At 63.8% G+C, this 55,628-nt stretch carries 52 protein-coding genes, 1 pseudogene and 1 riboswitch (1 of these 54 running past the window's edge); of the genes and pseudogenes, 22 read left to right on the top strand and 31 right to left on the bottom strand.

Translation table 11 applies throughout. The features are described from left to right. The 9 genes in view from cobC to cobO are tightly spaced (at most 42 nt apart) and all read right to left on the bottom strand, a layout consistent with a single transcriptional unit that may run on beyond the window. Positions 1 to 80, bottom strand: the start of a protein-coding gene (gene cobC, locus ACK6AU_RS11660; protein ID WP_409299421.1) for an alpha-ribazole phosphatase family protein. Its footprint begins 493 nt before the window's first position; the window shows 80 of its 573 coding nt (coding positions 1–80); the start codon lies at positions 78 to 80; the stop codon falls past the left edge of the window. Next, positions 77 to 1,132: a nicotinate-nucleotide--dimethylbenzimidazole phosphoribosyltransferase gene (gene cobT / locus ACK6AU_RS11655; protein ID WP_409299419.1), complete on the bottom strand. Its 1,056-nt coding sequence runs from the start codon at positions 1,130 to 1,132 to the stop codon at positions 77 to 79. Before cobT ends, cobC begins: the two co-directional genes overlap by 4 nt. After that, a complete protein-coding gene (gene cobU, locus ACK6AU_RS11650; protein WP_409299417.1) occupies positions 1,129 to 1,650 on the bottom strand; it encodes a bifunctional adenosylcobinamide kinase/adenosylcobinamide-phosphate guanylyltransferase in 522 nt (173 codons plus the stop codon). The genes cobT and cobU overlap by 4 nt, the downstream gene beginning before the upstream one ends. A 42-nt stretch (positions 1,651 to 1,692) precedes the next feature. Further along, entirely contained in the window at positions 1,693 to 3,144 is a 1,452-nt protein-coding gene (locus tag ACK6AU_RS11645) for a cobyric acid synthase (protein ID WP_152898719.1), read from the bottom strand. After that, positions 3,141 to 4,133, bottom strand: coding sequence for a threonine-phosphate decarboxylase CobD (cobD, locus tag ACK6AU_RS11640; RefSeq protein WP_409299414.1), 993 nt, complete (start codon positions 4,131 to 4,133; stop codon positions 3,141 to 3,143). Before cobD ends, ACK6AU_RS11645 begins: the two co-directional genes overlap by 4 nt. Continuing rightward, positions 4,126 to 5,034, bottom strand: a complete 909-nt coding sequence (gene cbiB, locus ACK6AU_RS11635) for an adenosylcobinamide-phosphate synthase CbiB (protein WP_409299412.1) — start codon at positions 5,032 to 5,034, stop codon at positions 4,126 to 4,128. The genes cobD and cbiB overlap by 8 nt, the downstream gene beginning before the upstream one ends. Next, positions 5,031 to 5,681 (bottom strand): 5,6-dimethylbenzimidazole synthase, encoded by a 651-nt coding sequence (gene bluB, locus ACK6AU_RS11630; RefSeq protein WP_409299410.1) that lies wholly within the window; start codon positions 5,679 to 5,681, stop codon positions 5,031 to 5,033. Before bluB ends, cbiB begins: the two co-directional genes overlap by 4 nt. Continuing rightward, positions 5,674 to 7,002: a cobyrinate a,c-diamide synthase gene (locus ACK6AU_RS11625; protein WP_409299408.1), complete on the bottom strand. Its 1,329-nt coding sequence runs from the start codon at positions 7,000 to 7,002 to the stop codon at positions 5,674 to 5,676. The genes bluB and ACK6AU_RS11625 overlap by 8 nt, the downstream gene beginning before the upstream one ends. A 10-nt stretch (positions 7,003 to 7,012) precedes the next feature. Continuing rightward, positions 7,013 to 7,624, bottom strand: coding sequence for a cob(I)yrinic acid a,c-diamide adenosyltransferase (gene cobO, locus ACK6AU_RS11620; RefSeq protein WP_409299406.1), 612 nt, complete (start codon positions 7,622 to 7,624; stop codon positions 7,013 to 7,015). Positions 7,625 to 7,705: 81 nt separating this feature from the next. Further along, a riboswitch (cobalamin riboswitch) is annotated at positions 7,706 to 7,942 on the bottom strand. Positions 7,943 to 8,107: 165 nt separating this feature from the next. Here cobO and ACK6AU_RS11615 point away from each other — a divergent pair. Together ACK6AU_RS11615 and ACK6AU_RS11610 are read left to right on the top strand one after the other, a co-directional pair. Beyond that, the gene (locus ACK6AU_RS11615) at positions 8,108 to 8,689 is read left to right on the top strand and encodes a hypothetical protein (protein ID WP_185699719.1); all 582 of its coding nucleotides are present in this window, start codon (positions 8,108 to 8,110) and stop codon (positions 8,687 to 8,689) included. Positions 8,690 to 8,757: 68 nt separating this feature from the next. After that, positions 8,758 to 10,077 carry a PQQ-dependent sugar dehydrogenase gene (locus ACK6AU_RS11610; protein WP_409299404.1) on the top strand — a complete coding sequence of 440 codons (1,320 nt, stop codon included), beginning with the start codon at positions 8,758 to 8,760 and terminating at the stop codon, positions 10,075 to 10,077. A gap of 2 nt (positions 10,078 to 10,079) precedes the next feature. Here the strand turns inward: ACK6AU_RS11610 and ACK6AU_RS11605 are convergent, their stop codons facing one another. From ACK6AU_RS11605 to ACK6AU_RS11580, 6 genes are all read right to left on the bottom strand, one after another. Continuing rightward, positions 10,080 to 10,742 (bottom strand): class I SAM-dependent methyltransferase, encoded by a 663-nt coding sequence (locus ACK6AU_RS11605; RefSeq protein WP_409299402.1) that lies wholly within the window; start codon positions 10,740 to 10,742, stop codon positions 10,080 to 10,082. 21 nt (positions 10,743 to 10,763) lie between these two features. Next, positions 10,764 to 11,297, bottom strand: a complete 534-nt coding sequence (locus ACK6AU_RS11600; RefSeq protein WP_409299400.1) for a C40 family peptidase — start codon at positions 11,295 to 11,297, stop codon at positions 10,764 to 10,766. Between the two features lie 164 nt (positions 11,298 to 11,461). Beyond that, complete coding sequence (locus ACK6AU_RS11595; RefSeq protein WP_031320311.1) at positions 11,462 to 12,082, bottom strand: C40 family peptidase; 621 nt, start codon at positions 12,080 to 12,082, stop codon at positions 11,462 to 11,464. A 223-nt stretch (positions 12,083 to 12,305) separates the two neighbouring features. Beyond that, positions 12,306 to 13,010 (bottom strand): DnaA regulatory inactivator Hda, encoded by a 705-nt coding sequence (gene hda, locus ACK6AU_RS11590; protein ID WP_185699715.1) that lies wholly within the window; start codon positions 13,008 to 13,010, stop codon positions 12,306 to 12,308. A 217-nt stretch (positions 13,011 to 13,227) separates the two neighbouring features. Beyond that, positions 13,228 to 14,301, bottom strand: coding sequence for an AI-2E family transporter (locus tag ACK6AU_RS11585; RefSeq protein ID WP_185699714.1), 1,074 nt, complete (start codon positions 14,299 to 14,301; stop codon positions 13,228 to 13,230). Positions 14,302 to 14,338: 37 nt separating this feature from the next. Beyond that, positions 14,339 to 15,382 carry a DUF2066 domain-containing protein gene (locus ACK6AU_RS11580; RefSeq protein WP_409299397.1) on the bottom strand — a complete coding sequence of 348 codons (1,044 nt, stop codon included), beginning with the start codon at positions 15,380 to 15,382 and terminating at the stop codon, positions 14,339 to 14,341. A gap of 366 nt (positions 15,383 to 15,748) precedes the next feature. Here ACK6AU_RS11580 and purM point away from each other — a divergent pair, with 366 nt between their 5' ends. From purM to ACK6AU_RS11560, 4 genes are all read left to right on the top strand, one after another. Then, positions 15,749 to 16,807 carry a phosphoribosylformylglycinamidine cyclo-ligase gene (purM, locus tag ACK6AU_RS11575; protein WP_022640234.1) on the top strand — a complete coding sequence of 353 codons (1,059 nt, stop codon included), beginning with the start codon at positions 15,749 to 15,751 and terminating at the stop codon, positions 16,805 to 16,807. Further along, entirely contained in the window at positions 16,807 to 17,469 is a 663-nt protein-coding gene (purN, locus tag ACK6AU_RS11570) for a phosphoribosylglycinamide formyltransferase (RefSeq protein WP_185699712.1), read from the top strand. Before purM ends, purN begins: the two co-directional genes overlap by 1 nt. Positions 17,470 to 17,477: 8 nt before the next feature. Then, positions 17,478 to 18,191: a DUF3108 domain-containing protein gene (locus tag ACK6AU_RS11565; RefSeq protein ID WP_185699711.1), complete on the top strand. Its 714-nt coding sequence runs from the start codon at positions 17,478 to 17,480 to the stop codon at positions 18,189 to 18,191. Positions 18,192 to 18,472: 281 nt separating this feature from the next. Further along, positions 18,473 to 18,661: a hypothetical protein gene (locus tag ACK6AU_RS11560; protein WP_409299394.1), complete on the top strand. Its 189-nt coding sequence runs from the start codon at positions 18,473 to 18,475 to the stop codon at positions 18,659 to 18,661. Between the two features lie 97 nt (positions 18,662 to 18,758). On the opposite strand, the gene ACK6AU_RS11555 is transcribed toward ACK6AU_RS11560, so the two are convergent. From ACK6AU_RS11555 to ACK6AU_RS11525, 7 genes are all read right to left on the bottom strand, one after another. Further along, positions 18,759 to 19,298, bottom strand: a complete 540-nt coding sequence (locus tag ACK6AU_RS11555; protein ID WP_185699710.1) for a DUF2058 domain-containing protein — start codon at positions 19,296 to 19,298, stop codon at positions 18,759 to 18,761. Between the two features lie 5 nt (positions 19,299 to 19,303). Beyond that, positions 19,304 to 20,158 carry a nucleoside triphosphate pyrophosphohydrolase gene (gene mazG, locus ACK6AU_RS11550; protein ID WP_185699828.1) on the bottom strand — a complete coding sequence of 285 codons (855 nt, stop codon included), beginning with the start codon at positions 20,156 to 20,158 and terminating at the stop codon, positions 19,304 to 19,306. Between the two features lie 23 nt (positions 20,159 to 20,181). Further along, on the bottom strand, positions 20,182 to 22,425 hold the full coding sequence (gene relA / locus ACK6AU_RS11545) for a GTP diphosphokinase (RefSeq protein ID WP_022640238.1): 2,244 nt from the start codon (positions 22,423 to 22,425) through the stop codon (positions 20,182 to 20,184). Positions 22,426 to 22,549: 124 nt separating this feature from the next. Further along, positions 22,550 to 23,902, bottom strand: a complete 1,353-nt coding sequence (gene rlmD, locus ACK6AU_RS11540; RefSeq protein WP_409299392.1) for a 23S rRNA (uracil(1939)-C(5))-methyltransferase RlmD — start codon at positions 23,900 to 23,902, stop codon at positions 22,550 to 22,552. Beyond that, positions 23,902 to 24,804, bottom strand: coding sequence for a cysteine synthase CysM (gene cysM, locus ACK6AU_RS11535; RefSeq protein WP_185699708.1), 903 nt, complete (start codon positions 24,802 to 24,804; stop codon positions 23,902 to 23,904). The genes rlmD and cysM overlap by 1 nt, the downstream gene beginning before the upstream one ends. Positions 24,805 to 24,919: 115 nt before the next feature. Further along, positions 24,920 to 26,293, bottom strand: coding sequence for a histidine kinase sensor domain-containing protein (locus tag ACK6AU_RS11530; protein ID WP_409299389.1), 1,374 nt, complete (start codon positions 26,291 to 26,293; stop codon positions 24,920 to 24,922). Next, on the bottom strand, positions 26,280 to 26,999 hold the full coding sequence (locus tag ACK6AU_RS11525) for a response regulator transcription factor (protein WP_409299387.1): 720 nt from the start codon (positions 26,997 to 26,999) through the stop codon (positions 26,280 to 26,282). Before ACK6AU_RS11525 ends, ACK6AU_RS11530 begins: the two co-directional genes overlap by 14 nt. A gap of 239 nt (positions 27,000 to 27,238) precedes the next feature. On the opposite strand from ACK6AU_RS11525, the gene ACK6AU_RS11520 reads away from it, so the two are divergent. The 4 genes from ACK6AU_RS11520 (at position 27,239) to ACK6AU_RS11505 (ending at position 31,978) form a co-directional block, all read left to right on the top strand. Then, positions 27,239 to 29,992 carry a response regulator gene (locus ACK6AU_RS11520; RefSeq protein WP_185699705.1) on the top strand — a complete coding sequence of 918 codons (2,754 nt, stop codon included), beginning with the start codon at positions 27,239 to 27,241 and terminating at the stop codon, positions 29,990 to 29,992. A gap of 67 nt (positions 29,993 to 30,059) precedes the next feature. Further along, positions 30,060 to 31,049 (top strand): 2-hydroxyacid dehydrogenase, encoded by a 990-nt coding sequence (locus ACK6AU_RS11515; RefSeq protein WP_085596863.1) that lies wholly within the window; start codon positions 30,060 to 30,062, stop codon positions 31,047 to 31,049. 90 nt (positions 31,050 to 31,139) lie between these two features. Then, the gene (locus ACK6AU_RS11510) at positions 31,140 to 31,577 is read left to right on the top strand and encodes a hypothetical protein (protein WP_185699704.1); all 438 of its coding nucleotides are present in this window, start codon (positions 31,140 to 31,142) and stop codon (positions 31,575 to 31,577) included. Further along, complete coding sequence (locus tag ACK6AU_RS11505) at positions 31,574 to 31,978, top strand: META domain-containing protein (RefSeq protein ID WP_185699703.1); 405 nt, start codon at positions 31,574 to 31,576, stop codon at positions 31,976 to 31,978. The genes ACK6AU_RS11510 and ACK6AU_RS11505 overlap by 4 nt, the downstream gene beginning before the upstream one ends. Positions 31,979 to 32,020: 42 nt before the next feature. Here ACK6AU_RS11505 and ACK6AU_RS11500 read toward each other — a convergent pair whose 3' ends face one another. Then, positions 32,021 to 32,485 (bottom strand): TlpA disulfide reductase family protein, encoded by a 465-nt coding sequence (locus ACK6AU_RS11500; protein ID WP_185699702.1) that lies wholly within the window; start codon positions 32,483 to 32,485, stop codon positions 32,021 to 32,023. A 139-nt stretch (positions 32,486 to 32,624) separates the two neighbouring features. Here ACK6AU_RS11500 and arsC point away from each other — a divergent pair, with 139 nt between their 5' ends. From arsC to ACK6AU_RS11465, 7 genes are all read left to right on the top strand, one after another. Next, positions 32,625 to 32,978, top strand: a complete 354-nt coding sequence (arsC, locus tag ACK6AU_RS11495) for an arsenate reductase (glutaredoxin) (RefSeq protein ID WP_185699701.1) — start codon at positions 32,625 to 32,627, stop codon at positions 32,976 to 32,978. After that, positions 32,975 to 33,589 (top strand): NAD(P)H:quinone oxidoreductase, encoded by a 615-nt coding sequence (gene wrbA / locus ACK6AU_RS11490; RefSeq protein WP_185699700.1) that lies wholly within the window; start codon positions 32,975 to 32,977, stop codon positions 33,587 to 33,589. The genes arsC and wrbA overlap by 4 nt, the downstream gene beginning before the upstream one ends. Next, on the top strand, positions 33,573 to 33,995 hold the full coding sequence (locus tag ACK6AU_RS11485) for a DUF2069 domain-containing protein (protein ID WP_409299383.1): 423 nt from the start codon (positions 33,573 to 33,575) through the stop codon (positions 33,993 to 33,995). The genes wrbA and ACK6AU_RS11485 overlap by 17 nt, the downstream gene beginning before the upstream one ends. Before the next feature lie 111 nt (positions 33,996 to 34,106). After that, positions 34,107 to 34,778, top strand: a complete 672-nt coding sequence (locus ACK6AU_RS11480; protein ID WP_185699698.1) for a DNA-3-methyladenine glycosylase I — start codon at positions 34,107 to 34,109, stop codon at positions 34,776 to 34,778. Positions 34,779 to 35,261: 483 nt separating this feature from the next. Then, on the top strand, positions 35,262 to 35,909 hold the full coding sequence (locus ACK6AU_RS11475; RefSeq protein WP_185699697.1) for a histidine phosphatase family protein: 648 nt from the start codon (positions 35,262 to 35,264) through the stop codon (positions 35,907 to 35,909). Between the two features lie 336 nt (positions 35,910 to 36,245). Then, positions 36,246 to 37,919 (top strand): lipid IV(A) 4-amino-4-deoxy-L-arabinosyltransferase, encoded by a 1,674-nt coding sequence (gene arnT, locus ACK6AU_RS11470; protein WP_260498006.1) that lies wholly within the window; start codon positions 36,246 to 36,248, stop codon positions 37,917 to 37,919. Between the two features lie 98 nt (positions 37,920 to 38,017). Next, positions 38,018 to 39,553, top strand: a complete 1,536-nt coding sequence (locus ACK6AU_RS11465) for an ArnT family glycosyltransferase (protein ID WP_409299380.1) — start codon at positions 38,018 to 38,020, stop codon at positions 39,551 to 39,553. Positions 39,554 to 39,600: 47 nt separating this feature from the next. Here ACK6AU_RS11465 and ttcA read toward each other — a convergent pair whose 3' ends face one another. Continuing rightward, positions 39,601 to 40,425 (bottom strand): tRNA 2-thiocytidine(32) synthetase TtcA, encoded by an 825-nt coding sequence (ttcA, locus tag ACK6AU_RS11460; RefSeq protein WP_409299378.1) that lies wholly within the window; start codon positions 40,423 to 40,425, stop codon positions 39,601 to 39,603. Positions 40,426 to 40,708: 283 nt separating this feature from the next. Between ttcA and ACK6AU_RS11455 the strand changes: the two genes are divergently transcribed. After that, positions 40,709 to 41,311 carry a Yip1 family protein gene (locus ACK6AU_RS11455; protein WP_022640255.1) on the top strand — a complete coding sequence of 201 codons (603 nt, stop codon included), beginning with the start codon at positions 40,709 to 40,711 and terminating at the stop codon, positions 41,309 to 41,311. Between the two features lie 146 nt (positions 41,312 to 41,457). After that, positions 41,458 to 41,952: a SprT family zinc-dependent metalloprotease gene (locus ACK6AU_RS11450; protein ID WP_185699693.1), complete on the top strand. Its 495-nt coding sequence runs from the start codon at positions 41,458 to 41,460 to the stop codon at positions 41,950 to 41,952. 7 nt (positions 41,953 to 41,959) lie between these two features. On the opposite strand, the gene ACK6AU_RS11445 is transcribed toward ACK6AU_RS11450, so the two are convergent. Together ACK6AU_RS11445 and ACK6AU_RS11440 are read right to left on the bottom strand one after the other, a co-directional pair. Continuing rightward, the gene (locus ACK6AU_RS11445) at positions 41,960 to 43,141 is read right to left on the bottom strand and encodes a CaiB/BaiF CoA-transferase family protein (RefSeq protein WP_185699692.1); all 1,182 of its coding nucleotides are present in this window, start codon (positions 43,139 to 43,141) and stop codon (positions 41,960 to 41,962) included. A 147-nt stretch (positions 43,142 to 43,288) separates the two neighbouring features. Beyond that, complete coding sequence (locus ACK6AU_RS11440) at positions 43,289 to 44,620, bottom strand: dicarboxylate/amino acid:cation symporter (RefSeq protein ID WP_185699691.1); 1,332 nt, start codon at positions 44,618 to 44,620, stop codon at positions 43,289 to 43,291. A gap of 335 nt (positions 44,621 to 44,955) precedes the next feature. Between ACK6AU_RS11440 and ACK6AU_RS11435 the strand changes: the two genes are divergently transcribed. Next, entirely contained in the window at positions 44,956 to 45,954 is a 999-nt protein-coding gene (locus ACK6AU_RS11435) for an AraC family transcriptional regulator (protein ID WP_185699690.1), read from the top strand. 9 nt (positions 45,955 to 45,963) lie between these two features. On the opposite strand, the gene ACK6AU_RS11430 is transcribed toward ACK6AU_RS11435, so the two are convergent. The 3 genes and pseudogenes from ACK6AU_RS11430 to ACK6AU_RS11420 form a co-directional block, all read right to left on the bottom strand. Continuing rightward, the gene (locus tag ACK6AU_RS11430) at positions 45,964 to 47,310 is read right to left on the bottom strand and encodes an ATP-binding protein (RefSeq protein ID WP_185699689.1); all 1,347 of its coding nucleotides are present in this window, start codon (positions 47,308 to 47,310) and stop codon (positions 45,964 to 45,966) included. After that, entirely contained in the window at positions 47,307 to 47,984 is a 678-nt protein-coding gene (locus ACK6AU_RS11425) for a response regulator (RefSeq protein WP_185699688.1), read from the bottom strand. The genes ACK6AU_RS11430 and ACK6AU_RS11425 overlap by 4 nt, the downstream gene beginning before the upstream one ends. A gap of 117 nt (positions 47,985 to 48,101) precedes the next feature. After that, positions 48,102 to 48,457: pseudogene (locus ACK6AU_RS11420) on the bottom strand (hypothetical protein). Between the two features lie 205 nt (positions 48,458 to 48,662). Here ACK6AU_RS11420 and ACK6AU_RS11415 point away from each other — a divergent pair. Continuing rightward, entirely contained in the window at positions 48,663 to 49,388 is a 726-nt protein-coding gene (locus tag ACK6AU_RS11415) for a 4'-phosphopantetheinyl transferase (RefSeq protein ID WP_185699687.1), read from the top strand. A 3-nt stretch (positions 49,389 to 49,391) separates the two neighbouring features. Here ACK6AU_RS11415 and ACK6AU_RS11410 read toward each other — a convergent pair whose 3' ends face one another. Further along, positions 49,392 to 51,002 carry an ATP-binding protein gene (locus ACK6AU_RS11410; RefSeq protein WP_185699686.1) on the bottom strand — a complete coding sequence of 537 codons (1,611 nt, stop codon included), beginning with the start codon at positions 51,000 to 51,002 and terminating at the stop codon, positions 49,392 to 49,394. Then, positions 50,999 to 51,721 carry a response regulator gene (locus tag ACK6AU_RS11405; RefSeq protein ID WP_185699685.1) on the bottom strand — a complete coding sequence of 241 codons (723 nt, stop codon included), beginning with the start codon at positions 51,719 to 51,721 and terminating at the stop codon, positions 50,999 to 51,001. The genes ACK6AU_RS11410 and ACK6AU_RS11405 overlap by 4 nt, the downstream gene beginning before the upstream one ends. Before the next feature lie 760 nt (positions 51,722 to 52,481). On the opposite strand from ACK6AU_RS11405, the gene ACK6AU_RS11400 reads away from it, so the two are divergent. Continuing rightward, positions 52,482 to 55,373, top strand: a complete 2,892-nt coding sequence (locus ACK6AU_RS11400) for a ribonucleoside-diphosphate reductase subunit alpha (protein WP_409299372.1) — start codon at positions 52,482 to 52,484, stop codon at positions 55,371 to 55,373. Positions 55,374 to 55,628 lie beyond the last annotated feature (255 nt).

Below are 55,628 nucleotides of genomic sequence, written 5' to 3'. Positions count from 1 at the left end.
AAGGCGTCGTCCAGGCTGCCCCGCAGGCCGCCACCAGACTCGGTCTCACCGTGGCGCAGAAGGTCCAGGCGCAACGTCATGCCGGACGATCCGCCACGGCCGCTTCGGCGAAAGTCGCCATCTGCCCGTGCAGGTCGCAGGCCAGGCGCAGCAAGGGCACCGCCAGCGCCGCACCACTGCCTTCTCCCAGGCGCAGGCCCAGGTCCAGCAGCGGATCGGCCTCGAGCACTTGCAGCACATGCCGGTGCCCAGGTTCGGCTCCCTGGTGGGCGAACAGCAACCAGGGGCGGCAGCCTGGATTCAAACGCACCGCCACTAGTGCCGCGACGCTGCAAATGAAGCCGTCCACCAGCACCGCGATGCCCTCCTGGGCACAGGCCAGGTAGGCGCCGGCCAAGGCCGCGATCTCGAAACCGCCAAGGTCTTGCAGCGCTTGCCAGGCATCACCGCGCGCCCCCTGGTGCAAGGCAAGGGCTCGTTCGATGACCTGGGCCTTGTGGCTGACGCCCGCGGCGTTCAGCCCGGTACCTGGCCCGGCCAGCTGCGTTACCGGAATGTCCAGCAAGGCGCAGGCGATGGCGCTGGCGGCCGTGGTATTGCCGATCCCCATTTCCCCGCCGATGAACAACTGGGCGCCCTGCCCCCGGGCACGTAGCGCACTATCACGACCGGCCTGCAGCGCCTGCTCGAGCTGGGCCCGGGTCATGGCCGGGCCCTGGAGGAAGTTCGCCGTGCCCAGCCCCAGGTTCAGGTGGCGCACTCCAGGCAGCTCCAGGTTCGGCGTCACGGTGCCCAGGTCCACCACTTCCAGCTGCGCCGCCAACTGGCGGGCCAGCACGCTGATCGCGGCGCCACCCTTGACGAAGTTCAGCAGCATCTGGCCGGTCACTTCCTGCGGATAGGCCGACACACCTTCGGCCACCACCCCGTGATCACCGGCGAAGAGGGTGATCCACAGCTGCTCGATGGCGGGCTTGAGCCGGCCTTGCAAGCCCGCCAGGCGCACGGCCAGCGGCTCCAGCTGGCCCAGCGAGCCGGCCGGTTTGGTCAGCTGCTGCTGCCGTGCCAGGGCCTGCTCCACCACTTGGCTATCAATGGACTTGCACAGGTTCTGCCACCAGGAATTGCTCATAACGCGGGTCCTTTCAAAGTCAGGGGCAGGCCAGCCACCGTCAGCACCACTCGCTGACAGCGCTCGGCCAGGGCTTGATGCAGCCAACCGGCTTCATCCACATAGCGGCGAGTCAATTCGCCCAGCGGCACGACACCCATTCCGGTCTCGTTGCTGACAAAGATAATGTCTCCCGGCAGCTCGGCCACGCATTGCAGCAAGGCCTCGCGCTCGGCACAAAGGCGCTGCTGGTCTTCGAGCATCAGCAGGTTGGTCAACCACAGGGTCAGGCAGTCCACCAACAGGCAGCGCCCCGGACTGGCCGCCTGGCGCAGTACCCGGGCCAGCTCCAGGGGCTCTTCGACCAGCCCCCAGTGCGCCGGACGGCGTTCGCGATGACGGGCGATACGCTGGTTCATCTCGCCGTCCAACGGTTGGCTGGTGGCGATATAGGTCACTTCCAGCGCACTGTCGCTGGCCAGTTTCTCGGCCAGGCGGCTCTTGCCGGAGCGGGCACCACCGAGGATCAGTTGCAACATGCTTGGGCACCTCTGAAAAGAAAACCGCACACGGCTGCGTGCCTACAGGCCACAAAGCCGGCGCAATGCGGCGGTATCCAGGTGGCGCTCCACCAGGTCCGCCAGGCGTTCGATATCGCGCTCGCGCAGGCCGTGGTAATCCACCTGCTGGACATCCTCCAGGCCGGCCCAGCGCAACAGCGCGCCGCAGGCCGCTGGCGTCTCGAACAGGCCGTGCAGGTAGGTGGCGAGGATCTGCCCGTCGGCACTGCGGGCGCCGTCGCTGCGACCATCGTCCAGGCGCACTGCCGCCTGTTCCAGGGCTGGGCCACGACTGACTCCGGCATGGATCTCGTAGCCGCTGACCGCGGCGTCTTCCAGGGTCAGGCGCCCACTGACGTTACGCAGCTGCTTTTGCGCCTCCAGCACGGTTTCGAAAGCCAGCAGGCCCAGGCCCGGGCTGGAGCCCGCGGCACCTTCCAGGCCCAGTGGGTCGTGCAATTGCTCGCCGAGCATCTGCAGGCCGCCGCAGATGCCCAGGAGCTTGCCGCCGTAGCGCAGGTGCCGGGCGATGGCCTGTTCCCAGCCATTGGCCCGCAGGTAGGCGAGATCGCCGCGCACGCTTTTCGAGCCGGGGAGAATGATCAGGTCGGCGGCGGGTATCGCCTGCCCGGGCCCGATGAATTGCAGGTCTACCTGGGGATGCAGGCGCAGCGGATCGAAGTCCGTATGGTTGCTGATGCGCGGCAGCACCGGCACCACCACCTTGAGCAGTTGCTCGACCTTGCCGGCCTGGCGCTGGTCGATGCCGTCCTCGGCCTCCAGGTGCAGGTCCATGACATAGGGCAACACCCCGAGTACCGGCTTACCGGTGCGCTGCTCCAGCCAATCCAGGCCCGGTTGCAGCAGGGCGATGTCGCCGCGAAAGCGGTTGATGATGAAGCCCTTGACCCGCGCCTGCTCGCTGGGTGAAAGCAGCTCCAGGGTGCCCACCAGGTGGGCGAACACTCCGCCACGATTGATGTCGGCGATCAGCAGCACCGGACAATCCACCGCCTCGGCAAACCCCATGTTGGCGATGTCGCCGGCCCGCAGGTTGATCTCGGCCGGGGAACCGGCGCCCTCGACCATCACCACCTGGTACGCCTGGCGCAGTCGCTGGTGGGAAGCCAGCACCGCTTGCATGGCGATGGCCTTGTAGTCGTGATAGGCCACGGCATTCATGGTGGTCACCGCACGACCATGGATGATCACCTGGGAGCCCGTATCGCTGTTGGGCTTGAGCAACACCGGGTTCATGTCGGTATGGGGCGCGAGGTTGGCGGCCTGGGCCTGGACTGCCTGGGCCCGGCCGATCTCGCCGCCATCGGCGGTCACCGCGCTGTTGAGCGCCATGTTCTGCGGCTTGAACGGCACCACGCTGATCCCCTGGCGCAACAGCCAGCGGCACAGCGCGGTCACCAGGGTGCTCTTGCCCGCGTCCGATGTGGTGCCCTGCACCATCAGCGTGGTCATGGGTAGTCCTTACGATAAGCCTGCAAGGCCTGCTCCAGGCGGGCGCACTCGGCCTCGTCGGCAGGCAGGCCGAAACGCAGGCTGCTGTTGTGGGCGAACAGGCGCAGGAGAATGCCGCGCCGGGCCATGAAGTGATAGAGGCGCTCAGCCTCGTCGGTGATCAGCCATTGGAACAGCGCGCAACCGCCCTGGGGCTTGAAGCCGTAACGCTGCAACACCTCCACCAACTGCTGGCTGGCGGCCTCGCTGCGCTGGCGCTGGCGGGCATGGCCGGCGACATCCCGCAGGCAAGCCTGCCCCAGGACCCGGGTCGGGCCACTGACAGCCCAGGGTCCCACCTGCTCGGCCAACAGCCGCAACAGCCGATGCTCGGCCAGGACGAATCCCAGGCGCACCCCGGCCAGGCCGAAGAACTTGCCGAACGAACGCAGGACGATCAACCCCACCTGGTGGGCATGGCTGGCCAGGCTCAGCTCAGGCGTGTTGTCCATGAAGGCTTCGTCCACCACCAGCCAGCCACCGCGCTGGACCAGGCGTGCGTGCCACTCCAGCAGGCGCTCGGGGCTCAGGCTCAGGCCCGTGGGATTGTTGGGATTGACCACCACCAGCACATCGAGACTGTCGAGAAAGAAGTCGACTTCCTGCTCCAGCACTTCGCGTACCCGATAGCCACTGCGACGCCAGGCTTCGGCGTGCTCGGCATAACAGGGCGACAGCACCCCGACCTTGCCGGTGCGACGCAAACGCGGCAGCAGCTGGATCGCCGCCTGGGAACCGGCCACCGGCAATACTTCGTTGGCGCCGTAATAGGCACAGGCCGCCTGCTCCAGGCCGTCGTCGGTTTCCGGCAGGCGGGCCCAGGCACGCAGCGGAATCTGCGGCAACGCGAAAGGCCAGGGGGCCAGGCCGCTTGACAGATCCAGCCAGTCCTCTTCGGCGATGCCATGTTCCTGGGCCGCCCTGCGCAAACGCCCACCGTGCTCAAGCATAGAATTGCGCCCCCAGGCAAAGAATCAGCAACCACAGCCATACCCCACGCTGCACCAGCTGCCAGCCACCATCGATGGACCCGGCGCTGGCCGCTTCCCCCTCACCCAATTGCGGGCGCTGGTGCAGTTCGCCGTGATAGATCGCCGGGCCGCCCAGCTCGACCCCGAGGGCTCCAGCACCGGCGGCCATCACCGGACCGGCATTGGGGCTGTCCCAGGTCGGACCCTGGCGATACCAGCATTTGAAGGCCAGCCGGGTCTTGCCCAGCAAGGCGTAGGTCAGGGCCACCAGGCGCGCCGGAATATAGTTGAGCAGATCGTCGATCCGCGCAGCAGCCCAGCCGAAACGCTCGAAGCGCTCGTTGCGGTAACCCCACATCGCATCCAGGGTGTTGCTCAGACGATAGAGCACCACCCCGGGCGCACCGGCCACGGCGAACCAGAACAAGGCGGCGAACACCGCATCGCTGCCGTTCTCCAGCACGGACTCGGTGGCCGCGCGCGCCACGGCGGGGGCATCCAGCTCGCTGGTCTGGCGGCTCACCAGGAAACCCACCCGCCGCCGCGCCTCATCCAGGTCATCGCTACGCAGGGCCTGGGCCACCGGCTCGACATGCTCGCCAAGGCTGCGCAGCCCCAAAGCACAATACAGCGCCAGGACTTCCACCAACCAGCCGATACAGGGGAGCCAGGACAAGGCCGTGGCCAACAGGGTGAGAGGCAGGACCGCCAGGACCCAGGCCGTGACGCCATGACTGCGCCAACCTCGTCCGCCGGCGTTGAAACGTTGCTCGATGCGATCCGCCAAGCTCCCGAAGGCCACCAGTGGATGCCAGCGCTTGGGCTCGCCCAGCAGCGCATCCAGCGCCACCCCGGCGACACTCAGCAACGCCACGCTCATTGACTCACTCCCCAGTAATTTTCATACAGCAATTCATTCAATGGCCGGGGCTGGGCCCAGCCCTCCAGCGCGAGCATCGGCGCCGCATAGAACTCGGTGACCGGCCCCAGGCACAGCACGGCCAGGGGCTTAGCACCTTCGGGCAAGCCCAGGAGATTGGCCAGGGCCTGGGGCTCGAACAGCGATACCCAACCCATGCCCAACCCTTCGCTGCGCGCCGCCAGCCAGAGGTTCTGGACGGCGCAGGACAGGGAGGCGAGGTCCATTTCCGGCAGGGTCCGGCGACCGAAGACATGCCGTTCCCGGCCGTCCATCAACGCCGCCACCAGCAATTCGGCGCACTCGTTGATGCCTTCGACCTTGAGCTTCATGAACTCGTCGGAACGCTCCCCCAGCGCCTCGGCGGTACGTACCCGCTCTTCTTCCACCAACTGCCGGATGTTGTCCCGCAGCGCACGGTCACTGATGCGGATAAACCGCCAGGGCTGCATCAGGCCAACGCTAGGGGCCTGGTGCGCGGCCTCCAGCAGGCGCTGCAACAGCTCGGGAGCAACACTGCCGCCGGCGAAATGCCGCATGTCACGACGCTCGGCAATAGCACGATAGACCGCCTCGCGCTCGGCCGCGGAAAACGCCTGCTCAATCACACGCCAGGCCCTCGGCGACCCCTGGCCGGGGCGCGAACAACGCTGCCACCGCCACAGGATTGGATGGGAAGTAGAAGTGCACATAGGAGGCGGTCATGCGCCCGTCGCGATACACCGCCTCGGCACCCCGCCCCCCATTGGGGCTCGCCCCCCGGGCGATGGGCGCAAGTTCGGTACTGGTCAGGGAGTGATGGTAGGTGTGCCCGCGCAGACGGCCCTCCGGCAGGTCCACCGCTTGCAAGGCCAAGGCCGCCAGGCGCTTCTGCATCACCGCCTCGCCGGGCAGCAGCCCCAAGAGTTCGGCACGCTGGCCCTCGACATCGGTCAGGGCATCGAGCAGGTACAGCATCCCGCCGCATTCAGCGAGCAGCGGCTTGCCGGCGGCGTGATGGGCACGGATGGCCGCAAGCATGCCGCTATTGCTGGCCAGCGCCTGATGGTGCAGCTCGGGGTAACCGCCGGGCAGATACAGGCTGTCGGCCACCGGCAGCTCACGATCATGGATCGGCGAGAAGAAACTCAGCTGCGCGCCCATGGCCCGCAGCAGGTCGAGGCTGGCGCCGTAGGTGAAGGCGAATGCCTCATCCCGCGCCACGGCGATCCGCACGCCCTCCAGCAGCGGCTCGCAGGACGCCGGGGCCGGCGCGGCAAACCCCACCGCCGGCGGCAACGCCACCTGGCAACTGCTGGCCAGGGCCTCGGCAGCGGCATCCAGGCGCAGATCCAGGTCATTGAGTTCATTGGCCTGGACCAGGCCCAGGTGGCGACTGGGCAGCTCGATCGAGGTTTCCCGAGACAAGGCCCCGTACCAGCGCAACCCTTCGGTCAGGCTGCCTTCGAGCAGTTGCGCATGGCGCAAGGTCCCCACCCGGTTGGCCAGCACGCCGGCGAACGGCAGGTCCGGCTGGTAGCGCGCCAGGCCCAGGGCCAGGGCGCCGAAAGTCTGGGCCATGGCGGTGCCATCGATCACCCCCAGCACCGGCACGCCGAAATGCCGGGCCAGGTCGGCGCTCGATGGCGTGCCATCGAACAACCCCATAACGCCTTCGATGAGGATCAGGTCGGCCTCGCCGGCGGCCTCCCACAGCAAGCGGCGGCTTTCCTGCTCGCCCACCATCCACATGTCCAGCTGGTACACCGGGGCACCGCTGGCACGCTCGAGAATCATCGGATCGAGAAAATCCGGACCGCACTTGAACACCCGCACCTTGCGCCCCTGGTTACGGTGCAGGCGCGCCAGGGCGGCAGTCACGGTGGTCTTGCCCTGGCCGGATGCCGGAGCGGCGATCAATACCGCCGGGCAATGACGAACATCATTCATGGGTTCACGCTCACAGCTCGATGCCCTTCTGCGCCTTGATACCGGCCTGGAAGGCGTGCTTGACCATGCCCATTTCGGTGACGGTGTCGGCCAGCTCGAGCATTTCCGGCTTGGCCCCGCGCCCGGTCACCACCACGTGCTGCATCGGCGGACGGGCCTGCAGGTCGCTGAGCACCTGATCCAGGTCCAGGTAACCATGCTTGAGGGCGATGTTCAGCTCATCGAGTACCACCAGGCCGATCTGCGGATCGCGCAACAGCTCCCGGGAAACCGCCCAGGCGGCCTCGGCGGCGGCGATGTCGCGCTGGCGGTCCTGGGTCTCCCAAGTGAAGCCCTCGCCCATCACATGGAACCGCACCTGCTCGGGAAAGCGCCGGAAGAACAGCTCTTCGCCAGTGCTTTCGCGGCCCTTGATGAACTGCACCACGCCACAGCGCATGCCATGGCCCATGGACCGTGCCAGCATGCCGAAGGCCGAACTGCTCTTGCCTTTGCCGTTGCCGGTCAGGACCAGCAACAGCCCGCATTCATTGGGCGAGTTGGCGATACGCTCGTCGATCACCGCTTTTTTGCGCAGCATGCGCGCCAGATGACGTTCGTCACGCTCGAGGGATTCACTCATGGAGCAGCTCTCCGTTGGGGCTTGGGGAACGGGGGGCAGGAATGGAAAACGGACGGCGCAAGCCTGGCATCGCCCACCGTGATGCCGTTGGATGGATCAGGCCGGTCTCCGGGCTCGTGAGCGGCATCACTGCCGGACTGCGCGCCTTCCCATGCCTGCTTCGACACAGTGGCACTCGCGCAATCTTGACTCACCTACCGTTGCGGGGGCAGCGCCGGAATCGTCGCCGGCTCCATCGCTGGAACGGGCCCTGACCGGCTTCCCTGTTTCACTCTGTCGACCCAGGAGTCACAGAGCACCTGAAACAAGTCGCGAAGGTTAGAGGGTTGGGGATGGAGCGTCAATGAAGCGGCCCGCCGCACCCAACGGAAAACTGCACTGCATCAACAAACTGACGCCAATCTTGTGCCACACTGAAAGCAGTGATATCAAATAGCCACTTTCAGGACATGACGTCCATCACAACAATAAGGGGTGAGTTCGATGCAAGGCATGATCATCAGCAATCCAAGGCTGGAATTCCTGCGACCGATGCTGGAGCGCTGGTTCGATTGCATTGACCGCTACAACGCGATTCGCGGCGATAACGAAACCCCATATTGGTTCGACGAACAAGCCAACCTGGGGCTGCTCTCAGCCGCAGCCTGGATGGCCGAGATGGTGACCCTGGAACGCAGCCCCAGCAAGAAACAGCTCGAAGAAGGCGCGCGCAATGCCCACACCGACCTGTACCTGGCCACCCAGGAAGAACGCGCCTATATCCAAGCCACCCAGCGCTGGCCAAGGGTCAACAGCCTGAACCTGACCCAGGCACTGCTGGATATCGCCAATGCAGCGAAGACCATCAGCTACGCCAGCGACCTGAAGCTTGGCTGCCTGTTCGTCGCACCTCAAAAGGCCCAGCACAGCGCGACTCCCGAAGAACTGCAAGACATGCTCGACGACCTGCAGAAGGAGCACTGCTGCGCCGTGGCCTGGTATTTCCCCTATGCCTATCGCAAGCTGCACAACGAAGCCGGCCACTACCACCCTGGGGTGGCGGCCTTGTTCAAGGAGGCTCGCTGAACGGAAGGAACCCCAGGGCCCCATGCTTCTCTATGATTGAACATTCGCGCATTCATAGGGACATCAGCATGCTCAAGCCTCGCCATACCTTGCTCATCGCCATCGCCGCCGGTCTCGCCGCCTGCGGCGAAACCTCCAGCCTGCAGGTTGCAGACGGTACCGGCCCCAACCCCAAGTTGCCGGAGCCCAACCCCACCCTGATCCCCACCCTGAATATCGCACCGGCCATCGGCTGGCCCGAGGGAGCGAAACCGCTGGCCGCCAACGGGACCCAGGTCAGCGCCTTCGCCGAGCATCTCGATCATCCTCGCTGGCTTTATGTCCTGCCTAACGGGGACGTGCTGGTGGCGGAAACCAACGCCCCGCCCAAACCGGACGACAGCCGGGGCATCCGCGGCTGGGTAGCCGGCAAGGTGATGGGGCGCGCCGGGGCCACGGTTCCCAGCGCCAACCGCATCACCCTGCTGCGCGATGCCGACCATGACGGCGTGGCGGAGACTCGCAGCGTCTTCCTGGAGAACCTCAACTCGCCCTTCGGCATGACCCTGGTGGGCAACGACCTGTATGTAGCCGATACCGACAAGCTGCTGCGCTTCCCCTACCAGAACGGTGACACCAGGATCAGCGCCGGCGCCACCAAGGTCGTGGACCTGCCCGGCGGCACGCTGAATCACCACTGGACCAAGAATGTCATCGCCAGCAAGGATGGCAGCAAGCTGTATGTCACCGTCGGCTCGAACAGCAATGTCGGCGAAAACGGCCTGGACAAGGAAGAAGGCCGGGCGGCGATCTGGGAAGTGGACCGTGCCAGCGGCCAGCATCGCTTGTTCGCCACCGGCCTGCGCAACCCCAATGGCCTGGCCTGGGAGCCAGTCAGCGGAGCCCTCTGGACAGCAGTGAACGAACGGGACGAGATCGGCAGCGACCTGGTGCCCGACTACATCACATCGGTCAAGGATGGCGCCTTCTACGGCTGGCCCTTCAGCTACTACGGCCAGCATGTGGACGTGCGGGTCAAACCCCAGGATCCGGCACTGGTGGCCAAGGCAATCTCCCCGGACTACGCCGTGGGGCCGCACACGGCCTCGCTGGGCCTGGCGTTCGCCACTGGCAGCAAGCTGCCCGCGCCCTTCACCGAAGGCGCCTTCATCGGCCAGCACGGTTCCTGGAACCGCAAGCCCCACAGTGGCTACAAGGTGCTCTTCGTACCCTTCAGCGGCGGCAAACCCCAAGGACAGCCGATCGACCTGCTCAGCGGCTTTCTAGATGCTGACAAGAACGCCATGGGGCGCCCGGTGGGAGTGGTGATCGACCAGCAAGAGGCCCTGCTGGTCGCCGATGACGTCGGCAACAAGATCTGGCGCGTGAGCGCTGCCAAGAAGCCCTGATCTCAGCGCTTGCGGCACAGGGTCAGGCTGTCCCCCAGGGGCAGCAACGACAGATCGATACGCGGGTCATCCTTGAGGGCACGATTGAGCGCCTGGATGGCCCGGGTATCCTCGCTGGCAGGAGCGACCTCCAACACCCGCCCACTCCACAAGGTGTTATCGAACACGACCAGGCCCGCGGTGCGCAGCAAGCGCAAGGCAGACTCCAGGTAAACCGGGTAATTGGCCTTGTCGGCATCGATGAAGATCAGGTCGAAAGAACCAGCCTGCCCCTGTTGCTCCAGGCTGGCCAGGGTTTCCAGGGCAGGCGCCAGACGCAGATCGATACGCTGCTGGACTCCGGCCTCCTGCCAGTAACGGCGGGCAGTGGCGTTGTAGTCCCCAGGAAGATCACAGCAGAGCAGAGAACCATCCCCAGGTAGCGCCTGGGCCATGCACAAGGCGCTGTAGCCGGTGAAGGTACCAACCTCCAGCACGCGGCGAGCACCGACCAGCTTGATCAACAGGGCGAGGAACTGCCCCTGCTCCGGCGCAACCTGCCAGCGCGCAGTGGGCAAGGCCTGGGTTTCATCCCGCAGACGACGCAGCAGAGGCGTTTCACGCAGGGACACATCCAGCAGGTACTGGTAGAGGGCATCGTCGAGATTGAGCGTACGAGCAGTCACGAACACCTCGACAAGAAAAGATTAAGGGTTGTGCGCCAGGTGTTCCGGCTGCAACACGCGCTTGGCGCTCAGGTAGGCTTTCTGCCAGTAGGCCTTGGACAGGCTGTCGAGCTTCACCGTGCCGCCGGTGGCCGGGGCATGCACGAAACGCCCTTCCCCGACGTAGATCCCGGCATGACTGACCTGGGAGCCGCCATTGGTGGCGAAGAAGATCAGGTCGCCGGTCTGCAAGGCATTCTTGCCGACGTCCGGCGCCTGCATGCCGATCATTTCCCGGGTCGAGCGTGGCAGCGAGATACCTGCAGCATCACGATACACATAGCCGATCAGGCCGCTGCAATCGAACCCGGAGTCCGGAGTGTTGCCACCCCAGCGATAAGGCGTACCCACCAGGCCCAGGGCGCGGAACAGCACGTCTTCGGCAACCGGTGAAAAGGTCTGTGGGGAATTGAATACCGGAGCCCGCACCACGGGCGCAGGTGGCGGAGTACGGCTGGCGCAGGCGCTGAGCAGCGCGGCGAGGACAACAAGAGCGATACGGGCCGAGGTCGACATAAGCTGGACAATCCTGATCGGGATGCGGCTTTCTCTGCCGTGGTACTGAAAACAAAACCGCGTAAGCAGGGCTTACGCGGTTTGTTTCAACAATAGATCAGGATTCTAGCGCCTACACGCGAAACTTCAAGTAAGACTTTAACTTCGCCCTACAAACAGTCTGCTTATTTGCGTGCGGTGACCACGGTCGGAGCCATGGCGAGTGCACGCTTGGCTTCGATGAAGGTCTTGCTCCAGTAGCTGTCGCCCAGGCTATCGACCCGCACACCGCCACTGCGACGGCTGCTGGAGTGGATAAACTGGTCGTCGCCCAGATAGATACCGGCATGACTGACGCGCCCGCGGCCATTGGTGCTGAAGAACAGCAGGTCGCCTGGCTTGAGGTTGTTGCGCGCGACCAATGGGGCCTTGACGTTGATCATCTCGCGAGTGGAGCGCGGCAGGTTCATGCCAGCCTCTTCGCGGAACAGGTAGCCGATGAAACCGCTGCAATCGAAGCCGGCTTCGGAGCTACCACCGAAACGGTAGCGGGTACCGATCAGGGACATGCCGCGCTCTAGGATGCTGTCGGCCAGAACTGGCAACTGGTAAGGCTTGCTGTCAGCGAATTCTGCCAGTTCCTTTTCAGTTGCCAGCTCTTCCTGGTAGACCGCGGAAGACTGGTTGGTAGTGGTGACTTTAGCCTGCTGTACGACTTGCTGCTGCGACACCGGGGCATGAGAGGCGCAGCCAAACAACAGGGTAACGAGTGCGAGAGGCACGAGGGGTGCGAAGCGATTTAGCATGGGCACGACCGTGGCTTGTTATAAAAGAAGAAGCGACTATGCCTTCTATCGCTCTCATTTGCAAATTCAATCGATCAGAATGTGACTTATGAGTTTCTTCAGTACATCTAAGGCTTTAAGCCCGTTTAAACGCCATCGGCCTGTGGAAACCCTTCCAAAGGCACATTTTCTGGCGCCTGGAATATGCCAAAACCCGACCAAAGGTCGCTTCTAGCCGCTGGGTTCACCAACCCAGGGTTTCCTTCAAGAAAGGAATTGTCAGCTTGCGCTGGGCCTGGAGCGAAGCCTGGTCAAGGCGCTCCAGCAACTCGAACAAAGCACTCATGCTCCGGGTACCCCGGGTCAGGATGAAATGCCCAACTTCATCGGTCAGGTGCAGGCCACGCCGGGACGCCCGCAACTGCAAGGCCCTCAGCTTGTCTTCATCGGAAAGTGCGCGCATCTGGAAGATCAACGCCAGGGTCAGGCGCGACTTGAGGTCCGCCAGCTTCACCGGCAACTCCCGCGGAGATGTCGAGGCTGCGATCAGCAGGCGTCGTCCGCTGTCGCGCAAGCGATTGAACAGATGGAACAAGGCCTCTTCCCAGTCGGCCTTACCGGCCACGACCTGCAGATCGTCCAGGCATACCAGTTCGTATTGCTCGAGGTGGTCCAGGATCTCGATCCCGCGATCCAGAAGCTCCGCCAGCGGAAGGTATACAGCCGGCTCTCCCAATTGCTCGAAACGCAAACAAGCCGCTTGCAACAAATGAGTACGCCCCACACCATCCTTGCCCCAGAGGTAGATCAGGCTCTCGGTCCAGCCGGCATCGGCTTCGCAGAGGCGCTCGACGTAGCCGAGTGCTGCGGCATTGGCGCCTGGATAGTAGTTGATGAAGGTGGCGTCATCACGCAGACGCACACCCAGGGGCAGCTGAATCGGTTTCATGCTGGCTGAACAGTTCCAAACGAACCGTTAGTGGCCTCTGTGTAAATTTTGCAAAGTTTATACCCGTGACGCCGAGCGCACAATGCAGCAGACCACAAGCAAAATCAAAGGTTTGCGTGAGCCGAAAGCCCTGTGGATGGCTTCCTTGACAGTCAGGGATCGCTGCGCGACCGCCGACCTGAAGGGGCACCAGCACCCGATGCCCCTGCTCTTCGTGCTACAGATCGGGTTCCTGCGCTCCACTATAGAGGTTCGAATCCTTATACAAGTCATGTATATGGCGTACGAGCACCATGATCACCGCAGCCACCGGCAACGCTAGCAGCACTCCGGTGAAACCGAACAACTCCCCGCCAGCCAGGATGGCGAAGATGACTGCCACCGGGTGCAAGCCGATGCGGTCGCCAACCAACAACGGAGTGAGCACCATCCCCTCCAGCGCCTGCCCCACCATGAATACTGCGACGATGCCGATCATGGGATACAAGTCGCCACCGAACTGGAACAGGCCTGCGATCAACGCAGCACCGATACCGATGATGAACCCCATGTAGGGCACGATGGCCGCGAGCCCGGCGATCAAGCCGATCAGCAGGCCCAGTTCGAGCCCCACCAGCATCAACCCGGCGGCATAGATCATGCCCAGAGCCACCATGACCAGCAGTTGGCCACGCACAAAGGCACCCAGCACTTCATGGCACTCGCCTGCCAGGGACACCACCTGCTCTTCACGATCCCGCGGCAGCAGGCTGCGGACCTTGGCCATCATCAGGTCCCAGTCACGCAGCAGATAAAAACTGACCACCGGAATCAACACCAGGTTGGCCAACCAGCCGATCAGCGCCAAGCCGGAGGCCGTGGCCTGGCTCAGCACCACGCCGACGATGTCCGTGGTCTGCCCCATGTGCTCGCTGATGGCAGCCTTGACCTTGTCGAACTTCCAGAAACCATCCGCCAGCCCTAACCGGGACTGGACCCAGGGCATGGCCGTGTGCTGGACCCAATCGAGCATTTGCGGCGCCAACTCATAGAGGCGCACCAACTGCCTGGCCAGCATGGGCACCAGCACCAGCAACAGCGCCATCACGATCAGGGTGAACAAGGCGAAGACCGCCACCACCCCCCAAGTGCGCGACAAACCCCACTTCTCCAGGCGATCCACCAAGGGATCGAACATATACGCCAGCAACAGCGCGACCAGGAACGGACTGAGGATCGGATGCAGCAGGTAAAGGAACCCGCAGACCAACAGCGCCACGCCCAACCAGATCCAACGACGGGTATCACCCATAAAGCACTCCTGCTTCTATATAGAAGGAAACCACCCGCTACCAACGAAAACGCAGTTGCGCGCCAGAGTCTGGAAAGGCCGCCGGCGTACTGCCTTCGACTCCCGTGGCAGGCAACGATTGCGCTTGCCCGGCGGGAATTTCCTGCAACTTGGCCAGGGACAGCTGCGCACGCAGCTGCTCGGCGCTGCCATTGACTCGATAGACGATCCGATCGCCATCGACGCTGCGCAACTGCGCACCAAAAGGCTCCAGCAAATGGCCGAGACTCGCATAACGCTCCAGGTTCATGCCTTGCACCTCCAGCAATTGTTCGCTGGAAACACCTGGACGCGTGACGAAGCGCGGCGCCAGGCGCTGGCTCACGGCCAGCAACACTGCGTCGGCCAAGGCGCCGGTATCAGCCCCCTGGACCGTCCCCTGCTCCTTCTGGTCGCCCAGCCACAAGCGCCATTTGGCCTGCCACTGGCCACCCTCTTCACGGGCATGCACCGCCAGCAGCGCATCCGCGCCGTATCGCTCCGACGCCTCGCGCAGTGGCGCTGGATCGGCTCCCTCGAGATTAGGCGCAGTAGCGACGATCTGTTCATTGAGGTCCCCCAGCGGCAAGCGCAGCGGCAATCCGCGATGCTGGGCGGCTCGCCGCAAAGGCTCGGCACTGGCCTGGCCATCGCCCACCAGGGTCGAGCCCTCGGTGGAATCGCTCAGCCACCAGCCGAGGATCGACGGCCGATTGCTCCCCCACAGCGACAAGCCGGCCTGGCGCAAGGCGCGGTCGGTACTGGCCGGATCGAAGTCCACCTGTAGGCTCTCCGGCGGCCCGGCGTCGTAGCCGTACTGGCTGATGATCTGCTGCGGGTCCTTGCGGACTTCCGCCAGTCCCGGCCCCTGGGCCGCCTTGGCATCGCCGGTGAGGCGCAGCACCAGGGTCTCAAGGGCGCGCTGGGTGGCCTGGTCGCGTTCCTGGGGCGACTGGCTGCTCACCGGCTCGCGCACCTGATACAAGCCATTGAGGGTTTCGGCATGACTCACCAGGCTGGCCAACGACAAGCAGCCCACAAATAGAAATTGACCCAGACGCATGGAAGATTCTCGATGACAAAAACGATTGAAACAGCGCGCATGCATCGCTGCGAACAAGGCTGTGACCACAAGCCCTGGCAAAACATTCACCGTCGCCGGACGATTTTCGCACTGTCATGACGACAACCAATCAAGCGCTATACCTTATACAGGCTAGGGCGCAACCACCAATATGGGCGATCCCGGTTTTTTTAGCAGGATATGCCTCTACCCGTCGGCCCGAGGATGGCCGCTGCCCCTCAAGCCTGATAAAATCGCGCGCCTTCGCAGACCGCCATCAGCGGGTCCCTCGAAGCACAGTCCCAGTGCTTCAGCGGGCTCATTGGTTCGGTCGATATCCCTGAATCCCCTTAAAGGCCTGGATCAATGAGCAAGCAACCCTCCCTGAGCTACAAAGACGCCGGTGTAGACATCGACGCCGGCGAAGCACTGGTCGAACGCATCAAGGGCGTCGCCAAGCGCACCGCACGCCCTGAAGTCATGGGTGGCCTGGGCGGCTTCGGCGCCCTCTGCGAGATCCCGGCCGGCTACAAGCAGCCAGTACTGGTCTCCGGCACCGACGGCGTCGGTACCAAGCTGCGCCTGGCACTGAACCTGAACAAGCACGACAGCATCGGCCAGGACCTGGTCGCCATGTGCGTCAACGACCTGGTGGTGTGCGGTGCCGAGCCGCTGTTCTTCCTCGATTACTACGCCACCGGCAAGCTCAACGTCGACGTGGCTGCCACCGTGGTCACCGGCATCGGCGCCGGCTGCGAGCTGGCCGGCTGCTCCCTGGTCGGTGGTGAAACCGCCGAGATGCCAGGCATGTACGAAGGCGAGGACTACGACCTGGCAGGCTTCTGCGTCGGTGTGGTGGAAAAGGCCGAGATCATCGACGGCTCGAAAGTGGTCACCGGTGATGCGCTGATCGCCCTGCCCTCTTCCGGCCCGCACTCCAACGGCTACTCGCTGATCCGCAAGATCCTCGAAGTTTCCGGCACCGACATCGACAACACCCAGCTGGACGGCAAGCCACTGGCCGACCTGCTGATGGCCCCGACCCGCATCTACGTGAAACCGCTGCTCAAGCTGATCAAGGACACCGGCGCGGTCAAGGCCATGGCCCACATCACCGGCGGCGGCCTGCTGGACAACATTCCGCGCGTGCTGCCAAAAGGCGCCCAGGCCGTGGTTGACGTGGCCAGCTGGCAACGTCCGGCGGTCTTCGACTTCCTGCAGGAAAAAGGCAACGTCGACGAGCATGAAATGCACCGCGTGCTGAACTGCGGCGTGGGCATGGTCATCTGCGTAGCCCAGGACCAGGTCGACAACGCCCTGAACGTGCTGCGTGCAGCCGGCGAGCAACCTTGGGTCATCGGCCAGATCGCCAATGCTGCCGAGGGCGCGGCCCAGGTCGAGCTGAAGAACCTCAAGGCCCACTGATGCAAGAGCGGAAGTCGCCGACCTGTGATGTTGTGGTGCTGCTGTCCGGCACCGGCAGTAACCTGCAAGCGCTGATCGACAACGCGCGGACCGACGACAGTCCGGTCCGCATCGCTGCAGTGATCTCCAATCGCGCCGACGCCTACGGGCTGCAACGCGCCAAGGAAGCGGGCATCGCTACCCGCTGCCTCGATCACACCACCTTCGAGGGCCGCGAGGCCTTCGACCAGGCACTGATCGAACTGATCGACACCTTCCAACCGAAGCTGGTAGTACTGGCCGGATTCATGCGCATCCTCAGCGCAGGCTTCGTCCGCCACTACCAGGGTCGCCTGTTGAATATCCACCCTTCGCTGCTACCTAAATACAAAGGGTTACACACTCACCAGCGGGCCCTGGAAGCCGGAGACCCGGAACATGGCTGCAGCGTGCACTTCGTCACCGAGGAACTCGATGGCGGGCCTCTGGTCGTACAGGCTGTGATCCCGGTAGAGTTGCACGACTCGCCCCAGAGCCTGGCACAGCGAGTGCACGTCCAGGAACACCGGATTTACCCAATGGCCGTACGTTGGTTTGCCGAAGGTCGGCTAGCCCTTGGCGACCAAGGTGCTTTACTGGACGGCAAATTACTGGCCGCCAGCGGTTACTTGATTCGAACCTAGGAGATTTTATGCGTCGCGCCCTGCTCTTCGCTTGTGCTCTGTTCGCCCTGCCGGTTGTGCAGGCGGCAGATCTTCACCCGTTCTCCGCCAGCTACACCGCCGACTGGAAACAACTGCCCATGAGCGGCACTGCTGAGCGCAGCCTGGAAAAAACCGCCAGCGGCGCCTGGAAACTCAGCTTCAAGGCATCGATGATGATTGCCAGCCTGACTGAGGAAAGCACCCTGACCCTGGAGAAGGACACCCTGGTGCCCCAGTCCTACCACTTCGAGCGTGGCGGCCTGGGCAAAGCCAAGAAGTCCGACCTGGACTTCGACTGGACCGCCAAGATGGTCACCGGCACCGACCGCGGCGACGCGGTGAAGCTGCCGCTGAACACCGGGATGGTGGACAAGTCGACCTACCAGCTGGCCCTGCAGCATGACGTCGCCGCCGGCAAGAAGACCATGAGCTACCAGGTGGTGGACGGCAGCGATGTCGATACCTATGACTTCCGTGTCCTGGGCTCGGAGAAGGTCGACACCAAGGCCGGCCAGATCGACGCCATCAAGGTCGAGCGCGTTCGCGATCCAACACAGAGCAAACGCACCACCGTGATGTGGTTCGCCAAGGATTGGGACTACCTGCTGGTGCGCCTGCAGCAGGTGGAAACCGACGGCAAGGAGTACAACATCATGCTCCTCAACGGCACCGTCGACGGCAAGGCCGTCAAGGGCAGCTGAAGCTACCAACGAAAAGCCCCGCTCATGCGGGGCTTTTTTTTGCCCGAAATCCACCATCACCTCGACCTGCAAGGCGCCATGCAAGGCGAGAAAGATGAAACTTTTTTCATGAAACTTCTAGCACTGCGACCGAATGTCACGGTTTTCGAGGGCTGTGGAATTGTCTTCATTTTTGCAAAGGTCTATTGCAAATCAGGTCGATTTACTTAGCTAGCTAACAAAACATATAACAGAGGCCTGCACACGCCTTGCTGCAGATCAACAGAGATTGGAGCTAGCAGATGACTGTAAAAGTGACTGAACGCGACGATTCACATATGTCCCACGAAGGCGTAGCCGCGGGCGTACGCAGCTGGGACGTGCATCAACAAGACATGCTGGTGGGCATGTTCCACTCCGAAAGCGAAGCCCATAGCTACAAGGCAGAACTGGAAAAGCTCGAACAGCAGCGCACCCTGCTGGGCTCCTGAGTCAAGGCCGATCCGCAAGGCGGGAATCTCCACGCCGGTCCCCGTCCTTGCAACAACGACAAACCCCGCTCATGGCGGGGTTTGTCGTTGTTGCTGGTTACCACATCAGATCGTCAGGGATCTGGTAGGCCGCGTATGGATCATCCTCGTCCGGCGCCTCGGTCGGGGTATTGAGCTGCACGATGCGGCTGGGGTCACGTTCCTGGATCTTCAGTGCCGCCTCCCGGGGGATCACCTCGTAACCGCCACCATGGTGGACGATGGCCAGGGAGCCGCTGCTGAGCTTGTTGCGCATCAGGTTGTTCACCGACAGGCGCTTGACCTTCTTGTCGTCGACAAAGTTGTAGTAGTCCTCGGTGGTCAGCTTGGGCAGGCGCGATACCTCGATCAATTGCTTGATCTGGGCGGCCCGGGCCTTCTGCTCGGCCTTCTCTTGCTGCTGGCGGTTGAGCTCCTGGTCACGCTTGACCTTCTCGGCCATCGCCTCCTGGGCGGCGCGTTGCTGGGAGTCGTCGAGCACGGCCTGACCCTTGTGGGCCAGACGCTGCTGCTTCTGCTTGTCCTTGCCGACCTGCTTGGCCTGCTTTTGGTTGACCAAGCCTGCTTTGAGCAATTGGTCGCGAAGGGAAAGGCTCATGGTGCTTACTCACTTGGGCTACGGCTTGCGCCGCAGTTGGGCAAAATCTTTTCCTGGCGCTTGGCCTCGCCCCACAGGGCGTCCAGCTCTTCCAGGGTGCAATCTTCCACGGGACGACCGTTATTGCGCAATGCCTGCTCGATGAATCGGAAGCGGCGATCGAACTTGCCATTGGCACCGCGCAGCGCGGTTTCCGGGTCGACCTTGAGCTGCCGGGCCAGGTTGACCACCGCGAACAACAGGTCGCCGATCTCGTCGGTGATGGCTGCGGCGTCATGGTCGGCCATGGCTTCCAGCACCTCGTCCAACTCCTCGCGCACCTTGTCCACCACCGCCAGCGGTTCTGGCCAGTCGAAACCGACCTGGGCCGCACGCTTCTGCAACTTGGCCGCACGGGACAACGCAGGCAGCGCCGCCGGCACATCGTCCAGCAACGACAACTGCTGCGGCACGACAGCCTTCTCGGCACGCTCCTCAGCCTTGATCTGCTCCCAGCGTTCCTTGACCTGCTCTTCGTCGAGGCGCGGAACGTCCAGCGGCGCATGCAGGTCCCCGGTCGGGAACACGTGGGGATGACGGCGAACCAGCTTGCGAGTGATGCCATCCACCACCGAAGCGAATTCGAAACGTCCCTCCTCCCGGGCCAGCTGGCTGTAGTACACCACCTGGAACAACAGGTCTCCCAGCTCGCCTGGCAAGTGATCGAAGTCGCCGCGCTCGATGGCGTCGGCCACTTCGTAGGCTTCCTCGAGGGTATGGGGGACGATGCTGGCATAGCTCTGCTTGAGATCCCAGGGGCAGCCGTATTGCGGGTCCCGCAGGCGCGCCATGAGGTGAAGCAGGTCGTCGAGGCTGTACATCGGTTCGTTCATGTCCTGGGCTGTCATGGAGTCCGGTTGCGCCGGGTCTCGATGATGTTCGGCAACTGCGAGATCCGCCCCAGCAGGCGCCCCAATGCATCCAGGCCGGGGATCTCGATGGTCAGGGACATCAGCGCGGTGTTGTCTTCCTTGTTCGAGCGGGTGTTGACCGCCAGCACGTTGATCCGCTCGTTGAGCAGCACCTGGGACACGTCACGCAGCAAGCCGGAGCGATCGTAGGCCCGGATGATGATATCCACCGGGTACGTCAGCACCGGCACCGGTCCCCAGCTGACCTGGATGATCCGCTCCGGCTCGCGTCCGGCCAACTGCAGGACCGAGGCGCAGTCCTGGCGATGGATACTGACGCCGCGACCCTGGGTGATGTAGCCAACGATGGCGTCGCCCGGCAATGGCTGGCAGCAACCGGCCATCTGGGTCATCAGGTTGCCCACGCCCTGGATCTGGATATCGCCACGCTTGCCCGGCTTGTAGCCCGCGGCCTTGCGTGGAATCAGCTCCAGTTGCTCGTTGCCGCGTTCGGGCTCCACCAGTTGCTGGGCCAGGTTGACCAACTGCGCCAGGCGCAGGTCGCCCGCACCCAGGGCGGCGAACATGTCCTCGGCGATCTTCATGTTGGCCTTCTCGGCCAGCTTGTCGAAGTCCACCTGGGGCAGGCCGAGGCGGCTCAGCTCGCGTTCCAGCAGAGTCCTGCCGGCAGCGACGTTCTGGTCGCGGGCCTGCAGCTTGAACCAGTGGACGATCTTCGCCCGCGCCCGGGACGTGGTGACGTAGCCCAGGTTGGGGTTCAGCCAGTCGCGGCTCGGAGTGCCGTGCTTGCTGGTGATGATCTCCACCTGCTCGCCGGTCTGCAGGCTGTAGTTAAGCGGCACGATCCGGCCGTTGATCTTCGCGCCACGGCAGTTGTGGCCGATCTCGGTGTGCACCCGGTAGGCGAAGTCCAGTGGCGTGGCGCCCTTGGGCAGGTCGATGGCGTGGCCGTCGGGAGTGAAGATGTAGACCCGGTCCGGCTCGATATCCACCCGCAGTTGCTCGGCCAGGCCACCGATATCGCCCAGTTCCTCGTGCCATTCCAGCACCTGGCGCAACCAGGAAATCTTCTCTTCGTAATGGTTGGAACCGGACTTGACGTCGGTGCCCTTGTAGCGCCAGTGGGCGCAGACTCCGAGCTCCGCTTCCTCATGCATCGCATGGGTGCGGATCTGCACTTCCAGCACCTTGCCCTCGGGACCGATCACTGCCGTATGCAGCGAGCGATAACCGTTTTCCTTGGGGTTGGCGATGTAGTCGTCGAATTCCTTGGGAATGTGTCGCCACAGGGTGTGCACGATACCCAGCGCGGTGTAGCAGTCGCGCATTTCCGGCACCAGCACCCGCACGGCACGCACGTCGTAGATCTGGCTGAACTCCAGGCCCTTGCGCTGCATTTTGCGCCAGATGGAATAGATGTGCTTGGCCCGGCCGCTGATATCGGCGTTGACGCCAGTGGCCTGCAACTCGCTCTGCAACTGGTTCATCACATCGGAGATGAAGCGCTCGCGATCCAGGCGCCGTTCATGCAACAGCTTGGCGATCTGCTTGTACTGCTCGGGCTCCAGGTAACGGAAGGACAGGTCCTCCAGCTCCCACTTGATATGGCCAATCCCCAGGCGATGGGCCAGGGGCGCATAGATATCGAAAACTTCCCGGGCGACCCGGTTGCGCTTCTCCTCGTCGGCGCCCTTGACCGCACGAATGGCGCAGGTCCGCTCGGCCAGCTTGATCAGGGCCACGCGCACGTCGTCGACCATGGCCACCAGCATCTTGCGCAGGTTTTCCACCTGGGTCTGGGTGCCCAGCACCAAAGATTGCCGCGGGCTGAGGCTGGCGGTGATCGCCGCCATGCGCTGCACGCCATCGATCAGCTTGGCCACCACCGGACCGAAACGCGGGCCGACCGCCGTCAACGGGATCTGCCCTTCACGAACGCCGCGGTACAACACCGCGGCGACCAGCGAGTCCTGGTCCAGCTTGAGGTCGGCGAGGATCTCCGCGATCTCCAGCCCCGTGCTGAAGCACGATGCCTCCTCGGGATCGAGATTCTTCGCCGCGATGTATTGCTGCTCTGCCTCGCGAGCGAACTCGCAGGCTTCCTTCAAGGCTTCACGGTCCAATGCCATGTCGATACTGACCGTGTGATCGAGCCATGCCTCGAGATTGATACTGCCGTCGGTGTTGATCGGCTGGTGCGCTCTCACCTGTACCATCTTGCTTTACCTTCCCTACGACGCACGTTCAGTGCGTCAAATCGCTGACCTTCACAACACTCAGGTCTCGCTCGCAGGGCCCGCGAGCCGGACCTTGAGGACCAGTCGGATTAGACAAGCCATCCTAGCTCGCTTCGAATAACGCCATGGCCTCGACATGCGCCGTCTGAGGAAACATATCGAGAATCCCGGCACGTTTTAACCGATAGCCCTGCCTGGTCAGTTCGACCGTGTCACGGGCCAGAGTCGCCGGGTTGCATGACACATACACCAACCGCTTGGCGCCCAGGGCCGCAAGATTGCGAACCACCTCGAAAGCACCGTCGCGGGGTGGGTCCAAGAGTACCGCAGAAAAGCCCTCGGCGGCCCACTCGGCAGCACTCAGGGGCTGGGATAAATCGGCTTGAAAAAAGCGCGTGTTATGCAAATTGTTGCTGGCGGCATTTTCCGCAGCCCGCGCCACCATGGTGGCCACGCCTTCCACCGCCACCACTTCCCGCACCCGGCGAGCCAGCGGCAGGGCGAAATTGCCCAGACCGCAGAACAGGTCCAGGACCCGCTCGCCAACCTGCGGCGCCAACCACTCCAGGGCCTGGGCCACCATCGCCTCGTTGACCACGGCATTGACCTGGACGAAGTCTCCCGGCCGGTAGGCCAGGTGCAGGTCCCAAGCCGCCAGGCGATAGCCCAGGGCCTGCGATGGAGCGAAAGGTTGCGGCTCGCCTTCGCCCTGCAACCACAACTGCGCCTGATGGAAATCGCAGAAGTCCTTGAGGATCCCCAGGTCGCTTTCCGAGAGCGGCGCCATATGCCGCAACAGCACCGCCAGGGCCGAGCCGCTGAACAGCTCCACATGCCCCAGCGCCCGGGGCTTGCTCAGGCGCCGCAACATGGCGGGCAAACGCTGCATGATCGGCTGCAATTCAGGCACCAGCACCGGGCAGTCGTCGATGGCGACGATGTCCTGGCTGCCGGCCGCGCGAAAACCTACTTCAAGCCGCCGAGTCTTGTTGTCCCAGCGCACCGCCACCCTGGCCCGGCGTCGATAGCCGAACTCGGGGCCGCTCAAGGGCTCGGCCCAGGCCTCGGGTTCGAGGCCGGCCACCTTGGACAGTTGCTCGGCGAGCATGCGTTGCTTGAGGGCCAGCTGTTGTTCGTGGGGCAGGTGCTGGACGCTGCAGCCACCGCAGCGCCCGGCGTGGGCACAGGGCGCAGGCCGCCGCAGTTCGCTGGCGCTGAAGATCCGCTCGGCGCGGGCTTCGACCACCTTGCCATGGGCACCCAGGACCCGGGCCTCGACGTCCTCGCCAGCCAGGGCGCCGTTGACGAACCAGGTCCGGCCCTCGACGAAGGCGATACCGCGACCGTCGTTGGCCAGGCGCTGGATGCTCAGGCGCTGTTTCTTGCCCTCTGGAATCTGTGGCGCCCGGCTGCCGCCCGCCGGCTGGAAGCGCAGGCCTCTCTCGTGCTTAGCCATCAGTTGGGAGCATCGAAGATGCCGGTCGACAGGTAGCGATCGCCACGGTCGCAGATGATCGCGACCATGACCGCGTTTTCCACTTCACGAGACAAACGCAGCATCGCCGCCACCGCGCCACCGGACGACACGCCGCAGAAGACGCCTTCCTCCCGGGCCAGGCGCCGGGTCACGTCCTCGGCTTCGCTCTGGGCCATGTCGACGATCCGGTCGACCCGGCTGGCCTGGTAGATCTTCGGCAGGTACTCCTCGGGCCAGCGGCGAATGCCCGGGATGGCCGAGCCTTCCATGGGTTGCAGGCCGACGATCTGCACGCCGGGGTTCTGCTCCTTCAGGTAGCGCGAGGTCCCCATGATGGTGCCGGTGGTGCCCATCGAGCTGATGAAGTGCGTGATGCTGCCCTGGGTCTGGCGCCAGATTTCCGGGCCGGTGCCGGTGTAGTGGGCCTCTGGATTGTCGCCATTGGCGAACTGGTCGAGCACCTTGCCGCGACCTTCGGCCTGCATCCGCTCGGCCAGGTCCCGGGCACCTTCCATGCCCTGTTCCTGGCTCACCAGGATCAGCTCGGCGCCATAGGCGGTCATCGCGGCCTTGCGTTCGGCGCTGGAGTTGTCGGGCATGATCAGGATCATCTTGTAGCCCTTGATCGCCGCGGCCATGGCCAGGGCGATCCCGGTATTGCCCGAGGTCGCCTCGATCAGGGTATCGCCGGCCTGGATCTGCCCGCGCAATTCGGCACGGGTGATCATCGACAGTGCCGGGCGGTCCTTGACCGAACCCGCCGGGTTATTGCCCTCGAGCTTGAGCAACAGGGTATTGCTGGTGGTGCCGGGCAGGCGCTGCAAACGAATCAGCGGGGTGTTGCCGACGCAATCGGCGATGGTTGGGTATTGCAAGGTCATGGCGTATTCGCAATCCAGACTGCGGGGGCGCCTATCATACCGGCAAACCTCCTGGCGCCATATCACGCAAAGTGAGGGGCTTATCGCTTATCGATATAAAGCCGACTGGCGGCCCTCACGCAGTGGCCGGCGCTTGCGCCGCCCGCAAGCGCAAATGGATGCGCAGCCCCTGCTCGGTGTTCTGCGCCCAGATCTGTCCACCCTGGCGCCCCACGGCATTGCGCGCGATGCTCAGGCCCAGGCCGAACCCGCCGTCTCCGGGACGCGAGCCATCCAGGCGGGTAAAGGGCGCGAAGATCCGCTCCAGGTCCTGTTCGGCGACTCCCGGCCCCTGGTCATCGAGCCACAAATGCCAGCATTGGCCCTCACGCCGACCGTCCAGGGTTACCCGGGCACCAGGTGGAGAATGCCGTATCGCGTTGCGCAGGATATTTTCCAGGGCCTGGGCCAAGGTGTTGAGATGCCCTCGCACCCAACAATCGGCCACCAGTTCGCAACGCAACTGTCCACTAGACCAGCCGCTTTCGAAACAGGCGTTTTCGCTGAGCATCTCCCACAGCGCCTGGACCTGGATCTGCTCCTCGGCCAGGGGCGCCCGTTCGGTATCCAGCCAGGCCAGTTGCAGGCTGTCTTCCACCAGGCGCTGCATGCCATCGACTTCGCGCCCCAGGCGCTCGCGCAGCGCGACAAGGCTCTGCTCGCTTTCGCTGGCTACCCGCAGGCGGCTCAAGGGCGTGCGCAATTCATGGGACAAGTCCCGCAGCAACTGCTGCTGGGTGGCCACGGTGCTTTGCAGGCGCTCGGACATCTGGTCGAAAGCCCGCCCCAGTTCTCCCAATTCATCCCTGCGCAAGGTGGTCTGGGCGGACAGCCGGGCATTCAATTGCTCCGCCCGCCAGGCATTGGCCTGCTCACGCAACTGGTTGAGCGGCACCACCAGCAAGCGGTACAGCCCCACGCACAGCAACAAGGTGAAGAGCCCGGGGATCACGCCATTGGTCATGACCTGCCAGAACAACCGATAGCGGCCGGGCATGAAGCGCTGCGGCAACTCCATCACCAGGCTGCCGGCAGAAGGCTCTTCGGGGAAGGGAATCTTCAACCAGGGCAAGCTCCGGGCATGCCGGCTCACCGGCCAGTCCGGCCCCCGCAGGAAGGTCAGGCGCTGGGCCTCCATGGGCTTCAAGGGGTAGCTGCCGAGGGACTGCAGGTCGCTGCCGATAACCCCGACCCAGCTCTTCTCGCGACTGGCCATCTGCTGGACCCAGGCATCGACGCCCGTCTGCTGGCCGCTCTTCCAGGCCTCTTCGGCCTCTCGCGCATAAGCGTGAAGAGTGGTCCGCGCTTCATCGGACAGGTAGAGGTTCTTCTGTTCGACATAACGGCCCCAGGACCAGCTCAGCCAGATCATCAGCAAACAGAAGGCCACCAGCAGGCACGCCAGTTTCCAGAACACCGAGTGTCGCCCGGGCAGCTCAGGCCAGCTCATCGGCGCTCAACACATAGCCCTTGCCCCATACGGTGCGCAGTTGGCGTTCGCTGTAGCCCAGCGCCTTGAGCTTGCGGCGGATCTGGCTGACATGCATGTCCAGGCTGCGATCGTGGGCGGCATAGCCGCGCTGCAGCACATGCTGGTAGAGGAAGGCCTTGCTCAGCACTTCGTCGGCATTGCGATGCAGGGTCTCCAGCAAGCGGTATTCGCTGCGGGTCAGCCCGGCCCACTGTTCGGCGAAGTACACGTCGCACAGCTCGTCGTCGAACCGCAGGCTCTGCTGCTGGCTGACGGGCACCGGCGGCATCGGGCGCCGGTCCAGGGCCACCCGGCGCAGGATCGCCTCGATCCGTACCCGCAACTCGGCGATGCTGAATGGCTTGGGCAGGTAGTCGTCGGCGCCCAGGCGGAAACCGCTGATGCGATCGGCTTCCGCGCCCAGGGCCGACATCAGCAGCACTGGAGTGGAATGGCTCTGGCGCAGGTGCGTGAGCAGCGTCAGACCGTCCATTCCAGGCAGCAGGATATCCATCAGCAGCACGTCGAATGGCTGCTGGCGGGCGATGCCCAGCCCTTCCTGGCCATTGCGGCACCAGGTCACGGCAAAACCGCAGCGCTGCAGTTGCTCATGGACATAAGCACCGAGCACCGGGTCGTCCTCGATGGCCAGGATACGGGGGGAGTCAACAGGTACGGGAGTCATTGGCTTGTGCAAGTGATTCTCAGTTGACCGATTATTCAAGATTGCCCGAGGCACGGCAACCGATGCCTCGGTCGCCCCCCGCCCACACCGACCACCGGCCCCGTGCATTGTGGCCTTCCATCGGCGCCGGCGAGACAATTTGCCAAGATTGGCCCCCGGCAAATCGTTACACTGCGCAGGTGGCGCATCACGGACGTGCCCGTTCACCTATCGAAATCGCGTGGAAGCAGGAGAGTTGCGTGCTCAAGAAACTGGGAATCAAAGGCCGCGTACTGTTGCTGACCTTGCTGCCCACCAGCCTGATGGCCCTGGTGCTGGGTGGTTACTTCACCTGGATGCAGCTATCGGAGTTGCAGGCCCAACTCCTGCAACGCGGTGAAATGATCGCCGAACAACTGGCCTCCCTGGTGGCCCCGGCGATGGGCAACCGCAACACCCAGATGCTCGAGCGCATCGCCACCCAGGCCCTGGAACAACAGGACGTGCGTGCAGTGTCGTTGCTCGCTCCGGACCGCACGCCCCTGGCCCATGCCGGCCCCACCATGCTCAACCCGGCACCCGCTGGCGACAACACCCGGATGGTGCAACGCAGCGGCAACGACGCGACCCGCTACCAGTTGCCGGTCTTCGGTCGCCACCGCAACCTCGCGGGCGACCTGATCCCCGATGAATCCGACCGGTTGCTGGGCTGGGTGGAACTCGAGCTGTCCCATAGCGGCATGTTGCTGCGCGGCTACCGCAGCCTGTTCGCCAGCTTGCTGCTGATCGCCTCCGGCCTGGCCGTGACCGCCCTGCTGGCGGTGCGCATGGGGCGGACCATCAACAACCCGCTGAGCCAGATCAAGCAGGCGGTGACCCAGCTCAAGGACGGCAACCTGGAAACCCGCCTGCCGCCCCTGGGCAGCCAGGAGCTGGACGACCTGGCCTCGGGCATCAATCGCATGGCCAGCACCCTGCAGAATGCCCAGGAAGAACTGCAGCACAGCATCGACCAGGCCACCGAGGACGTACGCCAGAATCTGGAGACCATCGAGATCCAGAACATCGAGCTGGACCTGGCGCGCAAGGAGGCCCTGGAGGCCAGCCGGATCAAGTCCGAGTTCCTGGCCAACATGAGTCACGAGATCCGCACACCACTCAACGGCATCCTCGGCTTCACCCACTTGCTGCAAAAAAGCGAGCTGACCCCGCGCCAGCTGGACTACCTGGGCACCATCGAGAAATCCGCCGACAGCCTGCTGGGGATCATCAACGAGATCCTCGACTTCTCGAAAATCGAAGCCGGCAAGCTGGTGCTCGACAGCATCCCGTTCAACCTGCGCGACCTGTTGCAGGACACCCTGACCATCCTCGCCCCGGCGGCCCACGCCAAGCAGCTGGAACTGGTGAGCCTGGTGTACCGCGATACACCGTTGTCGCTGGTCGGCGACCCGCTGCGACTCAAGCAGATCCTCACCAACCTGGTGAGCAACGCCATCAAGTTCACCCGCGAGGGCACCATCGTCGCCCGGGCCATGCTCGAAGAAGAACACGAAGACAGCGTGCAACTGCGCATCAGCATCCAGGACACCGGCATCGGCCTGTCGAACCAGGATGTGCGCGCCCTGTTCCAGGCCTTCAGCCAGGCCGACAACTCATTGTCGCGCCAACCCGGCGGTACTGGCCTTGGACTGGTGATTTCCAAGCGCCTGATCGAACAGATGGGCGGCGAGATCGGAGTCGACAGCACCCCCGGCGAAGGCTCGGAGTTCTGGATCAGCCTGAGCCTGCCCAAGACCCGCGACGACGCCGAGGACCTGCCCGCGCCACCTTTGCTGGGCCGGCGCGTAGCGGTGCTGGAAAACCACGAGTTGGCGCGCCAGGCCCTGCAACACCAGTTGGAAGACTGTGGCCTGGAAGTGACTCCGTTCAACACCCTGGAAGCCCTGACCAACGGCATCACCGGCGTCCACCAGAGCGACCAGGCCATCGACCTGGCGGTACTGGGTGTAACCAGCAACGACATGTCGCCGGAACGCCTGAGCCAGCACATCTGGGATCTCGAACACCTGGGCTGCAAGGTCCTGGTGCTATGCCCGACCACCGAACAGACGCTGTTCCAGCTTTCGGTGCCCAACCCCCACAGCCAGTTGCAGGCCAAACCGGCCTGCACCCGCAAACTGCGCCGGGCGCTGTCCGACCTGGTCACCCCACGCAGGGCCCGCAGCGAACCCGAGGAAGCGCTTTCCAGCCGTGCGCCACGGGTTTTGTGCGTCGATGACAACCCGGCCAACCTGCTGTTGATCCAGACCTTGTTGCAGGACATGGGCGCCAAGGTGCAGGCGGTGGACAACGGTTATGCCGCCCTCAACGCTATCCAGCACGAGCCCTTCGACCTGGTGATGATGGACGTGCAGATGCCCGGCATGGACGGCCGGCAGAGCACCGAGGCGATCCGCCAGTGGGAAAGCGAGCGCCAGGGGCCGCCATTGCCGATCGTGGCCCTGACCGCCCACGCCATGGCCAATGAAAAACGCGCCCTGCTGCAAAGCGGCATGGACGACTACTTGACCAAGCCCATCAGCGAGCGGCAACTGGCCCAGGTGGTACTCAAGTGGACCGGGCTGGCCCTGCGCAACCAGGGCTCGGACCGCAGCGGCGAACGCCCTGAGCTGGGCCTGGAACTGCAAGTGCTGGATCAGGACGAAGGCCTGCGCCTGGCCGCCGGCAAAGCCGACCTGGCCGCCGACATGCTGGCCATGTTGCTGGCCTCGCTGGAAGCCGACCGCGAGGCGATCAATGCCGCCCGGGCCGCCAACGACCACAGTGCCCTGATCGAACGGGTCCACCGCCTGCACGGTGCCACCCGCTACTGCGGGGTGCCACAACTGCGAGCGGCTTGCCAGCGCAGCGAGACCCTGCTCAAGCAGGAGGATGCCAAGGCCTTCGCCGCCTTGGACGAACTGGACCACGCCATCGATCGCCTGGCCAGCGAAGCACGGGTCAAGGCCTGACCCAGGGCAATCCCAGTCCGGTGCCCAGGCCCCATGCTGGGCGCCCTCCCCGAACAAGGATGCAACCATGCGGACGATTCTTTTCAGCAGCCAGAACTACGATCGCGAGAGTTTCCTCGGTGCCCGCCTGCCCCAAGGCCTGGAGCTGCAGTTCCAGGCCGCCCGCCTGAGCCTGGACACCGCGGCCCTGGCCGAGAGCCATGAAGTGGTCTGTGCCTTCATCAACGACGATCTGGGCGCACCGGTGCTCGAGCGCCTGGCGGCCGGTGGCACCCGCCTGATCGCCCTGCGCTCGGCCGGCTACAACCACGTCGACCTGGCGGCGGCCAAGCGCCTGGGCCTGGACGTGGTCCGGGTCCCGGCCTATTCGCCCCACGCCGTGGCCGAACATGCCGTGGCCCTGATCCTGGCGCTCAACCGCCGCTTGCACCGGGCCTACAACCGTACCCGCGAAGGTGACTTCAGCCTGCACGGCCTGACCGGCTTCGACCTGGTGGGCAAGACCGTGGGCATCGTCGGCACCGGGCAGATCGGCGCCACCTTCGCCCGCATCATGGCCGGCTTCGGCTGCCAGCTGCTGGCCCATGACCCTTATCCGAATCCGGCCGTGCAGGCCCTGGGGGCCCGCTACCTGAGCCTGGCGGAACTGCTGGAGCAGTCGCAGATCATCAGCCTGCACTGCCCCCTGACCGACGACAGCCGCTACCTGATCAACCAGCAGAGCCTGGCCCGGATGCAACCCGGGGCGATGCTGATCAACACCGGCCGCGGTGGCCTGGTGGATACCCCGGCGCTGATCGACGCCCTGAAGAATGGCCAACTGGGCTACCTGGGGCTGGACGTCTATGAAGAAGAAGCCCAGCTGTTCTTCGAGGACCGCTCCGACCTGCCCCTGCAGGATGACGTGCTGGCGCGGCTGCTGACCTTCCCCAACGTGATAGTGACCGCCCACCAGGCCTTCCTGACCCGCGAGGCCCTGGCGGCGATCGCCGACACCACCTTGCACAACATCGCCAGCTGGTTCGCCGGCCAGCCACAGAACCTGGTCCATGACTGAGCGCCGCGGCGCGGGCTGATCGAAGGTCGCCAGCCCGCGCCCTGTGGCGCCGGGGCCCGTGCTAGCATACGCGGCAGATTTGGAGGACCCATGGTCGAACACGATTTCCGCTACACCCTGATGAGCCCGCAACACACCCTGATCGAATGCCGCGCACTGGTGCCTGGCCGCTATCAAGTCACCGGCAATGGTGGCTCGATCCGCGCCAACGACGTGCTGCTGGTCACCCTCAAGGGCAGCAAGGACTTGTCCATGCGCTTGACGGTGGACACCGTTCGCCACTTGATCAACCCGGTCGGCCAATGGGTCGCGGTCGCCAGCGGCCCGGTCTTCGGCGAACTGGCCATCCACCAATGGCAGGTCAACTGCGACAGCTGCGCCACCCAGCTGGACTTCGAATTCGCAGTGGATGCCAAGCTCGGCGAAAAAGCCCGCCAGCCTGCCGCCAGCGCACGGATCGCCGAACTCGGCTGGAGCAGCGAAGGCGAGCGCCACCTGTGCCCTGAATGCCGGCAGGCGGCGCAATGAAACGCCTGGCGCTGCTCCTGGCACTGGGCGCCGGCCTGCTGGGCTGCGCCGCCGAGCCGCTGAAGCTTGAGCAAGACCGCAGCTATATCCTGGAGTGGATCGGTGAGCGTCCGCTCATCGACTACAGCCACCTGACCATCACCCTGGGCGAGGATGGCCGCGCCTATGGCAATGGTGGCTGCAACCACTGGTTCGCCCCCTACACCCTGGATGGCCAGAAACTCAGCTTCGGCAAGGTGGGCAGCACCCGCAAGCTCTGCGCCCCGGCCCTGATGGAACAGGAGCGGCGCTTCCTCCAGGCCCTGGAGACCGTCGAACGCTGGGATATCTCGCCCATCGAGCAAGTACGCTTCTGGCCCGCCGAAGGCAAGCCGCTGCGCTGGTGGCTGGAAGAAGGCTGACTGTCCTGCGCCGTGGCCACTGGGTGGCCACGGTGCCCGTCATCAATGACCGCGCAGGGCCTGCAGTTTCGCCAATACGCCTGCCGCGGTCTGTTCACCCAGCAATTGCTCCCGCACCTTGCCCTGGTCGTCGATGATGTAGGTCACCGGCAGCGCCTCGGAGCGTGGCAGGTCGAAGATCGGCGACGGATCCTGGGCCAGTACGGTGAACTTGATCCCCAGCTTCTCGCTGGCGCTCTTGAGCTCCTCGCCCTGCACGTTGTCGAAGTTGACCCCCAATACCGTCACCGATTGCCCCTTGAGTTGCTCGTCCAAGGCGTTCAGCTCAGGCACCTCGGTCCGGCACGGGCCACACCATTCGGCCCAGTAGTTGAGCACCAGCCACTGCTTGTCGAGACGTTCGGCGGCGACTTTGCGGCCATACTGGTCGACCCCGTAGTCATTGCCACAACCACCCAGCAACAGGGTCGTGATGATCGCCAATGCCGCTGCCAATTGCCTTGCCATGCCTGTTTTCCCGTCTTTGAAAGTGTCTTGGATGATCCACGGCCACCCATGGCCGCTGCGACCGAACGACTCTCGAGGTTCAGCAGAGCCCGTCGCGCGGGTAGAATAGCCGCCACCTTACGCAAGATGCGACCCGCACATGACCGACCTGACGCTTTATCACAACCCGCGCTGCTCGAAATCCCGTGCCGCACTGGAGCTGCTGGAACAACGCGGCCTGGCCCCGACCGTGGTCCGCTACCTGGAAACCCCGCTGGACGCCGCCCAACTGCGCAGCCTCTTGGGCAAGCTCGGCATCGGCGCCCGCCAGTTGCTGCGCACCGGCGAAGACGAATACAAGGCGCTCGGGCTGGCGGACACCAGCCTCGGCGAGGAGCAACTGATCGCCGCCATCGCCCAGCACCCCAAGCTGATGGAACGCCCGGTCCTGGAGGCCGGCGACAAGGCCATCATCGGCCGACCACCGGAAAACGTGCTGGAGATCCTGCCTTGAGCACGCCGTACATCCTGGTGCTGTACTACAGCCGCAATGGCTCCACCAGCGAGATGGCCCGGCAGATTGCCCGAGGCGTCGAGCAAGCCGGCCTGGAAGCCCGCCTGCGCACCGTCCCGGCCATTTCCACCGAATGCGAAGCCGTGGCCCCGGCCATCCCCGACAGCGGTGCGCTGTATGCCAGCCTCGACGACCTGAAGAACTGCGCCGGCCTGGCCATGGGCAGCCCGACCCGTTTCGGCAACATGGCGGCGCCGCTCAAGTATTTCCTCGACGGTACCAGCAACCTGTGGCTGACCGGCGCCCTGGTGGGCAAGCCCGCCGGCGTGTTCACCTCCACAGCCAGCCTGCATGGCGGCCAGGAAGCCACCCTGCTGTCGATGATGCTGCCCTTGCTGCACCACGGCATGTTGATCACCGGCTTGCCCTACAGCGAATCGGCGCTGCTGGAGACCCAGGGCGGCGGCACCCCCTACGGCGCCAGCCACCATGCCGGCGCGGATGGCAAGAGCCCGCTGGACCAGCACGAGATCGCCCTGTGCCGGGCCTTGGGCCTGCGCCTGGCCAAGACCGCCCAGCGACTGGAGAACGGCCGTGGCCAAGAAGCCTAAGATCCTGCCCGAAATCCACTGGCTAAAACCACGGGTGCGGGTGGCCCGGGTCCTGAGCCTGGTGTGTTTTTTCGCCTTGGTGGCCCTGCTGTGCATCTATTACCTGCTGGTGGCCGACCTGCACGGCGCCCGTCCCTGGGTGATCCTGCTGATCGAGCTGGTGCCCCTGTTGCTGATGGCCCCCGGCATGCTCAGTGGCAGCGCCCGCGGGCACTCCTGGATGTGTTTCGTGGTCAACCTGTACTTCATCAAGGGCGCGCTGGCAGCCTATGACCCGAACCGCCACTTGTTCGGCCTGCTGGAAATGCTCGCCAGCCTCGCGGTATTCACTTCCTCGCTGCTCTACGTGCGTTGGCGCTTCCAGCTCAACCGCCGGCTGGCCGGCGAGGGCGCCACCCCGGCCTGAGGCAAGATGCAAGCCCCCATCGCAAGATGCCAGGACTTGCATCCATGCCAGCCGCCCCCACCTTGCACAACGGACCTTCTGACCGACACTCCCGATCCAACCGGAGCAGGCATGCACGATTACAAATGGCTGAATGAATACTGTCTCAATCGCTTCGGCTCCGCCGCAGCCCTGGAGGCGCGGCTGCCGACTCCGGCCAGCGATGACTACCTGCGCACACTGGGTGCCGATCGCTACCTGTCGCTGCTGGCCTTGCGGGTCTTTCGCGCCGGCCTGAAGCACAGCCTGGTGGACGCCAAGTGGCCGGCCTTCGAACAAGTGTTCTTCGGCTTCGATCCCCACAAGGTAGTGCTGATGGGCGCCGAACACCTGGAGCGGCTGATGCAGGACACGCGGATCATTCGTCACCTGGGCAAGCTCAAGAGCGTCCCGCGCAATGCCCAGATGATCCTCGACGTGGAGCAGCAACATGGCAGCTTCGGCAGCTTCATCGCCGACTGGCCGGTCCAGGACATCACCGGCCTCTGGCAATACCTGGCCAAGCACGGCAACCAGCTGGGCGGCCTGTCGGCGCCACGCTTCCTGCGCATGGTGGGCAAGGACACCTTCATTCCTTCCCAGGACGTGGTGGCAGCACTCAATGCCCAGGGTATCGTCGACAAGGTGCCCAGCAGCAAACGCGACCAGGCCCTGGTACAAGCGGTGTTCAATCAGTGGCAACAGGAAAGCGGCCGTCCGCTGTGCCAGCTGTCGGCGATGCTGGCCTATACGGTCAACCACTAATCCCTTCTTAATTTGCAGACCATCTCCCTGCCTGCAACGGGCAGGGAGATCTTCCTCACTTTCGCCCAACCGACTACGCAAGCTGACAATAAGCTGAACTAAACGCGGGGATTTCTCACTCGCTGTTTGCGATCGGATAAAGTCCGCCTGAACTTCCCCCACGATTAAGACGATCGGTAACGGACTAGCAGAATCGACATTCTGCAATCATTAGCCATGTACAAATGGACTACTAAGCATTGATTAGGCCAGCAACCTGAACAGAGGCTGTCGGGCTTTAAATAATGATCATGACCCATTCGTTTTTTTCACATTGCTTTCACCCTTCGCTAACCCGGCACGCTCTAGATTGGCAGCCAGTTGTAGCGCAGGTCCCGTTACCGGTCTTTTCAGAACATCAGCTCCAACCCGAATGACAAGCCCTCATCCAGAACAGTTCAGGTAAGCGAAGTGATCGATACTGCCAAACCCGGCACGGGTGCCATGCCCCCACGCCCACACCGAGTCCGCAAGGCCATGGTGTGGGCCTGCACCACGACTGTGGCAATCCTCGTCAGCGGCTTCGTGCTCTGGCCTGGCGCGCCCCTGGACCTGGGAGCCGCCAACCAGATGGAAAGCGCAGGCATGTACCGTCATTGGAACAGTGGCGAGGTGATCGCCCTGGTACGCCATGCCGAACGCTGCGACCGTTCGCCTACTCCCTGCGTAGGGCCTGCCGATGGCATCACGCTGACCGGAAGCAGCATGTCCAGGAGGCTGGGCCGGGCCTTCCAGGTCCTGGGCATGGAGTCCACCGATGTCATCAGCAGCCCCGCCACCCGCACCCGGCAAACTGCGGAATTCATGTTCGGCCAACCGGCCAAGACCCAGGACTGGCTGCTCAGCTGCGGCAGCGAACTTGGCGAAACGATCAAGGCGCACAAGGCTCCACGACGCAACCTGGTGCTGGTCACCCACAGCGATTGCATCAGCGACCTGGAGAGCCAACTGGGCTTCGAACACGCCCCCCACAGTCAGTACAACAGTTCGTTGTTCGTCACCCTGAACAGCGATGGCACGTTGCAGATTCTTGGCAGTATCAAGGTCGAGGACTGGCAGCAGGCGCTGGGGCCGGAGGCGGCCAAGTTATAACCCTTTTTTACAACACCCCAACAGATTTCATTCGGCGCGAATACACACTAGACACTTGAGGAAGTTGACTTCGGCAAGAACTGTACTAGTACAAGAAACTACCGCGCTATTTATAACAGCACCGCACCAGTAACAGGACCACGTCAAAGCGAAAAAGACGGCCGCCGTCAATTCTTTACGAGCTGAAAATACTGAGCTTGCTAACTAGTGATGTTTATCGGCTACACCCGATACAAGTAACGCCCCAGCTTCCAGCAGATGAATTAGAGGACAACAATGCACCGCACCTTGCCACCCCAGGCTTATGGAACAAGCACCACGCCGTCCGGCTACACCATGGGTGGAAGTACGACCGACATCCTGCAACGCTGGGGACTGCTCTTTCTTTTGCTGGCCTTCGGCCTGTTCTACCTGCTGCCACTGACTGGCCATGGCCTGTGGATCCCGGATGAGACCCGCTACGCCCAGATCAGCCAGGAAATGCTGCTGAGCGGCGATTGGGTCGCACCGCACTTCATGGGCATCCGCTACTTCGAGAAACCCATTGCCGGATACTGGTTGATCGCCATCGGCCAGGCCGTTTTCGGCGACAACCTGTTCGGCGTGCGCATCGCTTCCGCCGTGAGCACCGGCCTGAGCGTGGTACTGGCCTACCTGATCACCCGGCGGATGTGGAACGACCCACGCAAGAGCTTCGCCGCAGCCCTGCTATACATGAGCTTCGGCCTGGTGGCCGGCCAGGCCGGGTATTCCAATCTCGATCCGCAGTTCAGCCTGTGGGTCAACCTGAGCCTGGTTGCCTTGTGGTTCGCCCTGCACGCCCAGACCGCACGTGCCCGCCTGGTGGCCTGGGCCACCCTGGGCGCGGCCTGCGGCATGGGGTTCATGACCAAGGGCTTCCTGGCCTGGCTGCTTCCGGTACTGATCGCCCTACCCTACGCACTCTGGCAGCGCCGCCTTGGCCAACTGCTGCGCTACGGCCTGGTGGCGGTGCTGGTGGCGGTCCTGATCAGCCTGCCCTGGGTGCTGAGCATCCATGCCCAGGAACCGGACTTCTGGCGTTTTTTCTTCTGGCATGAACATATTCGCCGCTTCGCCGCCGAGAACGCCCAGCACACCCGTCCCTGGTGGTTCTACATTCCCCTGCTCGTGGTCTCGAGCCTGCCGTGGGCGGCCCTCCTGCCCGGCACCCTGCTCCAGGCCTGGAAGGACAAGCGCCAGGCCAGCAGCGGCTTCCTGTTGCTGTGGTTGATCCTGCCGCTGGTGTTCTTCAGCCTCAGCCGCGGCAAGCTGCCGACCTACATCATGCCGTGCTTGCTGCCCCTGGCCGTGCTGATGGGCCATGCCCTGGTTGAGCGCATCAGTGCCGGCCAGGGTCGGGAAGTACGCCTCAACGCCCTGCTCAACCTGGTGATCGGCGTTGGCGCCCTGGTGGCGCTGCTGGTGCTGCAGATCACCCGGCCAGTGTACGGCCACGATGAAATGCTCGGCCTGTCCCTGGTATTCATCATGCTCATGGGCTGGATCATCGCCAACCTGCTGCCCACCTCCAGGCCACTGCAATACTGGGCGGCACCGGCCCTGGGCCTCTGGCTGCTGGTGGCGCTGCTGCCAGCGGGCATGCCTGCGATGATCGTCCACAAGGAGATGCCCGACCAGTTCATCAAGGAACACCTCGAGGAACTCCAGCAGACCAGCACTCTCTTGAGCAACGACCTGGGTGCGGCCTCGGCCCTGTCCTGGCGCCTGCGGCGCCCACAGGTGACGCTGTACAACACCGAGGGCGAGCTGAAATATGGCCTGGCTTACCCTGATGCGATCCAGCGCAAGGTAGACATGGCCGGAATCGGCTCCTGGATGGACGCGGCACGCAAACAAGGCTCGGTAGGCGTCGTCATGCGGGTCAAGGATGTCCTGGAGAACCAGGAAGTGGCCCAACTGCCGCTGGGTGGCAAACGCTACGTGAAAGGCAACCTGCTGATCCTGATCCTGCCCGCAACACAACCCTGACTTGACCTGAGCACACCCTGGAGGCGTCAGCGCCGACTCCGGTCGACGCTGGCATGTCGCGCCCGTCGCCTCCCGACTCAATCCACGGAATCTCGCCCATGAAGATCTGCAACAGCGAACGCAAGGCCCTGGCCCTGCTGCTCGGCGTGTCCGCCCTGATCCTGCTGCTCGGCCTGGGCTCGCGCGAGCTATGGGGACCGGAAACCCGTTGGGCCAACATCGTGCTGCAAATGCTGCAGAGCGGCGACTACTTCGATCCCTCTCTCAAAGGCAGCCCCTATTACGACAAACCCCTGCCCTCCTACTGGCTGATCGTTGCCAGCACCTGGCTGACCGGAGGACTGGGGCACTGGTCGCTGCGATTGTCCTCCGTACTGGCCGCCTGGCTGAGCATCTGGCTGGTATACCGGCTGGGCGAGCAGCTATTGCACAAGGGCACTGGCCTGATCGCCGGCTGGATGCTGGCCACCACCTTCTATTTCGTCTTCTGGGCCCGGGTAGCCACCGCCGACATTCTCACCGTGTGCGGCGTACTGGCCGCGGTGTGGTGGTACTGGCGAGGCCCGGAGGACACCCGCCTGGGGCGCTATACGGTGTTCTTCCTGCTTTTGGCGATCACCTCATTGCTCAAGGGCTTGATCGGCTTTGTCCTGCCGGGCCTGATCCTGCTGCCGCACCTGCTGGCCCAGGGGCGCTGGAAGCGCCATCTCAACCTGCGCCTGGCCCTGGCAATCCTGCTGGCCGGTGCCTTGTACATGGTGCCGTTCCTGCTCTCGCATCTATATGGCACCCCGCACTCCGGAGAAAGCGGCCTGAGCCTGGTGTTTCGCGAGAACGTCGTCCGCTTCTTCGACCCGTTCGACCATGTCGGGCCGATCTACACCTACCTGGTGTACCTGCCGCTCTACACCTTGCCCTGGGCCCCATGCTGGATCCTCGGGCTCTGGGTCGCGACCCGGCGCTGGCGCCAGTTGCAGCCCAACGAGCGCTGGCTGGTCTGGGCCCTGGGCCTGCTGTTCCTGTTCTTCACCGCCAGCGGCAGCCGGCGCAGCTACTACGTCCTGCCCCTGGTGCCCTTCGCCCAGTTGCTGGGCGCCTGGTGGCTGTCCCGGCGCCTGGAGCAGGCACGGGACCAAGGCCGGGAGCGCAGTCGCGGCTGGAACCTGGGATTGGCCAGCGCAGCCATGTTGATGCTGCTGGTGCTGGGGCTGGCCTACCCCTGGAGCAACGGCGGTGGCGGAGTGATCGGCTTCGCCACGCAGGTCAAGGCCGAGGCCAGCCGGATAGCTCCCTGGAACCAATGGCGAATGGTGATGGTGGAGGTCGACAACAAGCTGCCGATGTACGTGCAGAACCAGGGGGCGCCGTTCTACTACGTGCCCGAGAACCAGGACTTCCCGAAGCACGGCACCAGCGCCGACTTCATGGCCTGGCTGGAGCGCACCAGCGGCCAGCACTGGGATCCCCAGCGCACCCTGATCTTCGTGGCACAGGACAACAAAGGCCGGCAGTTGCTGGACTACCTGGGTGACGATCACCAGGTAATCAGGACCCAACCGACCAATGGCGAGCGGCTGGCCGGCAAACCCGCGCAAGGCAACCTGGCGTTCATTCCCCGCCCCACCACGGAATGAAACAGCGTGCCGCGCCGGCAATGAACGGCGCGGCAAATCCCCCAGGCCTAGAGGTTCACTACGTTGACGAAGCGCGGCGTGGCGCTTTCATCGATGCGCAGGCTGGTGAAGTCGAACAGGTTGCGGTCCGCCAGCTGGGACGGGATGACGTTCTGCAGGCCGCGGAAGATGTTCTCGGTCCGCCCCGGGCTCTTGCGCTCCCACTCCTGGAGCATTTCCTTGACCACCTGGCGCTGCAGGTTCTCCTGGGAACCACAGAGGTTGCAGGGGATGATCGGGAACTGCTTGAGGTCGGAATAGGCCTGGATGTCCTTCTCGCTGCAGTAGGCCAGCGGACGGATCACCACGTTACGCCCGTCGTCGGCCAACAACTTGGGCGGCATGGCCTTGAGCGAGCCGTTGTAGAACATGTTGAGGAAGAAGGTCTCGACGATGTCGTCGCGATGGTGACCCAGGGCCATCTTGGTCGCACCGATCTCGTCGGCGAAGGTGTACAGGGTGCCGCGGCGCAGGCGCGAGCACAGCGAGCAGGTAGTCTTGCCTTCCGGTATCAGCTCCTTGACCACCGAGTAAGTGTCCTTCTCGACGATGTGGTACTCGATCCCCAGTTCCTTGAGGTAGGCCGGCAGTACGTGCTCGGGGAAGCCAGGCTGCTTCTGGTCCATGTTCACCGCGACGATCTCGAACTTGATCGGGGCCACCTTCTGCAGGTGCAGCAGCACGTCGAGCATGGTGTAGCTGTCCTTGCCGCCGGACAGGCAGACCATGACCTTGTCGCCATCTTCGATCATGTTGAAATCGGCGACCGCTTCGCCCGCCTGCCGGCGCAGGCGTTTCTGCAGTTTGTTCTGGTTGACCGTAAGAGTGCCCATGGCGCTTGGAATCCGCGAGGTGTGTGACGAAAAGCCGGATATTTTACGCAAAAACACTCGCCCCGCGAAAGCGCTGCCGAGCAGCGGCCACAGGGTCGGCAGTGACAGAGGCCCTGGCGATTAGCCCAGGCTTTTACAGCGCAATTTGCTCTAAAGAGGTGCACATCTGGCGACAACTCCTCCCTATACTGCGACATAAGGTCGCATATACAGACCTGCACTGTGCCACGTGGTTGTAGCGCTCCGCAGGGGGGCGATGGCAACAACAAAGGAGTGACTGACCATGATTCATCATGTCGTAGGACTCTTCACCCACCCCGATCAGGAATGGCGAGACATCCGTGGCGATGCCGAAGAAAGCATCAGCCACATGTACCTCACCCACACATTGATCCTGGCGGCGATCCCCGCTATCTCGGCCTTCATCGGCACCACCCAGGTCGGCTGGGTCATCGGCAGCCGCGCGCCGGTGATGCTGACCAGTGAAAGTGCCCTGTGGATGACCATCATGTCGTACCTGGCCATGCTTGGCGGTGTCGGGGTCATGGGCGGCTTCATCCATTGGATGGCCCGCACCTATGACGCCAATCCGAGCCTGGCGCGCTGCGTGGCCTTCGCCACCTATACCGCGACCCCGCTGTTCGTCGGCGGGCTGGCGGCGCTCTACCCGCACATGTGGCTGGGCATGATCGTCGGCACGGCGGCCATCTGCTACACGGTGTACCTGCTCTATGTCGGGCTGCCGACCTTCATGAACATCCCGTCCGACGAAGGTTTCCTGTTCTCCAGCTCGGTGCTGGCGGTGGGACTGGTGGTGCTGGTGGCGATCATGGCGTTCACCGTCATCGTCTGGGGCCTGGGCGTCGGCCCCGTCTACACCAACTGACGCCGCGCCAATAATAATCCTCTGTCTGCCAATACAGGCCGCCGCAAGGCGGCCTTCCTCTTTGCGGGCATGACCATTGGGCGGCTTGGCGGTTCGGATTCAGCGGCCTTTGCGGCATACTCGAGCGCTCTGGAGAACCGCCAAGCATGCCCGAGCAACTCAATACCCGCGTCGAAGACTGTTTCCTACTTGCTGAATCCTTTTTCAAACGCCCCTTCAAGCGACCGGTGGTCAGCCTCAAGTTGCGTGGCCAGAAAGCCGGGGTCGCCCACCTGCACGAGAACCTGCTGCGCTTCAACCTGCAGTTGTACCGGGAGAACACCGCGGACTTCCTCAAGCAGACCGTGGCCCACGAAGTGGCGCACCTGATCGCCCACCAGCTGTTCGGCGATCGCATCCAGCCCCACGGCGAGGAATGGCAGCTGATCATGCGCGGGGTCTACGAACTGCCGCCCAATCGCTGCCATACCTACGAGGTGCAGCGGCGCCGCGTGACCCGCTACATCTACCGCTGCCCCTGCGCCCAGAGCGATTTTCCGTTTTCCGCCCAGCGCCACAAGCTGGTGGCCCAGGGGCGGCGCTACCTGTGCAGGCGTTGCCGGCAGACCCTGGTCTACAGCGGCGAAACCCGGGTCGAGTGACCTGCCCCTAGGCGATCACCCGGTCGCGTCGCAATGCCTCGATCCGCTCGGCGTCGTATCCCAACTCCGCCAACACCTCGGCGGAATGGGCCCCCAGCCTTGCGCCGACATGTCGCGGCTCGGGCAGGCCCGCGGAAAACTTCAGCGGACAAGCGATCTGCGCCTGCCGACTGCCATCCTCGCGCGGTACCTGGCTGACCAGCTGGCGCGCCTGCAACTGTGGATGCGCCAAGGCCTCGGCCAGGCCCAGCACCGGCTCGACACAGGCATCCAGGTCCTCGAACAGCCGGCACAATTCGACAAAATCATGTTTCTCGAATTCGACCTGCAAGGCGTGCTTGAGGGCCTGCTGCTGTTCGGGTACGGGCGATAGCCCCTGGGCCGCCAGTTCCGGCCGCCCCAGGGCCCCACACAACTGCTGCATGAACCCCGGCTCCAGACTGCCCACCGATAACCAGCGCCCGTCGCGGGTACGGTAATAGTCATAGAAACTGCCACCGTTGAGCACTTGCTGCTCCATCCCGGGCTCCACCCCACAAGCCAGGTAGCCGGCACCGGCCATGGCGTGGAGGCTGAACACGCAGTCGGTCATGCTCACGTCCAGGTGCTGGCCCTGGCCACTGTGCTGGCGGGCGACCACTGCGGCCAGCAGGCCGATCACTCCGTGCAGGGAGCCGCCGGCGATGTCCGCCACCTGGATACCCAGGGGCAACGGCCCCTGTTGCCGGCGGCCGGTCTGGCTGGCCAGGCCGGCCAGGGCCAGGTAGTTGATGTCATGCCCGGCGCGATCCTTGTAGGGGCCAGTCTGGCCGTAGCCGGTGATGGACACGTAGATCAGCCGCGGATTGATCGCCTTCAAGGCCTCGTAGCCCAGCCCCAGGCGCTCCATCACCCCCGGACGGAACTGCTCGAGGACGATGTCGTAGTCCTGCACCAGTTGCCGCACCACCTCCAGGGCCTCGGGTCGCTTCAGGTCCAGGGCCAGGCTGCGCTTGTTGCGGTTGAGGTAGGCATGGCTGGCCGATACGCCCTGGTCATGGGGCGGCAGGACCCGCAGCAAGTCCATGCGGGTCGGCGACTCGATGCGCAGCACCTGCGCGCCCATGTCCGCCAGCAGCAGCGAAGCGAACGGCCCCGGCAGCAGGGTAGAGAAATCCAGTACCTTGAGTGACGCCAACGGCCCTTGCATGTGCCTCTCCTTCTGATCGACAGCCCACAGAGTAGGCAGCCACGGCGCGTCCGCCAATCACCGCAGCGGTCAGCGACAATGACCGTTGCGCTCAAGGCACGGGGCAATAAAAAACCCGCCGAGGCGGGTTTTTTCATACGACGAAGCTTACCTGACGCTTGGCGCCGGGCCTTCGGCCACGCCCAGGTCGTCGGTTTCGCGGGTGTCGATGATCGCCCGACCACCGGAGGCCAGCTCGGCTTGCAGCTTGTCTTCGTCCAGTTCCTTGACCCACTTGGCGACCACTACGGTGGCCACGGCGTTGCCCACCAGGTTGGTCAGGGCACGGGCTTCGGACATGAAGCGGTCGATGCCGAGGATCAGCGCCAGGCCGGCCACTGGCAGGTGGCCCACGGCCGACAGGGTAGCCGCCAGGACGATGAAGCCGCTACCGGTGACGCCGGCAGCGCCCTTGGACGACAGCAGCAACACCAGCAGCAGGGTGATCTGGTGGGTGATGTCCATGTGGCTATCGGTGGCCTGGGCGATGAACACCGCGGCCATGGTCAGGTAGATCGAGGTGCCGTCCAGGTTGAAGGAGTAACCGGTGGGGATCACCAGGCCGACCACCGACTTCTTGGCGCCCAGGCGCTCCATTTTGATCAGCATGCGCGGCAGCGCCGACTCCGAGGAGGAAGTGCCCAGTACGATCAGCAGTTCTTCACGGATGTAGCGGATCAGCTTGATCACGCTGAAGCCGTGGGCACGGCAGATGGCGCCCAGGACCACCAGCACGAACAGCACGCAGGTGATGTAGAAGCAGATCATCAGCTGGCCCAGTTGCACCAGCGAACCCACGCCGTAGGCACCGATGGTGAACGCCATGGCGCCCAGCGCGCCCAGGGGAGCCAGCTTCATGATCATGTTGATGATGTTGAACATCACGTGGGCGAAGCGGTCGATGAAGTCCAGGATCGGCTTGCCATAGGCGCCCAGGCGATGCAGGGCGAAACCGAAGATCACCGAGAACATCAGCACTTGCAGGATGTCGCCGTTGGCGAAGGCACCGACGATGGTCGCCGGGATGACGTTGAGAATGAAGGCGACGACGCTCTGCTCGTTACCGGCGGACACGTAGGCGGCGACTTTCGAGGCGTCCAGGGTCGAGGCGTCGATATGCATGCCGGCGCCCGGCTGCACGACGTTGACCACCACCAGGCCGATCAGCAGGGCGATGGTGGAGACGATTTCGAAGTACAGCAGCGCGTAGCCACCGGTCTTGCCCACCGACTTCATGTTCTGCATGCCGGCGATGCCACTCACCACGGTGCAGAAAATGATCGGCGCGATGACCATCTTGATCAGTTTGATGAAGCCGTCGCCCAAGGGCTTGAGGGCCACCCCCGCCTGGGGATAGAAGTGACCGAGCAGGATGCCGATGGCGATGGCAACGATCACCTGGAGATACAGGGATTTGTACAGTGGCTGACGAGTCGTCATTGCAAAGTTCCTCAAGAGCCCCGGCATGCTGCTTCCATCACGGCATGCGGTGCCTAAAGTGCGAACCCTCCTGCGCTGGAGGGATTTGTTGTGTCGAGCTGCACACCGGCAGATCTGCAAGCGCTGTCGCAAGGCCCGTGCCACCTTGCGAAAAAGCCATACAGACCTTGTAAAACAAGGGGTTAGAGCCGAACTCCGTTTCCAGTGAGCAACGCCGAGCCTGGCGGTTTTCCGCCCGCCCGCCGATTCTCGCCCTACAATTTGGCGGATATCCGCCTTGTTCCCCCCTGGCGGTGCTGGCTAAGATCCGCCACTCAATGGACGGACCAGCCCGCATGCGCGAACGCACTATCGCCAGCCACTTTGCCCGGGCCGCCCTCGGCGGCGCGCATCGTCGCGGCTACGACTACCTGCCGCTGCTACAGCGCCTGGGCATCGGCCCCGAGTTGCTGCACCAGCCCAGAGCCCGCCTCGCTCCCGAGCAGTTCACCCAGTTGTTGCAACAGCTATGGCTGGAAATGGACGACGAATACCTGGGGTTCGGCGATGGCCCGAGCAAACCCGGGACCTTCGCCATGATGTGCCACGCCCTGATCCACTGTCGCACCCTGGAGAAGGCGCTCAATCGCGGATTATTGTTTTATGGCCTCTTCCCGCAGGCCCCGCGCCTGAGCCTGACGCGTGAAGGAGACATGGCCCGGCTGAGCCTGGACGACTCCGAACTCTGGGACCCCGAGCACTTTCTCAGCGAATGCCTGCTGGTGATCTGGCACCGGCTGGGCAGCTGGCTGATCGGCCAGCGAGTCCGCCTGGAGCAGGCCTGTTTCAGTTATCCGCGCCCTGAACACGGCGCGGAATACGACTTGCTGTTCCCCTGCCCACTGCAATTCGACCAGCCCCACAGCAGCTTGTTGTTCCACAGTCGCTACCTGGGCATGCCCTTGCTGCAGGATGAACGGACCCTCAAGCACTTTCTCGAACGCTCCCCCGCCGACCTGCTGTCGCGCCCCGATGAAGGCGACAGCCTCGCCAGCCAGTTGCGCCGCCTGCTGGCCCGCGATCGCGGGCACTGGCCGGACCTGGAAAGCGTCGCCCAACACATGCGCGTCAGCCCCCAGACCCTGCGCCGGCATCTACGGGAAGAGGGCCTGAGTTTCCAGGAACTCAAGGACGAGCTGCGGCGCGATATCGCCATCTATCACCTGGGGCGCGCCGACCTGTCGTTGCAACAGATCGCCGAACAACTGGGGTTTTCCGAACCCTCGGCCTTCCATCGGGCCTTCAAGAAGTGGACCGGTCTGACCCCGGGCGCCTATCGCGCCCGGACCCAGTGAGCAACCAGGCTAAAGGACCGGAAAGTGGATCCGGAAGGCCGCCCCGCCCAGGGCTGAATCGCCCAGGGCCAGGCGCGCGCCGTAGCTTTCGATGATGTCCTTGACCACCGCCAGGCCAATACCCTGCCCCGGATGCTGGCGATCCAGGCGTTCGCCACGCTGGAGGATCCGTGCCCGCTGGTCCGGCGGCACCCCCGGCCCGTCATCCTCCACACACAACTCGGAACCATCGAGGCTCTCGCGCACGCTGATGCGCACCGAACCCAGGCACAGGCGGTAGGCGTTTTCCAGCAGGTTACCCAGCAGCTCCAGCAAGGCACCGTGCTCGATCGGCAGGTAGCAGCGCTCGGGCAGGTCGAACGAGACCCGTACCTGCTTGTCGCGATAGACCTTGTCCAGGGTGTCGCACAGGCTCTGCAACAATGGCCGCAGGCGTACCTGATGGCGCACCAGGCCGCTCTTGCGCAGGCTGGCTCGCTGCAGCTGGTAGCTGATCTGCTGGCTCATGCGTTCGATCTGGGTTTGCAGGACCCAGGCCTGCTCACGATCCTGGGGCCGCAGGGCCATGTCCTCGCTGACCCCTTGCAATACCGTCAGCGGGGTCTTGAGGCTATGGGCCAGGTCGTCCAGGGAATCCCGATAGCGGCTACGCTGGTCGCGCTCGCTTTGCAGCAGGCGGTTGAGCGACCCCGTCAGGCGCAGCAGCTCGCGCGGATGTTCCTCGCTCAGGCTCTGGCGGGTGCCGCTCTCGATCTGGTCTAGCTCCTGGCTCAGGCGCCGCAGCGCCTGCAATCCCCAGGTCAAGCCCAGCCAGAGCAGCGCCAGCAGCACCAGCAACGCCGCACCGAAGCCCAGGTAGAGGTTCTCGCGCACCCCTTCCAGGGTCTGCTGGTACTCGCGCACCGGCTGCAAGGCGACGATGCTGAACGCCGCGCTCTTGCCTCCCAGCAGCTTGATCTCGACATCGTAGACGAAGAACTCCTGGCCATTGGCCTCGCGGATCCTGGCGAACTCGTTGCCACGTCCGTCGTAGCGCGGCCGATAGTTGATGTTTTCTTCCTGGGTGGCCCGGGAACGCCAGACCAGATGCCCCTCGCGATCATAGATGTAGCCCAGCAGGCGGCTATCGGCGAGATTGAAACGCTCGTCGGGCAATTGCGCTGGCATCTGCAGGCGGTTGTCCTCGATGCGCGCAGCCGAGATCAGGGTAGTGACGTCCGAAGCCAGGCGCTGCTCGATGGAGTCCTGCAGGGCCAGGCTGAAAGCGCCCTGCATGGCCGGCAGCAAGGCCAGCATGAACAGGACCGCGAGGAGGGTTGCTGCCAGCATCAAGCGCAGGCGCAGCGAACGAATCATCGGCAGCGCTCATTGAACAGGTAGCCCAGGCCGCGCACCGTATCGATCGGCTTGAAGCCCGACGGCGCTTCAAGCTTGCGCCGCAACCGCCCCACCAGCACTTCGATGACATTCGGATCGCGCTCGTCATCGTCCGGATACAACTGCTCCATCAGCCGGTCCTTGGCCACCACTTGCTGGTGATGGCGCATCAGGTATTCGAGGATCCGGTATTCGTAGGCCGTCAGGGCCAGGGGCTGCTCATCCAGGGACGCCTGCTTGCGATTGAGGTCCAGCAGCAGCGGGCCGGCGACTATGGTCGACTGGGTGAAACCACTGGAGCGCCGCAACAGTGCATTGAGCCGGGCCTCCAGCTCCTCGAACTGGAATGGCTTGACCACATAGTCGTCGGCGCCGGAGGCCAGGCCTTCGACTTTGTCCTGCCAGTTGCCGCGGGCCGTGAGGATGAGGATCGGGAACGTCTTGCCGCGGGCGCGCAGTTGCCTGATCAGATCCAGCCCGCCCATGCCCGGCAGGCCCAGGTCGATCACCGCCAGGTCGTGGTTGAACTGCTCGGTCTGGTACAACGCCTCTTCGGCATTGGCCACGGACTCGACGACATGACCACTGTCGGTAAGGCGGGTTTGCAAATGATGACGCAACAGCGCCTCATCCTCGACGACCAGCAATTTCATAATGCTCTCCCAGGCAACATTCGACGTCTGCGGGGCACTCCTGCGCCCAGATGATTAATACCCAACGCCGGACCGTGCCAAGGCAAGGTCCGGCGTGGTTCAAACCCGGCCGCTCGTTCAGGAAGCGTAGTTGGCCGAGAGATAGGTTTGGGTGCTACTGGTGAGGCTCAGCGCCCCCTGCTTGCCAGCGCCACGCTCGCTCGTCTGGATCCCGGCATTGCTGCGCAGGTAGCGATAGCCGAGCTCCAGCGAGGTGTTTTGTGAAACCTGCTGCAGGACACCGGCAAGAACCGGTCATGACTGCCCAGCAGGTTCTGCTGGCGCCGCTTGATGCCATTGTGCGAACCGGATTTCTTGATCTTGTCGCGGGTCTGGCCGAAGGACAGGCCGGCGAAGTTGCTGTCGGCGCCCTGGGCGGCAGCGCTGGCACCGGGAACGGTAAAGGCCAGCAGCAGTTTTTTCAACGAAGTCATAGGAAGCTTACTTTGCGCCATAGACGTTTAGGTAAGGCGCAAGAGTAAACGGCCCGCCCTGAACTCCCACTGAACACCTCTTAACCTCACCTGAACCGCAGCCCCGAGGCATCGCCCCCACAGCTACCGGCAGCACCAGCCACCTTTCTTTTTATATAGAGCGCACGACTACCCACCCAGGATGCAACCCGGCACACTAGCAGCCATGAACGAACACCAACTCCTCCCCGCCTGCTGTACCGTCCCGCAAGCTTCCTGGCCCCTGCCGGAGGCCTTGCCCAATACCCTCTTGCTCAGTACCCGGTTCGACTCCAAGCAGTTGGCTGCCGACGACTTCCAGCGCAGCGGCATCGAGGCCCCAGCGAACATCCAGCGCTCGGTGGCCAAGCGCCAGGCCGAGTTCCTCGCGGGGCGCCTGTGCGCACGGAACGCGTTGTGGCAGTTGCAAGGACTGGACTGGGTACCGGCGATCGGCGATGACCGCGCACCGGTCTGGCCGGAGCATATCTGCGGCTCGATCACCCACAGCACCGGCCGCGCCGCGGCCATCGTCGCCGATAAGCGGCATTGGCGAGCCCTGGGCATGGACCTGGAAGTAATGCTCGAAAGAGAACGCTCGGCCAGCCTGGCAGGGCATATCCTGACCCCCGCCGAGCTGCAGCGCCGCGACCAGCTACCAGACGAACTGCACGCCCTGGCGGTGACCCTGACCTTCTCGATCAAGGAAAGCCTATACAAGACCCTGTACCCACTGGTGCGCAAGAATTTCTACTTCGAGCATGCCGAGGTGCTGGAGTGGAACCTCGATGGTCAAGTGCGCCTGCGCTTGCTGACCGAGTTGTCCGCGGAGTGGCACCAGGGGCGCGAGCTCGACGGCCAGTTCACCGTCGAGGACGGGCAGGTCCTGAGCCTGGTCGCCATTCCCGCCTGAGCCTTAGCGCGGCTCCTGCTGCCGTGGCCAGCTGAGACTGAAGCAGGCGCCGCCCAGGCTCTTGCTACGGCCGATCAGCGCCCGGCCACCGTGCCAGTAGATAATCCGCCGCACGATCGACAGTCCCAATCCATGGCCGCCGGACGCCCGGGTCCGACTGTCATCCAGGCGCAGGAACGGCGTAAAGATTTTCTCCCAGGCGCTCTCGGGCACGCCGGGACCATCGTCCTCCACATCCACCCGACAGCGCGACTGGCCCACCTGGTAGCTGACGGTCACCTGGGACTCGGCATGCCGCATGGCGTTGCCCACCAGGTTCTGCAGGGCGCGGTGCAGATAACGCGGCTCGGCCTCGACCCAGGCGCCATCGCAATCGGCGGCCGACAGGCACAGGCCACGCCGGACCTGGAGGTTGGCGCGCAACGGCGCCAGTTCACCGATCACCTGGTTGATCAGGGCGTCCAGGTCGATCCGCTGGAAATTCAAGGCCGGCGAGCCCTGTTCCAGGCGAGCATAGGTGAGCATCTCGTCCACCAGCCGGTCGAGGTCCTGGATGTCGTTGTCCATGCCGTCCAGGTGCTTGTGCCGTGCCTGGTCGGTACTCGCGGTGGCGATCATCTCCAGGCCGAAACGCAGGCGCGCCACCGGGGTGCGCAACTCATGGGATACAGCACGTACCAATTCGCGCTGGATCGCCAGCAACCGCTGCAGATGTTCGGCCATGTCGTTGAAGGCCGCCGCCAGGCGCCCTACCGAATCCGCGCCCCTGGCCGGCACCCGGACCTCCAGGCTGCCCTTGGCGATACGCGTGGCAGCCGCCTCCAGGCCATTGACCCGGCGCTCCAACTGGCGCACCAGCAGATAGACGATCAGACCGATCAGACTCAAGCCCAGCACCGCGATCAACACCAGCCACTGCGGCGGATAGGGATTCATCTGGTACAGCGGGCCGATCTCCAGCACCCAGGGCGTGCCCACCAGCCCGGCGAACACCCGGATCGAGTCTCCCCCCTTGCCCAGCGCCATCACGGTATCGCCTTCGGCGACCCGGCGGCGCTGGTCATCGTCCATGTCGGTGGCGTCCAGGGTCGACAAGTGCATGTCGAAGCCGAACCCCTTGTCCTGCTTCAACGCCGCCAGGCGCTGGGGCTGCTCGGCCACGGGATAGCGCACCAACTCGTCCGCCAACAGATAGATGGTGGCCCGGGCCAGTTGCTCGCTGATCTGCTGGACCTCGGCGCTGAGCAGCAACTGCTCCTTGTCGCTGACCAGGCGGTAGACCCGGGCCGCGAACGGGCCGGTCTGCTCCACCAGGGCCTGGCCGCGCAGCACCCGGCCACGCTGGCTGCTGTCCAGGTCGGTCTGGCTGAAGGTCTTGAGGCTCAGGGGAATGCCCAGCAACCGCTCCCAGACGGCCAGGGCCCGGCGACGCTCGATCTCGCTCATCGGCTGCAGGTTGTCGGCCATCAGGGAGAAAGTGCCGTGGGCCAGGCGCTCGCGGTATTGCTCGCTGCGCACCTGGTTGAGCAGGTGCAGGGCCAGCACCCCGAGCAGCGCCACCAGGACCAGGGCGGCGCACATGCCGCCATAGATACGCAGGAAGATCGAGTTCACAGCGGCATGTCGGCAGCGGCTTCGGGCACGAACAGGTACCCCTTGCTGCGGATGGTCTTGATCAGCCGCGGATGCTCCGGGTCATCGCCGATCTTGGGGCGGATGCGCGAGATGCGGACGTCGATGGAACGGTCCTGGCCGTCATAACCGATACCGCGCAAGGCCGTGAAGATTTCCTCACGGGACAGGATCCGTCCGGCATTGACCACCAATAGCCACAACAGGTCGAACTCGGCGCTGGTGAGCTCGATCCCGGCATCGCACAGCCAGGCTTCGCGCAAGGCGTTGTCCACCACCAGCGGACCGAACTGCAGGCGCCGGGTCTTCTCCCGGGCAGGCTCAGGCGCCTCGCTACGCCGCAGCAGAGCCTGAATCCGTGCCAGCAGCAAGCGCGGGCGCACCGGCTTGCAGACATAGTCATCGGCCCCCAGGTCCAGGCCCATGACCTGGTCCATGTCATCGGTGCGCGCGGTGAGCATGAGGATCGGCCCGTCATAGCGAGCGCGGACCTTGCGGCAGATGCTCAAGCCGTCTTCCCCGGGCAGCATCAGGTCGAGGATCACCAGGTCCGGTTGCTCGGCGATGATCCGCGCGGCGGCCAGGGCACCGTTGCCTTCGATCGCCACCCGCAATCCGTTGCTCTCCAGATATTCCCGGGTCAACTCAGCCAGACGCTGGTCATCCTCGACAATCAGTACCTGCCAGGCTTCTTGCTCCACGCTCGACCTCTTCTTGTTTTTTGTTGCCAGCATTGGGCGCAACTGAACGCGTACATCCTTCTGTCATGAAAAAGACCGATAACCGGCCCTGAGGAAGACGCCTTGCGCGGGGGATCGCGACGGATTGTAGCAACCGCCGCAGGCCTCCATACAAGCCACTGAAACGGCTCGGACAGGACGGTTTTTTGTGATAGGGTTCGCGCCCGCAAAAATCCGTTCCCGGGCAATTTTTGCAGGTAAAAAACAGTGACAAACGGTTCCATGCAGTGGGACTGCGGGCTGCGAGAGTTTTACCCAGTCCATGCACACTTTACGCACAAACTTATCCACAGGCCGTACGTTGCAACCCCCCCAAAAACGCATTATCTTGTAGCCCGGCGGCTAAAAAACCCTATATCTAGGGTTTCACCCAAAAAACCAAACACAATTCAGACAAGAAACTCAAGCGCTTTTCTTGCGCCCGTTTGGTGGAACCAATCGCTGTTTTAGAAGACCAACACCGCGCGTGCGGATGGCACCGTTTTCCACCCTGCCCAGGAGAAGACGGTACGGGTGTTGCAGCAACAGACTGCCACCCAGGAACAAGGTGTCGGAGCCCATGCCCGGCACCCAGGACTTCGGCATGGAAGCGGCGCCAACAGCCCCCTTCCTGAACTGTTCCGAAGTCGTCATGCCGGCTTGTGCCGGCTGCAGTGCTTCTGGACGGAACGGTGGGCACCTTCTTGGTGCCCAAATAAACATAGAGAACGTGGAGACACCCATGCAAACCGACACAACTCGCGAGAACCCGCAGGCCCATGCGCCGCAGGCCGGCGATTCCAACCTGGATCTGTCTGCTACCGCACCTGGCCAACTGCGCGTGATCAAGCGTAACGGCACTGTCGTTCCCTACACCGACGACAAGATCACCGTCGCTATCACCAAAGCGTTCCTCGCAGTTGAAGGCGGCACCGCTGCCGCCTCGTCGCGAATCCACGACACCGTGGCACGCCTGACCGAACAGGTCACCGCCACCTTCAAGCGTCGCATGCCTTCGGGCGGCACCATCCATATCGAAGAAATCCAGGACCAGGTCGAACTGGCCCTGATGCGCGCCGGCGAACAGAAAGTCGCCCGCGACTACGTGATCTATCGCGACTCCCGCGCCAAGGAACGCGCCACCCGCTCCAGCAGCGAAGAACCGGTGAACGCCCATCCCTCGATCCGCATCACTCGCGCCGACGGCAGCTTCGCGCCCCTGGACATGGGCCGCCTGGGCACCATCGTCAGCGAAGCCTGCGAAGGTCTGGAAGAAGTCGACGGCGACCTGATCCAGCGCGAAACCCTGAAGAACCTGTACGACGGCGTGGCCATCAAGGACGTCAACACCGCCCTGGTAATGACCGCCCGCACCCTGGTGGAACGCGAGCCCAACTACTCGTTCGTCACCGCCCGCCTGCTGATGGACACCCTGCGCGCCGAAGCCCTGGGTTTCCTGGGCGTCGCCGACAGCGCCACCCACCACGAGATGGCCGACCTGTACGCCAAGGCTCTGCCGGCCTACGTCGCCAAGGGCGTGGAGTTCGAACTGCTGAACCCGATACTGGCCGAATTCGACCTCGAGAAACTGGGCAAGGCCATCAACCACGAGCGTGACCAGCAGTTCACCTACCTGGGCCTGCAGACCCTGTACGACCGCTACTTCATCCACAAGGACGGCGTGCGCTTCGAACTGCCGCAGATCTTCTTCATGCGCGTGGCCATGGGCCTGGCGATCGAAGAGAAACAACGCGAAGACCGCGCCATCGAGTTCTACAACCTGTTGTCGTCCTTCGACTACATGGCTTCGACCCCGACCCTGTTCAACGCCGGCACCCTGCGTCCACAGCTGTCCAGCTGCTACTTGACCACCGTTCCAGACGACCTGTCGGGCATCTACGGCGCCATCCACGACAACGCCATGCTGTCGAAATTCGCCGGCGGCCTGGGTAACGACTGGACCCCGGTACGCGCCCTGGGCTCGTACATCAAGGGCACCAACGGCAAGTCCCAAGGCGTCGTGCCGTTCCTGAAGGTGGTCAACGACACCGCCGTCGCGGTCAACCAGGGCGGCAAGCGCAAGGGCGCGGTCTGCGCCTACCTGGAAACCTGGCACCTGGACATCGAGGAATTCCTCGAGCTGCGCAAGAACACCGGTGACGACCGGCGCCGCACCCACGACATGAACACCGCCAACTGGATCCCGGACCTGTTCATGAAGCGCGTCTTCGACGACGGCAAGTGGACCCTGTTCTCGCCATCGGAAGTGCCTGACCTGCACGACCTGACCGGCAAGGCCTTCGAAGAGCGCTACGAGTACTACGAAGCCCTGACCGAGTACAACAAGATCAAGGTGTTCAAGACCATCCAGGCCAAAGACCTGTGGCGCAAGATGCTGTCGATGCTGTTCGAGACCGGCCACCCATGGCTGACCTTCAAGGACCCATGCAACCTGCGCTCGCCACAGCAGCACGTAGGCGTGGTCCACAGCTCGAACCTGTGCACCGAGATCACCCTGAACACCAACGCCGACGAGATCGCCGTGTGCAACCTGGGCTCGATCAACCTGCCGAACCACATCGTCGACGGCAAGCTGGATACCGCCAAGCTGGCGCGTACCGTCAAGACCGCCGTGCGCATGCTCGACAACGTGATCGACATCAACTACTACTCGGTGCCGCAAGCGCAAAACTCGAACTTCAAGCACCGTCCAGTGGGCCTGGGCATCATGGGCTTCCAGGACGCGCTGTACCTGCAGCACATCCCGTATGGCTCCGACGCCGCGGTGAACTTCGCCGACAAGTCGATGGAAGCGGTCAGCTACTACGCCATCCAGGCTTCCTGCGACCTGGCCGATGAGCGCGGCGCCTACCAGACCTTCGACGGCTCGCTGTGGTCCAAGGGCATCCTGCCGCTGGACAGCCAGCAGATCCTGATCGAGGCCCGTGGCGCCAAGTACATCGACGTCAACCTGGAAGAGTCCCTGGACTGGGCGCCGATCCGCGAGCGCGTGAAGAAAGGCATCCGCAACTCGAACATCATGGCCATCGCGCCGACCGCGACCATCGCCAACATCACTGGCGTATCGCAGTCGATCGAGCCGACCTACCAGAACCTGTACGTGAAATCGAACCTGTCCGGCGAGTTCACCGTGATCAACCCGTACCTGGTACGCGACCTCAAGGCTCGCGGCCTGTGGGACTCGGTCATGATCAACGACCTGAAGTACTACGACGGTTCGGTGCAGCAGATCGAGCGTATCCCGCAAGAGCTGAAGGACCTGTACGCCACCGCGTTCGAAGTCGAGACCAAGTGGATCGTCGATGCCGCCTCCCGTCGCCAGAAGTGGATCGACCAGGCCCAATCGCTGAACCTGTACATCGCCGGCGCTTCGGGCAAGAAGCTGGACGTGACCTACCGCATGGCCTGGTACCGTGGCCTGAAGACCACTTACTACCTCCGTGCACTGGCCGCCACCAGCACCGAGAAGTCCACCATCAACACCGGCAAGCTGAACGCTGTTTCCAGCGGCGGCGACCACGGTGACAGCTCGGTCCTGGCAGCCCCTGCCGGTCCTGCCCCGGTACCGAAGGCTTGCGCCATCGACGAGCCGGATTGCGAGGCTTGCCAATAAGCTGAGTAGACAGGCGCCCTTATCGGCGCCTGTGCCAACCCCCGATACGCCCCTGGTGTATCGGGGGTTTTCTTTTGCCCGCGACAAACCGCGCGCTAGCGGCCTCGCGAACAACTCCTGCCCCTGCCTGACGCGCGCCAGCACTCCGACGGGCCACCCCAGGCCACCCCCGCAAAGACCAGTCAGCGGCGAACAGGCATAAAAAAGCCCCTCAGAGAGGGGCTTCTTGTCCAACACGCCAGAGTGGCATCAGGT

This window comes from Pseudomonas sp. KCJK8993 (genome assembly GCF_046230915.1).
Classification (GTDB): Bacteria; Pseudomonadota; Gammaproteobacteria; order Pseudomonadales; family Pseudomonadaceae; genus Aquipseudomonas; species Aquipseudomonas piscis.
Note: the sequence above shows the minus strand (reverse complement) of the source record. Positions and strands in the feature narration are given on the sequence as shown.

What these genes read in the sequence shown, in the direction of transcription:
- cobT (WP_409299419.1), bottom strand. Translation starts at nt 1,132, where the DNA reads ATGAGCAATTCCTGGTGGCAGAACCTGTGCAAGTCCATTGATAGCCAA.
- cobU (WP_409299417.1), bottom strand. Translation starts at nt 1,650, where the DNA reads ATGTTGCAACTGATCCTCGGTGGTGCCCGCTCCGGCAAGAGCCGCCTG.
- ACK6AU_RS11645 (WP_152898719.1), bottom strand. Translation starts at nt 3,144, where the DNA reads ATGACCACGCTGATGGTGCAGGGCACCACATCGGACGCGGGCAAGAGC.
- cobD (WP_409299414.1), bottom strand. Translation starts at nt 4,133, where the DNA reads ATGCTTGAGCACGGTGGGCGTTTGCGCAGGGCGGCCCAGGAACATGGC.
- cbiB (WP_409299412.1), bottom strand. Translation starts at nt 5,034, where the DNA reads ATGAGCGTGGCGTTGCTGAGTGTCGCCGGGGTGGCGCTGGATGCGCTG.
- ACK6AU_RS11625 (WP_409299408.1), bottom strand. Translation starts at nt 7,002, where the DNA reads ATGAATGATGTTCGTCATTGCCCGGCGGTATTGATCGCCGCTCCGGCA.
- cobO (WP_409299406.1), bottom strand. Translation starts at nt 7,624, where the DNA reads ATGAGTGAATCCCTCGAGCGTGACGAACGTCATCTGGCGCGCATGCTG.
- ACK6AU_RS11615 (WP_185699719.1), top strand. Translation starts at nt 8,108, where the DNA reads ATGCAAGGCATGATCATCAGCAATCCAAGGCTGGAATTCCTGCGACCG.
- ACK6AU_RS11610 (WP_409299404.1), top strand. Translation starts at nt 8,758, where the DNA reads ATGCTCAAGCCTCGCCATACCTTGCTCATCGCCATCGCCGCCGGTCTC.
- ACK6AU_RS11600 (WP_409299400.1), bottom strand. Translation starts at nt 11,297, where the DNA reads ATGTCGACCTCGGCCCGTATCGCTCTTGTTGTCCTCGCCGCGCTGCTC.
- ACK6AU_RS11595 (WP_031320311.1), bottom strand. Translation starts at nt 12,082, where the DNA reads ATGCTAAATCGCTTCGCACCCCTCGTGCCTCTCGCACTCGTTACCCTG.
- hda (WP_185699715.1), bottom strand. Translation starts at nt 13,010, where the DNA reads ATGAAACCGATTCAGCTGCCCCTGGGTGTGCGTCTGCGTGATGACGCC.
- ACK6AU_RS11585 (WP_185699714.1), bottom strand. Translation starts at nt 14,301, where the DNA reads ATGGGTGATACCCGTCGTTGGATCTGGTTGGGCGTGGCGCTGTTGGTC.
- ACK6AU_RS11580 (WP_409299397.1), bottom strand. Translation starts at nt 15,382, where the DNA reads ATGCGTCTGGGTCAATTTCTATTTGTGGGCTGCTTGTCGTTGGCCAGC.
- purM (WP_022640234.1), top strand. Translation starts at nt 15,749, where the DNA reads ATGAGCAAGCAACCCTCCCTGAGCTACAAAGACGCCGGTGTAGACATC.
- purN (WP_185699712.1), top strand. Translation starts at nt 16,807, where the DNA reads ATGCAAGAGCGGAAGTCGCCGACCTGTGATGTTGTGGTGCTGCTGTCC.
- ACK6AU_RS11565 (WP_185699711.1), top strand. Translation starts at nt 17,478, where the DNA reads ATGCGTCGCGCCCTGCTCTTCGCTTGTGCTCTGTTCGCCCTGCCGGTT.
- ACK6AU_RS11560 (WP_409299394.1), top strand. Translation starts at nt 18,473, where the DNA reads ATGACTGTAAAAGTGACTGAACGCGACGATTCACATATGTCCCACGAA.
- ACK6AU_RS11555 (WP_185699710.1), bottom strand. Translation starts at nt 19,298, where the DNA reads ATGAGCCTTTCCCTTCGCGACCAATTGCTCAAAGCAGGCTTGGTCAAC.
- mazG (WP_185699828.1), bottom strand. Translation starts at nt 20,158, where the DNA reads ATGTACAGCCTCGACGACCTGCTTCACCTCATGGCGCGCCTGCGGGAC.
- relA (WP_022640238.1), bottom strand. Translation starts at nt 22,425, where the DNA reads ATGGTACAGGTGAGAGCGCACCAGCCGATCAACACCGACGGCAGTATC.
- rlmD (WP_409299392.1), bottom strand. Translation starts at nt 23,902, where the DNA reads ATGGCTAAGCACGAGAGAGGCCTGCGCTTCCAGCCGGCGGGCGGCAGC.
- cysM (WP_185699708.1), bottom strand. Translation starts at nt 24,804, where the DNA reads ATGACCTTGCAATACCCAACCATCGCCGATTGCGTCGGCAACACCCCG.
- ACK6AU_RS11530 (WP_409299389.1), bottom strand. Translation starts at nt 26,293, where the DNA reads ATGAGCTGGCCTGAGCTGCCCGGGCGACACTCGGTGTTCTGGAAACTG.
- ACK6AU_RS11525 (WP_409299387.1), bottom strand. Translation starts at nt 26,999, where the DNA reads ATGACTCCCGTACCTGTTGACTCCCCCCGTATCCTGGCCATCGAGGAC.
- ACK6AU_RS11515 (WP_085596863.1), top strand. Translation starts at nt 30,060, where the DNA reads ATGCGGACGATTCTTTTCAGCAGCCAGAACTACGATCGCGAGAGTTTC.
- ACK6AU_RS11510 (WP_185699704.1), top strand. Translation starts at nt 31,140, where the DNA reads ATGGTCGAACACGATTTCCGCTACACCCTGATGAGCCCGCAACACACC.
- ACK6AU_RS11505 (WP_185699703.1), top strand. Translation starts at nt 31,574, where the DNA reads ATGAAACGCCTGGCGCTGCTCCTGGCACTGGGCGCCGGCCTGCTGGGC.
- ACK6AU_RS11500 (WP_185699702.1), bottom strand. Translation starts at nt 32,485, where the DNA reads ATGGCAAGGCAATTGGCAGCGGCATTGGCGATCATCACGACCCTGTTG.
- arsC (WP_185699701.1), top strand. Translation starts at nt 32,625, where the DNA reads ATGACCGACCTGACGCTTTATCACAACCCGCGCTGCTCGAAATCCCGT.
- ACK6AU_RS11480 (WP_185699698.1), top strand. Translation starts at nt 34,107, where the DNA reads ATGCACGATTACAAATGGCTGAATGAATACTGTCTCAATCGCTTCGGC.
- ACK6AU_RS11475 (WP_185699697.1), top strand. Translation starts at nt 35,262, where the DNA reads ATGCCCCCACGCCCACACCGAGTCCGCAAGGCCATGGTGTGGGCCTGC.
- arnT (WP_260498006.1), top strand. Translation starts at nt 36,246, where the DNA reads ATGGGTGGAAGTACGACCGACATCCTGCAACGCTGGGGACTGCTCTTT.
- ACK6AU_RS11465 (WP_409299380.1), top strand. Translation starts at nt 38,018, where the DNA reads ATGAAGATCTGCAACAGCGAACGCAAGGCCCTGGCCCTGCTGCTCGGC.
- ttcA (WP_409299378.1), bottom strand. Translation starts at nt 40,425, where the DNA reads ATGGGCACTCTTACGGTCAACCAGAACAAACTGCAGAAACGCCTGCGC.
- ACK6AU_RS11455 (WP_022640255.1), top strand. Translation starts at nt 40,709, where the DNA reads ATGATTCATCATGTCGTAGGACTCTTCACCCACCCCGATCAGGAATGG.
- ACK6AU_RS11450 (WP_185699693.1), top strand. Translation starts at nt 41,458, where the DNA reads ATGCCCGAGCAACTCAATACCCGCGTCGAAGACTGTTTCCTACTTGCT.
- ACK6AU_RS11445 (WP_185699692.1), bottom strand. Translation starts at nt 43,141, where the DNA reads ATGCAAGGGCCGTTGGCGTCACTCAAGGTACTGGATTTCTCTACCCTG.
- ACK6AU_RS11440 (WP_185699691.1), bottom strand. Translation starts at nt 44,620, where the DNA reads ATGACGACTCGTCAGCCACTGTACAAATCCCTGTATCTCCAGGTGATC.
- ACK6AU_RS11435 (WP_185699690.1), top strand. Translation starts at nt 44,956, where the DNA reads ATGCGCGAACGCACTATCGCCAGCCACTTTGCCCGGGCCGCCCTCGGC.
- ACK6AU_RS11430 (WP_185699689.1), bottom strand. Translation starts at nt 47,310, where the DNA reads ATGATTCGTTCGCTGCGCCTGCGCTTGATGCTGGCAGCAACCCTCCTC.
- ACK6AU_RS11425 (WP_185699688.1), bottom strand. Translation starts at nt 47,984, where the DNA reads ATGAAATTGCTGGTCGTCGAGGATGAGGCGCTGTTGCGTCATCATTTG.
- ACK6AU_RS11415 (WP_185699687.1), top strand. Translation starts at nt 48,663, where the DNA reads ATGAACGAACACCAACTCCTCCCCGCCTGCTGTACCGTCCCGCAAGCT.
- ACK6AU_RS11400 (WP_409299372.1), top strand. Translation starts at nt 52,482, where the DNA reads ATGCAAACCGACACAACTCGCGAGAACCCGCAGGCCCATGCGCCGCAG.